The 57,671-nt window shown below is 61.5% G+C and carries 47 protein-coding genes and 2 pseudogenes (2 of these 49 running past the window's edge); 30 read left to right on the plus strand and 19 right to left on the minus strand.

Features of this window, described 5'->3' with window-relative positions; genetic code table 11:
* From AB7245_RS45650 to AB7245_RS45710, 13 genes and pseudogenes are all read right to left on the minus strand, one after another.
* On the minus strand, positions 1–89 hold the start of the coding sequence (locus AB7245_RS45650; protein WP_439035878.1) for a DUF7007 domain-containing protein. The gene continues 805 nt to the left of window position 1, outside the view; the window shows 89 of its 894 coding nt (coding positions 1–89); it begins with the start codon at positions 87–89; the stop codon falls past the left edge of the window.
* Complete coding sequence (locus tag AB7245_RS45655) at positions 86–562, minus strand: hypothetical protein (RefSeq protein WP_439035879.1); 477 nt, start codon at positions 560–562, stop codon at positions 86–88. Before AB7245_RS45655 ends, AB7245_RS45650 begins: the two co-directional genes overlap by 4 nt.
* 88 nt (positions 563–650) lie before the next feature.
* Entirely contained in the window at positions 651–2,336 is a 1,686-nt protein-coding gene (locus tag AB7245_RS45660; RefSeq protein ID WP_439035880.1) for a ParB/RepB/Spo0J family partition protein, read from the minus strand.
* A 242-nt stretch (positions 2,337–2,578) separates the two neighbouring features.
* A pseudogene (locus tag AB7245_RS45665) lies at positions 2,579–7,679 on the minus strand (N-6 DNA methylase).
* Between the two features lie 164 nt (positions 7,680–7,843).
* A pseudogene (locus AB7245_RS45670) lies at positions 7,844–8,448 on the minus strand (DUF1419 domain-containing protein).
* Between the two features lie 197 nt (positions 8,449–8,645).
* Complete coding sequence (locus AB7245_RS45675) at positions 8,646–9,605, minus strand: DUF3991 and toprim domain-containing protein (protein ID WP_439035881.1); 960 nt, start codon at positions 9,603–9,605, stop codon at positions 8,646–8,648.
* 206 nt (positions 9,606–9,811) lie between these two features.
* Complete coding sequence (locus AB7245_RS45680; protein ID WP_439035882.1) at positions 9,812–9,988, minus strand: hypothetical protein; 177 nt, start codon at positions 9,986–9,988, stop codon at positions 9,812–9,814.
* A gap of 1,087 nt (positions 9,989–11,075) precedes the next feature.
* Positions 11,076–11,723: a hypothetical protein gene (locus tag AB7245_RS45685; protein WP_439035985.1), complete on the minus strand. Its 648-nt coding sequence runs from the start codon at positions 11,721–11,723 to the stop codon at positions 11,076–11,078.
* A 276-nt stretch (positions 11,724–11,999) separates the two neighbouring features.
* Positions 12,000–12,740, minus strand: a complete 741-nt coding sequence (locus AB7245_RS45690) for an MOSC domain-containing protein (protein ID WP_439035883.1) — start codon at positions 12,738–12,740, stop codon at positions 12,000–12,002.
* Between the two features lie 252 nt (positions 12,741–12,992).
* Positions 12,993–14,321 (minus strand): aspartate aminotransferase family protein, encoded by a 1,329-nt coding sequence (locus AB7245_RS45695; protein ID WP_439035884.1) that lies wholly within the window; start codon positions 14,319–14,321, stop codon positions 12,993–12,995.
* Between the two features lie 87 nt (positions 14,322–14,408).
* Positions 14,409–15,461, minus strand: coding sequence for a phosphotransferase enzyme family protein (locus tag AB7245_RS45700; protein ID WP_439035885.1), 1,053 nt, complete (start codon positions 15,459–15,461; stop codon positions 14,409–14,411).
* Between the two features lie 9 nt (positions 15,462–15,470).
* A complete protein-coding gene (locus AB7245_RS45705) occupies positions 15,471–16,139 on the minus strand; it encodes a haloacid dehalogenase type II (RefSeq protein ID WP_439035986.1) in 669 nt (222 codons plus the stop codon).
* 554 nt (positions 16,140–16,693) lie between these two features.
* Entirely contained in the window at positions 16,694–17,572 is an 879-nt protein-coding gene (locus tag AB7245_RS45710) for a GNAT family N-acetyltransferase (RefSeq protein WP_439035886.1), read from the minus strand.
* 353 nt (positions 17,573–17,925) lie between these two features.
* Here AB7245_RS45710 and AB7245_RS45715 point away from each other — a divergent pair, with 353 nt between their 5' ends.
* From AB7245_RS45715 to AB7245_RS45725, 3 genes are all read left to right on the plus strand, one after another.
* Positions 17,926–18,849, plus strand: a complete 924-nt coding sequence (locus AB7245_RS45715; RefSeq protein ID WP_439035887.1) for a 2-hydroxyacid dehydrogenase — start codon at positions 17,926–17,928, stop codon at positions 18,847–18,849.
* Positions 18,850–18,863: 14 nt separating this feature from the next.
* Positions 18,864–19,220: a cupin domain-containing protein gene (locus AB7245_RS45720; RefSeq protein ID WP_439035888.1), complete on the plus strand. Its 357-nt coding sequence runs from the start codon at positions 18,864–18,866 to the stop codon at positions 19,218–19,220.
* A 271-nt stretch (positions 19,221–19,491) separates the two neighbouring features.
* Positions 19,492–20,949 (plus strand): NAD-dependent succinate-semialdehyde dehydrogenase, encoded by a 1,458-nt coding sequence (locus AB7245_RS45725; protein ID WP_439035987.1) that lies wholly within the window; start codon positions 19,492–19,494, stop codon positions 20,947–20,949.
* A 142-nt stretch (positions 20,950–21,091) separates the two neighbouring features.
* On the opposite strand, the gene AB7245_RS45730 is transcribed toward AB7245_RS45725, so the two are convergent.
* Entirely contained in the window at positions 21,092–21,781 is a 690-nt protein-coding gene (locus AB7245_RS45730) for a haloacid dehalogenase type II (protein ID WP_439035988.1), read from the minus strand.
* Between the two features lie 313 nt (positions 21,782–22,094).
* Between AB7245_RS45730 and AB7245_RS45735 the strand changes: the two genes are divergently transcribed.
* The gene (locus AB7245_RS45735; protein ID WP_439035889.1) at positions 22,095–23,471 is read left to right on the plus strand and encodes an aspartate aminotransferase family protein; all 1,377 of its coding nucleotides are present in this window, start codon (positions 22,095–22,097) and stop codon (positions 23,469–23,471) included.
* Positions 23,472–23,562: 91 nt separating this feature from the next.
* Here AB7245_RS45735 and AB7245_RS45740 read toward each other — a convergent pair whose 3' ends face one another.
* Positions 23,563–24,039 (minus strand): Lrp/AsnC family transcriptional regulator, encoded by a 477-nt coding sequence (locus AB7245_RS45740; protein WP_018453188.1) that lies wholly within the window; start codon positions 24,037–24,039, stop codon positions 23,563–23,565.
* Between the two features lie 115 nt (positions 24,040–24,154).
* Entirely contained in the window at positions 24,155–25,480 is a 1,326-nt protein-coding gene (locus AB7245_RS45745; RefSeq protein ID WP_439035890.1) for an NAD(P)/FAD-dependent oxidoreductase, read from the minus strand.
* Positions 25,481–26,228: 748 nt separating this feature from the next.
* Between AB7245_RS45745 and AB7245_RS45750 the strand changes: the two genes are divergently transcribed.
* The 11 genes from AB7245_RS45750 (at position 26,229) to AB7245_RS45800 (ending at position 39,863) form a co-directional block, all read left to right on the plus strand.
* On the plus strand, positions 26,229–27,932 hold the full coding sequence (locus AB7245_RS45750; protein WP_439035989.1) for an ABC transporter ATP-binding protein: 1,704 nt from the start codon (positions 26,229–26,231) through the stop codon (positions 27,930–27,932).
* Entirely contained in the window at positions 27,929–29,593 is a 1,665-nt protein-coding gene (locus AB7245_RS45755) for a peptide ABC transporter substrate-binding protein (RefSeq protein WP_439035891.1), read from the plus strand. The genes AB7245_RS45750 and AB7245_RS45755 overlap by 4 nt, the downstream gene beginning before the upstream one ends.
* Positions 29,594–29,665: 72 nt before the next feature.
* Positions 29,666–30,616: an ABC transporter permease gene (locus tag AB7245_RS45760; protein ID WP_007601128.1), complete on the plus strand. Its 951-nt coding sequence runs from the start codon at positions 29,666–29,668 to the stop codon at positions 30,614–30,616.
* Between the two features lie 36 nt (positions 30,617–30,652).
* Positions 30,653–31,531 carry an ABC transporter permease gene (locus AB7245_RS45765; protein ID WP_439035892.1) on the plus strand — a complete coding sequence of 293 codons (879 nt, stop codon included), beginning with the start codon at positions 30,653–30,655 and terminating at the stop codon, positions 31,529–31,531.
* A gap of 153 nt (positions 31,532–31,684) precedes the next feature.
* Positions 31,685–32,995, plus strand: coding sequence for an NAD(P)/FAD-dependent oxidoreductase (locus AB7245_RS45770; protein ID WP_439035893.1), 1,311 nt, complete (start codon positions 31,685–31,687; stop codon positions 32,993–32,995).
* Between the two features lie 86 nt (positions 32,996–33,081).
* On the plus strand, positions 33,082–34,509 hold the full coding sequence (gene thrC / locus AB7245_RS45775; RefSeq protein WP_439035894.1) for a threonine synthase: 1,428 nt from the start codon (positions 33,082–33,084) through the stop codon (positions 34,507–34,509).
* Between the two features lie 393 nt (positions 34,510–34,902).
* Entirely contained in the window at positions 34,903–35,775 is an 873-nt protein-coding gene (locus AB7245_RS45780) for a GNAT family N-acetyltransferase (protein WP_439035895.1), read from the plus strand.
* 11 nt (positions 35,776–35,786) lie between these two features.
* Positions 35,787–36,971: an alanine racemase gene (locus tag AB7245_RS45785; RefSeq protein ID WP_439035896.1), complete on the plus strand. Its 1,185-nt coding sequence runs from the start codon at positions 35,787–35,789 to the stop codon at positions 36,969–36,971.
* A 68-nt stretch (positions 36,972–37,039) separates the two neighbouring features.
* A complete protein-coding gene (locus AB7245_RS45790; RefSeq protein WP_439035897.1) occupies positions 37,040–37,462 on the plus strand; it encodes an FAD-dependent oxidoreductase in 423 nt (140 codons plus the stop codon).
* Positions 37,459–38,916, plus strand: a complete 1,458-nt coding sequence (locus AB7245_RS45795; RefSeq protein WP_439035898.1) for an aldehyde dehydrogenase family protein — start codon at positions 37,459–37,461, stop codon at positions 38,914–38,916. The genes AB7245_RS45790 and AB7245_RS45795 overlap by 4 nt, the downstream gene beginning before the upstream one ends.
* Positions 38,913–39,863, plus strand: coding sequence for an ornithine cyclodeaminase family protein (locus AB7245_RS45800; RefSeq protein WP_439035899.1), 951 nt, complete (start codon positions 38,913–38,915; stop codon positions 39,861–39,863). Before AB7245_RS45795 ends, AB7245_RS45800 begins: the two co-directional genes overlap by 4 nt.
* On the opposite strand, the gene AB7245_RS45805 is transcribed toward AB7245_RS45800, so the two are convergent.
* Positions 39,860–40,732, minus strand: coding sequence for a LysR family transcriptional regulator (locus AB7245_RS45805; RefSeq protein ID WP_439035900.1), 873 nt, complete (start codon positions 40,730–40,732; stop codon positions 39,860–39,862). The two genes, AB7245_RS45800 and AB7245_RS45805, sit on opposite strands and share 4 nt — an antisense overlap.
* A gap of 98 nt (positions 40,733–40,830) precedes the next feature.
* Here AB7245_RS45805 and AB7245_RS45810 point away from each other — a divergent pair, with 98 nt between their 5' ends.
* The 5 genes from AB7245_RS45810 to AB7245_RS45830 all read left to right on the plus strand — a co-directional run bounded on the left by AB7245_RS45810 (position 40,831) and on the right by AB7245_RS45830 (position 46,332).
* Positions 40,831–41,898 carry a four-carbon acid sugar kinase family protein gene (locus AB7245_RS45810; protein WP_439035901.1) on the plus strand — a complete coding sequence of 356 codons (1,068 nt, stop codon included), beginning with the start codon at positions 40,831–40,833 and terminating at the stop codon, positions 41,896–41,898.
* Positions 41,895–42,899, plus strand: a complete 1,005-nt coding sequence (gene pdxA / locus AB7245_RS45815; RefSeq protein ID WP_439035902.1) for a 4-hydroxythreonine-4-phosphate dehydrogenase PdxA — start codon at positions 41,895–41,897, stop codon at positions 42,897–42,899. The genes AB7245_RS45810 and pdxA overlap by 4 nt, the downstream gene beginning before the upstream one ends.
* Positions 42,899–43,933 (plus strand): cupin domain-containing protein, encoded by a 1,035-nt coding sequence (locus AB7245_RS45820; protein ID WP_439035903.1) that lies wholly within the window; start codon positions 42,899–42,901, stop codon positions 43,931–43,933. Before pdxA ends, AB7245_RS45820 begins: the two co-directional genes overlap by 1 nt.
* A 127-nt stretch (positions 43,934–44,060) precedes the next feature.
* The gene (locus AB7245_RS45825) at positions 44,061–44,426 is read left to right on the plus strand and encodes a cupin domain-containing protein (RefSeq protein WP_439035904.1); all 366 of its coding nucleotides are present in this window, start codon (positions 44,061–44,063) and stop codon (positions 44,424–44,426) included.
* 583 nt (positions 44,427–45,009) lie between these two features.
* The gene (locus AB7245_RS45830; protein ID WP_439035905.1) at positions 45,010–46,332 is read left to right on the plus strand and encodes an NAD(P)/FAD-dependent oxidoreductase; all 1,323 of its coding nucleotides are present in this window, start codon (positions 45,010–45,012) and stop codon (positions 46,330–46,332) included.
* A 281-nt stretch (positions 46,333–46,613) separates the two neighbouring features.
* On the opposite strand, the gene AB7245_RS45835 is transcribed toward AB7245_RS45830, so the two are convergent.
* Positions 46,614–47,921, minus strand: coding sequence for an FAD-binding oxidoreductase (locus AB7245_RS45835; protein ID WP_439035906.1), 1,308 nt, complete (start codon positions 47,919–47,921; stop codon positions 46,614–46,616).
* 854 nt (positions 47,922–48,775) lie between these two features.
* Complete coding sequence (locus AB7245_RS45840; RefSeq protein ID WP_439035907.1) at positions 48,776–49,507, minus strand: autoinducer binding domain-containing protein; 732 nt, start codon at positions 49,505–49,507, stop codon at positions 48,776–48,778.
* 514 nt (positions 49,508–50,021) lie between these two features.
* Between AB7245_RS45840 and AB7245_RS45845 the strand changes: the two genes are divergently transcribed.
* The 10 genes from AB7245_RS45845 to virB9 form a co-directional block, all read left to right on the plus strand.
* Complete coding sequence (locus AB7245_RS45845; protein ID WP_439035908.1) at positions 50,022–50,657, plus strand: acyl-homoserine-lactone synthase; 636 nt, start codon at positions 50,022–50,024, stop codon at positions 50,655–50,657.
* 39 nt (positions 50,658–50,696) lie between these two features.
* Complete coding sequence (locus AB7245_RS45850; RefSeq protein WP_439035909.1) at positions 50,697–51,266, plus strand: type IV secretion protein; 570 nt, start codon at positions 50,697–50,699, stop codon at positions 51,264–51,266.
* Positions 51,267–51,343: 77 nt separating this feature from the next.
* Positions 51,344–51,640 (plus strand): TrbC/VirB2 family protein, encoded by a 297-nt coding sequence (locus AB7245_RS45855; protein ID WP_439035910.1) that lies wholly within the window; start codon positions 51,344–51,346, stop codon positions 51,638–51,640.
* Entirely contained in the window at positions 51,640–51,978 is a 339-nt protein-coding gene (locus tag AB7245_RS45860; RefSeq protein ID WP_439035911.1) for a type IV secretion system protein VirB3, read from the plus strand. The genes AB7245_RS45855 and AB7245_RS45860 overlap by 1 nt, the downstream gene beginning before the upstream one ends.
* On the plus strand, positions 51,971–54,337 hold the full coding sequence (locus AB7245_RS45865; RefSeq protein WP_439035912.1) for a VirB4 family type IV secretion/conjugal transfer ATPase: 2,367 nt from the start codon (positions 51,971–51,973) through the stop codon (positions 54,335–54,337). The genes AB7245_RS45860 and AB7245_RS45865 overlap by 8 nt, the downstream gene beginning before the upstream one ends.
* Positions 54,295–55,056, plus strand: coding sequence for a type IV secretion system protein (locus AB7245_RS45870; protein ID WP_224518162.1), 762 nt, complete (start codon positions 54,295–54,297; stop codon positions 55,054–55,056). The genes AB7245_RS45865 and AB7245_RS45870 overlap by 43 nt, the downstream gene beginning before the upstream one ends.
* Complete coding sequence (locus AB7245_RS45875) at positions 55,053–55,295, plus strand: EexN family lipoprotein (protein ID WP_166354144.1); 243 nt, start codon at positions 55,053–55,055, stop codon at positions 55,293–55,295. Before AB7245_RS45870 ends, AB7245_RS45875 begins: the two co-directional genes overlap by 4 nt.
* An 11-nt stretch (positions 55,296–55,306) precedes the next feature.
* Positions 55,307–56,293 carry a type IV secretion system protein gene (locus AB7245_RS45880; protein ID WP_439035913.1) on the plus strand — a complete coding sequence of 329 codons (987 nt, stop codon included), beginning with the start codon at positions 55,307–55,309 and terminating at the stop codon, positions 56,291–56,293.
* 350 nt (positions 56,294–56,643) lie between these two features.
* Positions 56,644–57,315 carry a virB8 family protein gene (locus AB7245_RS45885; protein ID WP_354098413.1) on the plus strand — a complete coding sequence of 224 codons (672 nt, stop codon included), beginning with the start codon at positions 56,644–56,646 and terminating at the stop codon, positions 57,313–57,315.
* Positions 57,312–57,671: the 5' portion of a P-type conjugative transfer protein VirB9 gene (gene virB9 / locus AB7245_RS45890; protein WP_162478998.1), read on the plus strand. The gene runs 522 nt beyond the window's last position; 360 of the gene's 882 nt are visible here — the first part of the coding sequence; its start codon is at positions 57,312–57,314; the stop codon falls past the right edge of the window. The genes AB7245_RS45885 and virB9 overlap by 4 nt, the downstream gene beginning before the upstream one ends.

Raw genomic sequence — 57,671 nt, forward strand, 5'->3', positions numbered from 1 at the left:
AAGCCATCGCCGCTGCGCCCGAACGCAACCTCGGGGAATCCGGAGGTTGAGTCATCGGTGATGGTGGTGGGGAGGGTGGGCGCGGTCATGCGGCTGTCCTCCCCTCCGCGACGTCGGCCGCGACCGCATCGGCCGTCACCTCTTCGAGAACGGCATTTGGATAGCGGTGGCTCTGCAGCCAGGTTTCGGCATCGGCGCCGCTGCCGGCGAGATAGACCAGCTCGGCATCCTCGCCGGGCCGGTCGAGCACGCGGACCGTACCGAGCTTCGGGCGTTCGGTCACGACGAACGCCAGGTCGCTATCGACCGGGAAGGTCCGGTGGACGCGAAGCACCACAACACCGCCGCCGCCATAGTCGCCGGCGTGCAGCGTGATGCTCGCGCCGAGGACCGTGTTGCCGATGCGGCGTTCGGGCTGTTTGCGGATCAAGCGACCGCCGCTATTGCGGTGTTCCCAGGCCGCGAGCTTCTTGCGGTGCCGCTCCGGCGGCCGCGGCGTGCCGTCGGAAAACCGGACGAGCGAGCCGAGCGGGGCGAGGTCGTAAATCAACTGTGCGGACATGACGTCCTCCTGTTCATGGGGGCGAAACGGAGCCGCCGCCGGATCAACCGGCAGCGGCGTGTTGTTCGGATTGGCGATGCCGGGCGGACTATTCCGCCGCCTCGCGGAACGCCTCGTCGTCCAAGGCTTCGCCATCGTCGGTATCGCCGGCCTCCGGGTCCTCCACCTGGTCGTCGGCCGCGTCGTCTTCGGCGACGGCGTTCTTCGCCAGCCACGACAACAAGGCGGCCTTGTCGGGAGCGAACAACGCGGCTGGATGCACGAAGCGACCCTCCCTGAAGTGCTCAACCAGGGCGATGCGGGTGTCCTTCACCTTCTGGCGCGGAAGAACCGGCGTGTCCTTGCACCAGCCTTCGAGCGCGGCGCGCGACAGGCACGACAGGTAATCGTCCGTGCCCATGTTCGGCAGGAAGTTGTCCGCGCCGACCACATCGCCGGCGATGCGCGCTACGATGCCGCTGGCGTTGCGGTTCTCCCGGCACGACAGGACTTCCGTGAGGGTTGAGCGCGCCGCGACGCGGAGCGTGTCGATATCGATGACGAGCTTGCCATCCTGATCGAATAGCGACGCAGCATGGCGTGCTAAACGCCGGTTGCCGTAGTAGGTCCCGCCGCTGCCCGAATCGACCGAGACGTTCTGGCCGGCGAAGGCGAGGATCAACAAGGCCATCAGCGTGTCATCCTCGATCGGCGCGCGGGCCAGCGCCTCGTGCAGCGCGTCCGTTCGGAAGTCGCCGATCATCTCGAGGCCCTTGCGCGTCACGTCAGGACGCGGCATCGAAACTATTGCGGACTCATCCGCAGCGTCGCTGTCGGCCGCCGCAGCCTTGCCCGTCGCCTTCTTCGCCGCGGGCATGCGGTAATGCACGCTCTGCACCCGGCCGTCACGGTCCAGATACATCGCGGTGCAATCGCTCTTCGAGGGCTTGCCGTAGACGCGCTCTGCCTTCGGCGGCAGCTTGACATCGCCCCAGTTCGTCGTCTCAGCGATGATGCCGCGCTTCGGCAGGTTGTTCGTCATCCATTCCTGCTGCGCGCCAAGGAAGGCCTCGACATCCGTGGTATAGCGGCTGTCCTCATCTGCTGGCGCGAACAGATCCTCTGCCCACTGGATTCCATAAGCCTGGGCGAGGTCGTCGCCGAAGCTGGCATCACGTGCGTACATCCGGGCCTTGGTCAGAGCCTGCGCCACGCTAAACCACGACACCTGCGGATCGGCCTTGGAGGGCTTGTGCTTCTTCCAGACCTCCTTCTGCTCATCCAGCGAGGCGGAGGCGATGGTGCGGAGCTGCCGCTCGTCGGGCATGTCGCCCTTGGCCATGTGATCGAGCATGGCGGGCAGCACGTTCGCCAAGAGGCGGAGCTTTCTGATATGCCGCACCGGCAGCGCCAAGGCGACGCCGATCGCTTCTTCGGTCCAGCCGAGACCGACGAGGCGTTCGATCGCGCGCCACTCGTCGACGGGATTGAGCGCTTCGCGGGCGATGTTCTCGATCATCGAGCGCATGGCGCCGTTGTCGTTCGCCGCCTCGTCGACGAGGACGTCGATCTCCTTGAGGCCGGCGGCGATCGCCTGCTTCACGCGGCGATGACCGGCGTTGATGACATAGCCGTTGCCGCCGCCAGTCTCAGGCGTGATGACGGGCGGCTGGACGATGCCGACGGCCTTGATCGTCGCCAGCAGCAGGGCGTCGGCCTGCGGTGTCGACTTCGACTGGCGCATGCGGTCCGGATTCTCCTTCAGCGCACGCGGATCGACCTTGATGAGTTGCATCGGATTTCTCCTGTTCGGGGTTCGCGGACCGCGGCTCGCGCGTCCTTTTCCGTCTTCTTTCCGAAGACATCCCCCGGCCCGCGGAGCGGTCGGGCCGGCACAACAGCGGCCGAGCATCTCTGTCCGGCCGGACAAGCAGGGCCCTTAAGCCCTGCGAAGGACGACGGGCCGGGATCGCGCAGGCCGCGGTTGAGCGTCAGCGTTGCCGGCTTGGCCGATCTGCGAGCGGCTTTCCTTCTTCATCACGCTGCGATGGCGTTCTCGCCGCTCCCCTCCACATCGCTCGCAAGGGCCTTCTCCACCTCCGCCAACTGCCGGCGCTTCTCGGTAAGCTCGGCGGCGAAGGCGAAGTCGCCGTCCTCGCGCGCCTGATACGAGGCGAGCCTGCGGCGTGTATCCGCGAGACGCTGGCGATAGCGCTCGATCTCGCCCTCGAAATTTTCCAACCCATGCTCCAGTCGCGAGATCGCGCCGAGCGGCGTGACCGTGACGGGCAGCTCGATCTCGGCTCCCGCGCCGGTGCGTAGCAGCACGGTGGTGTAGCGGTAACCGTCGCGGCCGAAGTGCTCGCCGGAATATGCGAGGTCAAAGCCGCCTATCGTCGCGACCACAATCTCGCACTCCTGCTGAAGCTGCACGAGGGTCAGGATCTCCTTCATCAGCGCGCGACCGGCCTCCTTGCGCTCCACATAGCGCTTGCCGGCCACGCTCGCGGCGAAGGCGTCAGCGGCCGTCGCAACGCGGCGTTCAATATCCTTGCCGACATCTGCGATCCGCCGCGTGCAGAACTCGATGTCGCGCTCCGCGTCGCGGATCTGCCGGCGGACGGCGTGTTGATCGTCGATATGCGCCGCGCGGAGACGTTCCAGCCGCGCGATGTCGGCTTCCAGTCCCGCCTTCTCCATCAGCCGCTGGTCGCCGCTGGCGATCGCCTTGGCCATCGCGAACTGATTGGCCTGGCCTTCGCCGAGGTCCTCAAGCCGGCGGATCGACGTGTCCCCGGAGAGCGCCGCGGCGATGAAACGGGCCTTGCGTTCGTTATTCTGCCACATGCTCGCGTCCAGCGATCTCTCCGTGGCATAGGCAAAGATGTCGATGACATCGTGCTGGTTGCCCTGACGCTCGATCCGGCCCTCGCGCTGCGCGATCTGCGACGGCAGCCACGGCACGTCGAGGTGATGGAGCGCCGTCAGCCTGAGCTGCGCGTTCACGCCGGTGCCCATCGTGTCGGAGGAGCCGATCAGGAAGCGGACCTTGCCGGCGCGCACGTCGCCGAACAAGCGCTGCTTGGCCTCGGACTTCCTAAAGTCCTGCATGAAGGCGATCTCGGATCTGGGCACGCCCATGCGGACGAGCTCGTCTCTGATCCAGCTATAAGCCGAGAAGCCGCGTGTCTTCTCGACGCTGATCGTTCCGAGGTCGGAGAAAATCATCTGCGCGGCGCCCGGCAGCTCGTACGGCTTGCCGTCGGCGCGCACGTAGCTGTTCGCCGATGTCTCATTCCAGATGCGGAAGGCGTTGGCGACGAGCAGGTTCAGCTTGTTGTCCGGCTCGTTGTCGCTACCTGGATCGACCAGACGCAAATCGATTGCCGCATGGCGGCCGTCGGTGATGACGGAAAGCAGGATGTCGTCGCCCGGCTCCGGCGGCCGGTCGCGCATCTCGATCGCCTTGATCCGCGCGTCGAGCAGGGACTGATAGCGCCTGAAGGCCGGGGTTTGCTTTGCGGTCAGGATCTGCCGCTTGCCCGTCGAGATCGCCGGGACCTTCACATGCTGCCGCAGGTCATCCGGTAGCACCACGTCGGCGAAGGACCGGAACATGGCGATCAGCTCGGGGACGTTGACGAAGGTCGCGAAGCGCGTGACCGGCTTGTACTTGCCGGACGGCTGAAGCTCGAGCTGGGTCGAGACATCGCCGAAGGTCGAGGCCCAGGCGTCGAACTCGTGCAGCCCGCGATCCAGAAGCGCCGCGTAGCCGAGATAGCGCTGCAGCGAGAACATCTCGCCGAGCGTGTTGGTGATCGGGGTGCCGGAGGCGAGCACCAGCGCGCGGCCCGGGTTCTTTGTCTCGATGAAGCGGGACTTTACATAGAGATCCCAGGCGCGCTGCGAGCCGTTGGGGTCGACGCCCTTCAGCGTCGACATGTTGGTGGCGAAGGAGAGCTTGCGGAACCCCTGCGCCTCGTCGACGATGATCTGGTCGATGCCGATCTCCGAGATGGTGAGGAGATCGTCCTTGCGCGTGGCGAGTTCTTCGAGCCGTTCCTTCAGGCCCTCCTTCAGCCGCTCGAGCCGCTTGCGCGAGACCCGGTCCTCGCTCTCGACCTTGGTCAGCAGTTGCTCGTAGAGCTCGAGCTCGTCCTGGATCATCTGCTGCTCGAATGCGGACGGCACGCCAATGAAGCGGAAGGTGGAATGGGTGATGATGATCGCATCCCACGTCGCGGTCGCGGCGCGCGACAGGAAGCGATGCCGCTTGTCCGTGGTAAAGTTGGTCTCGTCGGCGACGAGGATGCGCGCGACCGGATAGAGCGCCAGGAACTCGCGCGCCGCCTGCGCCAGGCAATGGCCGGGAACGACGAGCATCGCCTTGGCGATCAAGCCGAGCCGGCGCTGCTCCATGATGGAAGCCGCCATGGTCATCGTCTTGCCGGCGCCGACGGCATGGGCGAGATAGGTCGCGCCCGAGGCGATGATGCGCCAGATGCCGCGCTTCTGATGTCCGTAGAGAACGAATGCGCCCGAGGCGCCCGGCAGCTTCAGATGCGAGCCGTCGAAAGCGCGCGGCACGATGTTGTTGAAGCGGTCATTATAGACCCGCGCCAGGCGATCGGTCCGATCCGGATCGGACCAGATCCAGTTCTGGAAGGCAGTCTTGATCTTGTGCAACTTCTCCTTTGCCGCCTCGGTGTCGACCACGTTGAGGACACGACGCTCGCTATCGCCGTCCTTGATGGTGTCGAAGATCTGCGGCACCGAGGAATTGAGCGCATCGGACAGAAGCTGGCCGGCGTGCCGCCGCTCGGTGCCCCATTCGGATGTGCCTGCGGCCATCCAGCCGAGCTGGCGGGCTTCCAGGGTCCACGACGCCAGTTCCGGCATGTGGTGGATCTTGATCTCCGCGCCCATCGTCTCGTGGACGAAAGCGATGATATCGGCAGCGGGAATCCACGGCGCGCCGAGCCGCGCGGTGATGTCTGAGGGCCGGAGGTCGGCGGGTTGCACCTCGCGCAGGGCCGCCACATTGCGCTCATATTCGGGGTCGAGCGCGGCCGCGGCTTCCGCCGCCGCGAGCTTCGATCGAACGGCGCCTGAAAGATAGGCGTCGGCGGTCTGCCACGACCCATCGGCCGGATCGCGGAAGATGGTGCCGCCGAGTTCGGCGATCACGTCGTCCGCATCGCGATGCACGAGCTCGGCGATGTGATCGGGATCGACATGGCCGCGCTCGTTGAGCACGACGGCCAGAGCGTCGGCGGCGCTGGTGATGACCGGCGGCGCCGGCGGGGCGATCACCCGCTCGGTGAAGATCGGGCCTGGCCTTGCCGTATCGGATTCGAGGTCGTAGTCTTCGATCGAAGCCACCAGCCAGCAGTCCGGATCGTCCAGGAATGGCTGGAGGTTCGGCCTGCGGTGCGTTTCACGGACCTCACCGGTCTCGTCGTCCTCGGCCGTCGACACCATGGTCGTGTTGATCGGCCCGAAGGCGCACGAAGTTCGACCACGCGATGCGTAAGCGGACCTGCGCATCCTTCCACGGGCGATCAAGCTCCTGGCATTTCAGCACGTCGCGCACCGCATCGCGGATCGGGATCAGCTTCTGGATGATCCGGGCATGCTTTTCCGGAATGCCGTCGGCGCTGCGGCCCTTGCGCACCGCCACAGAGACCGGCTTCCCGTCGAGGATCTGCATCAGGCAATGCCGGTGATCGAGGAAATAGCTGCCCTCGCGCGCCGTGAGGCTCGCCGCGCTCTCCGACTTCGCTGGCACGGCCTCGTGCTCGCTGTCAGAGTCGATCGCCTCCGGTTCGCCATCATAGATTGCGACCGGAAGGAGGGTGATCGCGTCGGCGAGCGCAGCCGCGAGCTCCTCGTCGGCCTTGGGTAGACAGGTGTAGGTCTCGCCGAACGGGCCGGAGGTCAGCGCGTGCGCGCCGAGCACACGACGGGGATGGCGTGCAAAAAAGCGGTTGACGCGGATGGCGCCCTCGTCGTCGGTCGCCGGGTGCACCTCCTCCAGGTCGAGCCATGATATGTCGCCTTCGGGCTCGCCGTACTTGCGCCGCCGGAAGAATAGGATGTCGACCACGACGTTGGTGCCGGCATCGGCGCGGAAGCTGCCTTCCGGCAGACGGATGGCACTGAGGAGATCGGCATGCTTTGCGATCAGCGCGCGCGCCGAGCCATCCGCCTTGTCCATGGTGCCGTGCGAGGTGACGAAGGCGGCGAGGCCACCCGGCTTCAACAGCTTGATCGCCTTAACGATGAAGTAATCGTGGAGACGCAGACCGAGCGAGCGCAGCGCGCGGTCCGAGCGCACCGTGCGATCGGAGAAGGGCGGATTGCCGATCGCGAGGTCAAACCGCGCCGGCAGATCGATGCGCGCGAAATCGCCGGTGACGATCCGCGCCTGCGGCTGCAACAGCCGCGCGATGCGCGCCGTGACGGGATCGAGCTCGACGCCGGTGACGTGCGAGACATGGCGTAGCGCTTCGGGCATCAGCGCCGGAAACAGGCCCGTGCCGATGCCGGGCTCGAGCACGCGTCCGCCGCGCCAGCCGAACCGCAGCAATGCCGCCCAGATCGCCCGCACGATGAACTCCGGCGTGAAATGGGCGTATTGCGTGCAGCGCGCGAGCGAGGCGTAGTCAGCATCGTCGATCGCATCCTGCAGATCGGCGCCGATCGCGTCCCCGCCCTTCGCGAACTCGGTTTCGCCCGGTCGGCGGAAGACCCCATTGGCAAGCTCGGTGGCGCCGAATCCGGTGAAGCGGATCAGTTGCCGCTGCTCGTCAATCGTCGCGGGCCGCTGCTCGGCCTCGACCTGTGAGGCGAGCCGGACCGCCGCGACATTGTCGCGGGCGCGCTGCTTCCAGTTCCTTGCGAGGCCGCGCGCATCGGCAAGGTAGAAATTGTCGCCGCGCTTGCGCGAGCCGGCCGGGGAGGGCTGCGTCGACGAGACCGCCGGCCCTGCGGGGACCGACGGCGACGGCGGCGGATCGTCATCATGATCGTCGTCGCCGCCGGGATCGGGGCCGAACGCGGTAACGCCAAGGCCGAGACTGGATGAAAGGGCGGTATTGCCGAAGAGGTCGAGGGTGAAAGGATCGTCATGCGCCATGGGAAATGTCCTCCAGTTGGGCGCGCGCCGCCGTCCGCCGGCGCGGGCTGCGACGGACGGCACGGCGTTGCGGGATTGACGGAGAGCCGGCGCCAGGGCCGGGTGCGGAAATGCGACGCCCCGAGCGAGGCCGGGCTGCCGCGGGGCGGGGAGGGGAGGTCGGGCTAGGCCGCGGCCGTCTCCGGCAGATGGCGGAACTGCACCGGCAGCTTGGCCGCGATCTCTGCCTCGGTGAGGTCGTCGAGGAGCTTCAGGCCGTGCCGCTCTGGCCGGCATAGACGAGTACAGTGCGGCGGCCGCGCATGGCCTGCGGCCAGCGCTCGCCAGCATAGCCGCGATAATCGTCATGCGTGCTCGACCAGATGTGGTCGAGCCGCTCGTCGCGCGTCATCGCGTGCACGGGCCGTGACTCGTGCTCGATGATCGCCGCCTTCATCCGCTCCGGCGACAGCCGATCTGAAAGATCGCAATAGCCATGGAACCAGCGCCGCTTTCCGTCGATGGCAAGCGTGAAGAAGATGCTGGTGACGCTGCCCGTCATGAATTCGCGCATCGCAAACATGTCGGCGCGCATAAACAGCGGCGACAGGATCTCGAGCATGTAGTCGTGCTCCCGCTCGTTGATCTCAAACCACTCACCGGCGAAGAGATGCTGGCCTTCACCTTCGGCCATCGCGGGGTCACCACGATGGCGGTTGAACAAGCGGTGCATCTCGTGGCGCGTCGCAACGCCTTCGAAAACTTTGCGGATGCTGGGGGAGGTGTGCATGGGCGGCTCCTCTTGGCCTGGCCGGACTGACAGCGCGAGCGATCCGCCTGATCCCTTCGTCACTTCAGTCCTTCATCACACCTCCTCGCCGGCCGCATCGAAGGTCCGGCGGGTCAAGGGCCGCGGAACGCGGGCGAAGCTTCACCCTTGACGCGCCGGCCGGGCATGCGGCAGCGATCCTCGCTTTTTCTCATTCCTCATATTCGTTCGCCTTCGCGCGGACGACATACAGCACAGGACCATGCCGTGCCTTGCTGTCCACCTCCGATTCGGGCGGCGCTGAGGTCTTCGTTCCAATCGTCGGTGCGCGGCTGCGACCGCAGGAAACGAGAGCCGGCCTCGTCCGCGATCTCCCGAATCCAACGGGCGTAGACTTCGCCCTGCCGATTGTTATCGGTCGCGGCGACAATGACGGCATTGGCGCGCCCGGCCAAAGCGCGGACCGCCGTCTCTGTTGCCGGCGCCCATCCCCCGCCCGTGCTGATATACAGAGTGTCATCACGCAGCTCTTCGAGAGCAGCAAGGCTCATCGCATCGACTGCGGCTTCCGTCACACAGATGCGCAAGCAATCGGCGGCGCCCAGGCGGAACAGCTCTTTCGTACCGCCCGTCGCAAACCCGCGCCAGCTCGGGCCACGCTCCTCCCAGCCAGTGATGACGCCAACCGAATCGCTATGTGCCGCCCACATGCTGCCTTGCGGGCCCTCGCGGAGCCGTCCTTCGCTAACGGCGGCGGCGATGATCCGTTCGGGGATATGCCGCTCATCGACCAGATAGCGCCAGGTCGCGGAGCCGGGCCGAGGTTCGGAGCGACGACGCCAGCGCTTCGCGATCGAGGCAACCGGTTTTGGCTTTGCGGCAGGTCGCCAGGCGGGCGCGCTGGGCACGAAGCCGACGACGCCGGAAACACGATCACACGCGTCAGCGAATCCATCGGCGCCAAGATGTTGGGCGAGCGAAAACACGTCCCCCTTTGCCGTCGAGAGGGGGTCGAACCAGCCGCGACCGTCGTGGATGACGATCACGATCCTTTGGTCACGGCGATACTTGATCGCCCGGCGGGTGCTCTCCTTGATATCTACCTTCCACCCATCCTGCTCGAGCAGGGCCGCACAGCCGACCTGTTCGCGCAGCACTTCGATTTCTCTCTTGTCCATTGTTTGCACCGGTGTCGCGCAGGCGACATCCGGCCCCTTCTTCTGTTGGTCTCACTTGTTCCTAGCCTTGCGGCACATCCCCGACCGGCCGCGAAGCCTGCCGGGCGCAAGGGCGCGCGGACAAGCTGTCGAATTTGTCAGATAGCTGGGCGCGGCGAAGCTTCCCTTGCAGCCGGCATGGCGCCAGCGGCAGCCGGTCACCCGGCTCAATGGGCCGGGGACCAGGGATCGTATTCGTGAACGATAGCGTCTTGCTCGCCGTCGTACTCGCTGGAGAGCATCACACCGAATTCGCTCTCAGCCTGGAAAAGGATGACCGGCACCATCAGCGTGCGGGCCAGATCGAAGGCGTGGTTCTGGGCGAGGGTGAGATCGTGCGACATCGAAAGGCTCCCGTCTTGCGGCGAGGACCATCCCCGCTCGACAGGCGCCGACGTGTTCGGGGGCGGCTGCGGTCACCTCGAGAGGCGAAGCCGAAGAGGTCGCACGCTTGCGTAGCGAACCCCTTGCGGGTTGATCGTGGAAGGCCGCACCAGAACCAAGGAAAGCCCATTCGAGAGCGGGGCTGGTCCTTCACCGGAAGCATGGTGAACCAAGGCGCACATCGTTCATCCCGCAGATACGTTGCCGTTCGGGTCGACAGCAAGAACGATCGTCGTCATTCTGTCCGGGATCAATGAAAGCGTGTTTGCCCACGCGAAGATCGCTTCGCGAACTTGTCGTTTCCATTCGACACCCTCGAGGTCATAGGCGTTGCACCCGCAGGGTTTAAAGGCCTGCTTCGTGAAGCTGCTTCCGGTCGGTATTCGGAGGCTTGGGCCGTTTGCGTCAGGGATGGCCGCCCGCAAGGGGGAAGACCCGCCTGCGGGGCTTCAGCGCAGCCAACAGCCCGGCCCCGCAGGGGTGACGCCCAGCTCCCGCCACAACGCTTCCGAAGACCCTGCGAGCAAACACACTTTTGCGAAAGGCTCAATTCGCGGAATGAGCCGTTATGGAGTGAATAGGTGAACGCTGCTTTCGATGGATCAAAAGCGGATCGTTTTGTTATTGATACAGGTCGACCTTGTGCGCGTCGTAGATTTGGATGCTCGGGCAAGTCGGTCGAACACCTCTGCGATTAGAATGCTCATCATTTCAGAGCGCGCCGGAAGGACTCAGGTCTGCAACCGGGGGTGGTTTAGAAGGTGGCTATAAGAAACGTCGAGACAACCGGTTGTCCGGCGACCGATCGCTAAAGAACAACACTAAGGTCAAAGCTTCGAGTCCTTCCATCGCTACCAATTCTTTGATTTTGTACGCTGTCCTGCGATTTCCCAAGATCGTGTTCTGACGGGCTGAGGCTCGGCAACGAAACCCAGCTGCAATTTTCCAGAAGAGCTAAAGAAGTCATAAGGGGACTTGGCACTCGCAAAGAGCTGATCGCGGCCCATACAAAAATAGGATGAGCTCTTGCCGGCCGGAAAAGCGTCCTTATTCCGCTATTCCCGAGCCTTTGCCTTCGTGCGGCTCGGCTTGAACAAATCGAGATCGATCGCCTGGCCCGTTGTAAGATATCCGGAGCGATTGGGATGGAGCTTGTCGCCGGGGCCGCCGCTGGTGCTGTCGGCGACGAATTCCGGCTTGAGCCCGCCCGATCGCGGATCGAGCACGACCTTGTCGAAATCGATCACGCCGTCGAACGTGCCTGATGTGCGGATGAAGTCGTTGAGCGCCTTCCGCTTGCTGTCCTTCTCTTCGAAGCCATGCGCGGTGCTGGTGCTGCCGAGCGCCGACGTCACGGTGGCGCCGATGACACGAAGCTGCGGCCATTTCGCACGGAGTCGGGCCACCGTCCTTCATCGCCGCGATGACTTTGTCAGTCGAGGCATCGCCATTCTTGCTGAAGTCATTGATACCTTCGAGCCAGATCAGGCCGGAAACGCCCGACATGGCGAAGACGTCGCGATCGAGCCGTTGGCCTGAAGCGGGGCCGCCAGGGAATGGCTTGTCGGGGCCGTATTCGGCGGGGCCGGCGATCTGGTTGCCGCCCATACCGCCGTTCACCACCGCGACCTTGTTGCCGTAGTGAGCTTTCAAGCGGCGCGATAGCACGTTAGGCCAGCGATCATCGCCGTTCATGGTCGAGCCTGTGCCGTCGGTGATCGAATCGCCAAATGCCACGATGGCGAAAGCATCTCGGGGTGCAGTCTTTCAACCGCGTGGAGGAACAACCATCAGGCGGTGGCGTACGGGACAAGCACGGTGAGAGCGGCCGTATCACGGTGGGAAGCCTCGAAATCAATGCTGGTCTGGCGCGTGCAAATAAGTTACTCAATTCGGACGCACCTGCAATCTTCTAAGCCATTGAGTTAATTTTCTTGGCTCCCTTCTCCGGAGGCATAGCGCTACTATAGCCTACGCAACGGCGACCATCGCATCGATTGCCACGTGGCCGGGAAGCATGACGTCGCAATAAATTCCGAAATCACGACCGTGCCGCTGGACCACTCTGCGCAGGATTTCGATGTCTACCGGCAAGCGATCTTGCTCGATCGTGATGAAGCCGCAGCGTCCGCAAGACCCCTTGCCACGCAACACGACCTCGCCGATCCTGATCTCCCGGCCGATCCAGTCTTTTTCAGGCACCGCCTCGTCCTCATCCGGCCAGTCGACAAGAATGTTCGGACGGAAGCGGCGCGTGTCGATGACGCTGTGAGGCAATTCTCGGCTAAGGCTGCGCAGTGCAGCCGTGGTCAAGAGGTGGATCGGGGCGTGCTCGTAGCGAGGGCGAAAACCGCCTGATCCGATGGGGTCGAACGGCTTCAGCATTGGCTTGAAGCCGAAAGTCGTCGACAAGGCTTCCCGCATCGAGGCGTCCTCCGGTCCAGCCCAACTCCTGCCATCGACCGAAACGGTCACGCCGCCATCAGCGATCCTAGCATGCGCGCGCGGCACGCCAATGAAGTGCTTTTCCCGTCCAGGGGAGGCGATGCGGCCGGTTGCTTCATCGAGCACTCCCCAGATCCGGTCGCCGGCAATGCCGCCTGCCTCGACGCGAGCCACGGCGAGCTGTTCGCCTGCCATGGAGCTCACCGGATAGCGCCAGAGTTCTGCGACCTTACCCTTCATAGGATCTCGCGCTTCCGGGGCGCTCATCAGGCGCTCCTTGAGATGCGTGGGGCGGCGGCGACGCAGAGCAGATCGGCGTCGGTGGATGGAAGGAGCTGGGATGCGGATATGGTGACCACGCGAACCAGCAACTCACGTGCGCGCTCCGACACCTGCACGCGTGGAAAACCCCGGCTATTTTGAACGGCATCAACTTGAACGGGCATTGCAAGAACTTTCCGAATTTTTGCTCCGGTGGCACCGTACTAAGGCCTTGCCCCCTGCTCGCACGTAGGCGGTCTAGCCAGCGACCCCGACGAGCGCGCGCTCCATGGATGCAAGGAAGAGGTCGACATGTTCAGCCTGGCAAACGAGCGGAGGGCGCACTTTAAGTGAATCCTCGTTGGCCCCTGTCGTACTCACAAGTACGCCGTCGTCCCGCATTGCGTTCACTACATCCAAAGCCATTGCACGCCGGCTTGCCGCCGGTGAGCCCTCAAGCCCTATGTCGATGCCAAAAAAGAGACCAGCGTTTCGGATTGAGCGAACTCCGTAAGGCTGCTTCGCGATTCTCTCCAGCCCGGTTCGGAGACGCTGGCTCATGGCAAGCGCTCGCTGGGGGATTTGGTCCCGCTGAAGGATCGTTAGCACGGCGTCCGCCGTCGCTATTCCAACTGTATTTCCGGCGAACGTGTTTGAGTAGCGAGATGTGGCCCCAAATTGGTCCATCGGTGCTCTGCGGCCAACGACAGCGCCAATTGGAAATCCATTGCCCATCGGCTTGCCGAGGGTAACAAGATCCGGAACAATGCTGTGCCGCTCAAAGCCCCACATATGAACGCCAGTTCGCCCAAAGCCCGGTTGAACTTCGTCGGCGATGACGAGACCACCTGCCTCCCGGACTGCCACAACTCCACTGGCGATGAACCCAGGAGGGTCTACCCATACGCCATCGCTGGAGAAAATACTGTCGATGAGCAGGGCGGCAACGCCAATGCCACGACGGTTCAGATCCGTAATAGCTGAACGGATCTGCGCCTCGAAAAAGTCCGCGGCTTGTGGCTGCGGCACGCCCGCTGGTCCGGGTAGCGATACCATGCGCACGAATGGGCTGAGCTTGACTGCGTCGCCCAAGTTCGGGGAAACCGCAGCGGTCGCCGCACTAGTGCCGTGATACGCGTAGGTCGACACGATCACGCCTTCGTTGCCGCTCGCAAATCGCGCGATACGCAAGGCCAAATCGTTGGATTCACTGCCCGTGCAAGTAAAAACCACCCGGTCGAGCTCGTTTGGGAACGTATCGACCAATCGCTCGGCATAGTCGACAAGTTTTGGCTCGAGATAGCGCGTGTTGGCGCTTATCTGGCCTGCCTGCTCAGCCATTGCGACGTTTACTTCTGGGTGGCAATGACCGAGAGACGGTACGTTGTTATAGAAATCAAGATAGGCCCGCCCGTCAGGATCGTAGAGCCACATGCCTTCGCCGCGAACGAAGTGCACGGGGCGGCGGTACTGGAGTCGATATGAGGCCCCCAGAACTTCGTCACGGCGAGCAATTAGCTCGGACTCGCGCCTAGGAAGGTTGGATTCGCCGGGTCTGTAGCGATTTGGCATGAGATCTGTAGACATGTGCTTCTACCTGTTTGAAAGAGTAGCTTAATCAGTTCGCGGTTCTTTGTGCTGGCGACCGTGCCGGTCGAGTGAACCGAAATGGCGTTACGGCTGGAACGACGACATTGCCGCCAGAACTGCCGCCTCGCCCGATGCGGCGCCAAGAGGTGTTAGAATCGAAAGGCCGTGCTCGGCACGCGCGACATTCTTTTTGATGTACTGGGCGTCGGCCGGAAAAAGGTAGGATCGCCAGTAGTTGACCAGGATCAATGCGCTTTGTCGCGCCCGCATCAGTCCCACGAGCAATCTTGCTTCAAGCGCCGAAAGTGTAATGACCGAGGCGTAGCCGGCGATAAGATGTTCGGCCCCACCCAAAGGAAGGGTCGGATCCTTAACGACGTGACTCGCTGCGATTGCGAGATCCTGGATTCTGGGGCCCCAGCAGCCATCGCCAAAATCGATGAAACCCATTCCCTGGCCAGTCAACATCACATTGAATGGGCTGGGATCATTATGAGTTACCTGCCACGCGACATTCGAGATTTGTGGCTCAACAAACTCGACATACTCCGCCATCGCGACACGAACGCTATCGGCAATTGTCCGGCATGGCAGGTATTGCTTTAGTTCCGTCAACCTCGGCCAGCAACCAACGTGCCAAAGCACGGGACGGTGGGCCGCGGGCACGCTGACCAGATCAAGATTCAAGTGCAACCGGGCCAGAGCGCTGCCAGTTCGAAAAAGCAGGTCGGGAGTCGGCGTCGCTTGGTGCAGCGGAATGCCTTCAATCCGGGTCTGTAAGTACCCGCATACTCCGTCTTGTTCAAACATCAGTGCGCCGTTATTCGTGCGGAGCACTTCGGGCGCGACGAAGCCCGCGGCCCCTTGTAATCCAGCTAAAGCGGCGGCCTGGAAACGAAAGCTGTCGACCGCCTCCGGTCTGGTCGATGTCTTCAGGATTAATCGGCGGCCCTCCGACAGGTTGACCTCCACGGTGCGCTCGACCTCGGAGGATAATGTCGCAATCGATCCCGTTAATCCGTAGTGGCGCTTAAGTAGTGCCGCCGACATGTCCGGTTCGGAAGCGCCCGGCCGCATGGCCAGGATTGCAGCGGCAGCGCGAAAATAGGCTTCGGTGCTTTGCGGGGCCGAGTCCATCCTTGCCCCTCAGAGTCCGAAAAGGCCTGGTAGCTCGGTCACATCGGAGATTTCCGTATACCCGTAATAGCGGTTGGCTGGCTCATGGCGGCGATTAACCCAGACTTTGTTCTTGATCCCCAGATCATAGGCGGACATCAGGTCGTAGCGGAAAGACGAGGAAACGTGAGTTATGTCCTCTGGGCCGCATCCCAGCATGTCAAACATATATTCGAACGCATTGAGGTGAAGTTTATAGGCACGCGCCTGTTCAGCGGTATAGACGGCATGAAATGGCGCGCCGAGCTTTGCCACGTTCGACGGAATTTGGGCCGTCGTAGCGTTCGAAAGGATAACCAGCGGAATTTCGTTGGCTAGTTTAGCCAATCCCTCGGGTACGTCCTGATGCGGCCCCCAGGTCGGGATACGGTTGTAAATCGTTTCAGCGTCTTCGGCACGGAATGCGACGTTGTTGCGGCGGCAGGTGCGCTCCAGTGAGTTGTGAACGATATCCGCAAAAGGCTTCCAGTCCTGCATCACCTCGTCGAGGCGGTAGGCCGAGAAATTCTTGATGAATTCGTCCATGCGCGGGCCATCCAGAAGACGACCGAACAGATCCCTCGCGGCTTCCGCCATTTGGAAATTGACCAGTGTGCCGTGGCAATCAAGAGTCACGTATTTCGGCCGGAAGCGATCCACGTCCTTGGTCCCGTCGAGTTGCCTTACCAGCCGAGCATAGCCGCTGGCGTTTGGCAGAATGTGCCGCAATGCATGGTCATTCAGCAGAAGGCCCAACGGTCGACGGCAAAAACCAGCACGACCTTTCGTAGTGCTGTCTCTTTCGGCCCTTCTGTGCCGAACGGACCTTTAGGGCGCTCATCCTGTCTCCTGCGTCGAGCCGCCAACCGGGCGGGCGATCGCGGTCCCGAACGCTGCCCCAGACCAATCGAGTGCTGCGCGTTCGAAAGGACTTTCCGCAGCGATGTCAGGCGCTAGAGCATCCGACATACCCGACGGAGCCGGCAGCGTCACTTGCCTCGTTCTGTCGCAAGCAAGACACTGTCTTGCCTCGGAGCAATACCGGTGGAGTCGCGACGCAGGCAAAGTGCCAGGTTGACAACAGAAGCGACGTTCTCATCCGAGAATCCACACTGATTTTCAAATCATTCACGCTTCGGAGCGTGCCGACCAGTTACTCACTGCTGACACAATTCGCGTATTGCTGCTGGCGTCTTTCGTCTCTGTTTACGACTTCAGCTCAACGCGTGGCCGGCCAATCCGTAAACCCACGGCTCGTTATCTTTTCGGTTAAGAAATTGCTTCCCCTTGGACATGGTCGTGACGGTCTCGCTTATCCCAAGGCGGCTCTGCTGAAGATAGTCAGCAAATAGACCCGTCTGCTCTCGCGTATCGACGCGGGCGTACCGTCCCGTAAGCTCTTTAAGATGCACGGCCGTGAGATGGATCGCGTCACAATCATTGCTGGCGACGATGGGACCGATCACGTGGCCACGCCCGAACTCGCGCTTCATGGAGTAGCCGACGATCTCGCCGCCGCGGCTTAGAGTGAAGATTGACGCACCTTCCGAAAGCAAAGCAAGCAGCTTCTGGCGGCTTGTTCCAAACGCGCACTCATCCAGCGCTGCGATCTCCTCAATTTTCTTTGCCGACAGCGACCTCAGTTCGCCGTCCAGCACTGGCACCGCCGGGAGAGATGATGCGACCTCACCCTGCCACAGATACACGAGAGCTTCCTTCCTGAAGCCCAGCGAAAGATAAAGATGATAGGCGGCATCGGTCGAGTTCAGGACCAAATTCCGATTGCCACACCGTTCGAACACCTGTTCCATCAGCCATCGGCCGGTACCTTGTGCTTGGGTGCGCGGCGATGTGAGTACCAGGCCGATGGTGGCGAACTTGCGTCCGTACGGGAACCACATCGCGCTTCCGAAAACGCGCCCGATGCCGTCAACAGCGACGATGCCCTGACCGGCGCGGCGCAGGAAATCCCAGTCCTTTGGCCGATGCGGCCAGCCGACCGCAATCGAGAGCGCGTGAAGCAGCTTCACATCAACCTCGCGAATATCGCGCGCGACCAGTTCAAAGGACTTCAGACGTACCGATCGCCCCATTTCAACTCATCCGTTCCTTTGCGGAATGCCCAAAGTGTCTGGCATATTGTGGCTTTTGATCCTCCTGCCGCATTGCGGCAGCCGATGCGTCGCCTGATCATCGCACAGAAACTCAGCAGATTTCGACTGTTTACGGGCAGTCTTCGAAATCTTCGGCCTATAGCGCAACGCTATTCGGCAGGGAAAGCTCCTGGTTGCGGTTACGGTGTCGACATCCGGTGAATTGGGCGGGCAGAGCGACGCCATGACTGTCGAAGAAATCCTTGCGTGGCCTATCGCATTTCCGACCGTCGCAGGCCACGGGAGAGGACCTCGATGCGCGCTTTGCCGCGGGACACGAGAAGGGTGCATCGATGGCATTTCTTTTTAATTCCGATGCCAACAGGGGAGCAGTCTTCCGCCAAGTCTTTGCGCGCGAACTCCCCGACCAGGAATTCTACCACTGTAGTGAAAATATCGACCTCGACAAGGTGAGATACCTCCTGACCTGGAACGTGCCGGACGAAGTCTCGCGTTTTCGTAATCTGGAAGTGCTCTTTTCTATCGGTGCAGGGGTTGATCAGTTCAAGCCGGAGATCGTACCCGACCATGTGAAGCTGGTTCGCATGGTCGAGGATGGCATCATACGCATGATGCAGGAATACGTCGTGCTTGGTGTGCTAACGCTCCATCGGGAGATGCTCGCATATCGGGAGCAGCAGAGCAGGGGCCTGTGGCAAGCTCGTGCCAGTTCGCAGGCGACCGAACGTCGTGTGGGTTTCCTGGGTCTTGGGATGCTGGCGCAAGCGGCCATCGACCGCCTCAAACCCTTTGGATTTCCTCTCGCCGCATGGAGCCGCAGCAAGAAGGTGGTCGTGGGGGTCACCTGCTTTCACGGCGAAGATCAGCTTGCCGGCTTTCTGAGGGAGACGGATATTCTGGTCTGTCTCCTGCCGCTGACTGAGCAGACTCGACGCATTCTGAACGCGAGGCTTTTCTCGTTTTTGCCGATGGGAGCGCGACTGCTGCATGTTGGCCGTGGCCCGCAGCTTGACCAAGGCGCTCTCATCGAGGCGCTCGATAGCGGCCGCCTCGCGGCAGCTATGCTCGACGTCACCGACCCCGAGCCGCTGCCGGAAGGCCATGCACTCTGGTCGCACCCGAAGGTGATGATAACGCCGCATATCGCCTCCGTGACGCAACCGCATACGGCAGCACTATCCGTCATAGAAAACATCCGGCGCCACCGCGCCGGGAAAAATCCGATCGGCCTTGTCGATCGAAAACACGGCTACTAACCAGGGATAATGTCATGTCACTTCTGATTACTATCGATCCCAATCCGGACTTCGCACCAAAGAACGCCTTGCCTGTTGCGGAACGGCTCATTTCGGGCAATCCATCCTTCAAGACCTGGGCGCAGGACGCCTCGAAAGACGAGAAGGTACTAACCGGCGTCTGGGAAGCAACGCCTGGCGAAACCCATTCCATCAAGGGCACAACTTTCGAGTTTTGCCACATCATCTCGGGTCTTATCGAAATCGAGGAAAAGGATGGCGAGACGAAGACTTACCGCGCCGGCGACAGCTTTGTGATGAAGCCGGGTTTTGTCGGCGTCTGGCGCACGATCGAGACCGTGCGAAAGATCTACGTCAGCGCTTACGACTGAGCACAATGTTCGGAGCGGTCCAATATTTGGCCCGCCAGAACAATCGACTTTCCAAGTCGCGCGTGACCCGATTCAACGCCGTCAATCCATTCATTCTCGATGAAAAATGCGGCGTTCGATCCTGTATTACTCGGAACAGACGACTTTATCTCGCCAATCGCAATTCCAAGAGCATGCTCGTCGAACTCCCGTCGAGCAGACTGGCTCGTGGAAGGAACATAAAGCGATTACGCATCGCAGTGATGACGGGTTGGCCCCGAAGGGAAAGAACATGATTGCATTGAAGGACAAAGACCTGTTTCGCCAGCAGGCATTGATCGGCGGCAAGTGGCGGGGTGCGAACGCGAAAGCGACCGTCGATGTCACCGATCCTGCCAGTCAGCAAGTTCTTGGCACCATTCCCGATATGGGCCGCGACGAGACCAGGGCCGCGATTGACGCTGCGGCCGATGCTTTCAAGCGCTGGAAAACGAAGACTCATGCAGAGCGTGCAGCGCTCCTGGAGCGATGGCATGAGCTGATGCGAAAACATGAGCAGGATCTGGCACTTTTGCTGACGCTGGAACAGGGCAAGCCGCTTGCTGAATCGCTCGGAGAAATCCGCTATGGGGCATCCTTTGTAAAATGGTTTGCGGAAGAGGCACGAAGGATCAATGGATCGACTATCCCTTCACCCAATGCCGACCGCCGCATTTTGGTACTGAAGGAGGCGGTGGGTGTCTGCGGGATTATCACTCCCTGGAATTTCCCTAACGCCATGATTACGCGCAAGGTAGCACCTGCGCTTGCTGCGGGTTGCACCGTGGTCATCAAACCATCTGAATTTACGCCGTTTTCGGCCCTTGCGATCGGCGTTCTGGCCGAGCGGGCAGGAATTCCGGCGGGCGTCATTAATATCGTGACTGGCATGCCTGCGGAAATCGGCAAGGAGCTGATGGCCAATGAAACCGTACGCAAGATCTCGTTTACCGGATCGACCCGCGTCGGCGCATTGCTGATGAAAGGCGCCGCCGATAACATCAAGAAGCTCAGTCTCGAGCTCGGCGGCAATGCACCATTCATTGTCTTCGATGACGCCGATCTCGACCGGGCCGTCGAGGGCGCGATTGCGTCGAAATTCCGCAATGGCGGACAGACCTGCGTCTGCTGCAATCGCATTCTCGTACAATCCGGCATTTACGATGCTTTTGCTAAAAAACTCGCCAGCCGGGTTGCGAAAATGAAGGTCGGGGCCGGCACTGAAGAAGGCGTCGAAATCGGACCGATGATCAATGGCCCGGCGATAGAAAAGATCAAGCGGCACATCACAGACGCCCTGGACAAAGGCGCGAGGATCATCTCGCAGAGCGAACGTATGCCGGAAGGTAGGCAGTATGCCCGCCCCGTCGTGCTCGGTGAGGCAACGACTGAAATGCTCTTGGCCTCAGAAGAGACGTTCGGACCAGTCGCGCCGCTTTTCCGCTTCGAGACCGAGGACGAAGCGGTCGCGATCGCAAACGGCACGCCGTTCGGCCTTGCTGCCTATTTCTATACGGAAAACCTCAACCGCTCATGGCGCGTTGCCGAGGCGCTGGAATTCGGCATGGTGGGCTTAAACACTGGCCTGATCTCAACCGAGGTTGCGCCTTTCGGCGGTGTAAAGCAGTCGGGACTGGGGCGTGAAGGATCTCAACTCGGGATAGACGAATATCTCGAGATCAAAACGCTTCATGTCGGCGGGCTGGAATAAGGGGGCAATATCTATCGGATGACCAGCCGGAACACGGAAAAAAGGGGGCGGTTGAACCGCCCCCTTTATTCATCACGCAACGGTCTCTACTGAAGCTTTCGAAGGCCTGACGCGCCGCGAAAGAGCCCGAAAGGATACGCTTTCACGCGCTTCTTCGAAGGGGGTCCAATCCGACTGCGGCGGCGAGCCCGCCGATGTCAGCGACCTCGGTGTATTCATAGAAGGGGTTCGCGGGCTCATGACCGCGGTTTACCCACACCTTGCTCTTGATGCCCAGGTCGTAGGCCGTCATCAGGTCGTACCGGAAGGACGAGGAGACGTGGGTGATATCTTCCGGGCCGCAGCCCAGCTTGTCGAGCATGTACTCGAAGCCCTTCATGTGCGGCTTGTAGGCGCCGGTCTCCTCGGCCGTGATGACCATGTGGAAGGGCGCGCCGAGCTTTTCGACGTTCGACATGATGAGGTTCTTCATGGAGTTCGACAGGATCACCAGCGGTATCTCCGTGGCGACCTTGGCGAGGCCCGCCGGGACGTCGGCATGTGGACCCCATGTGTGGATTTCTTCATTGATGCGCTGGGTATCCTCAGGCCGAAATACGACACCGTTGCGCTTGCACGCGCGCTCCACCGAGTTATGCACGACCTCGAAGTATGGCTTCCACGCGCCAAGAACCTCGTCCAGGCGATAGGCAGCGAAATCCTTGATGAAACTTGCCATCGTCGTGGCAGAAAGCCGAGAGCCGTAGACTCGCCTTGCCGCACCGGCCATGTCGAAATTCGTCAGCGTGCCATAGCAATCGAAAGTGATATATTTCGGTCGGAACTTGGTCATGACGTGGAATCCTCCAATCTTCTCGGCACCGCGCGCCGGTACGACAAGCATCATAATGAGCATCTCGTAAGATAAAGCGCCGCTTTCGCTGGAACCGAAGCAGATTGTGTTGTATCGGATCGAAGCTTTGGCAGAGAGTTGCGCCAAGCAACCGCTCGCGTTGAGCAGCACCGTCAAGCGCCGGGCCTGCTCCGGCATAAGCTGCGGCATCGATCATCAACGAAAGTCAAAACTCCTCCGATCCAGGCGCGGCTTGGGAGGAACTGCCGTCCTCGATATCCTAATCTGCCTTCGGGTTGATATGGAGGACGACATGTTGAGCAATTCGCTGATCGAGCTGGATCGTGCGCATCTGGTTCACCCCGTCTCATCCTATCGCAGTCACGAGGCCTTGGGTGTGCGGGTGTTAAGATCAGCGAAGGGCGCGACCCTGACCGATGCCTCGGGACATCAATTGCTCGACGGCTTCGCCGGCCTGTGGTGTGTCAATGCCGGGTACGGACAAGACAGCATCGTTGATGCAGCCACGAGACAACTGCGCGAACTGCCCTATGCGACGGGCTATTTCGGGTTGGGCTCCGATCCGGCCATCCGGCTGGCCGCCAGGTTGGCCGAATTGGCGCCTGGCGATCTGAACCATGTTTACTTCACGCTAGGTGGCTCCGATGCCGTCGACAGCACGATCCGATTTATTCGGTACTATTATCATGCCAAGGGTACGCCGGAGAAGGATCAGTTCATTTCCGTCGAGCATGGCTACCATGGATCGTCGACGGCCGGGTCCGGCTTGACGGCGATCCCCGCCTTTCATGCGGGCTTTGGGGTACCGTATAGCTGGCAGCACAAAATTCCGTCGCACTATGCCTATCGTAATCCAGTCGGTTCCCATCCTCAGGCTATCATTGCTGCGTCGGTCGCGGCCCTGCGAGCCAAGATCGCCGAACTGGGCGCAGATCGCATTGCGGCTTTTTACGTCGAGCCAATTCAGGGATCAGGGGGCGTCCTCGTGCCACCGCCGTCTTGGTTGAAAGCCATGCACGCTGTTTGCAAGGAGAACGACATTTTGTTCGTAGCCGATGAGGTCATCACCGGCTTTGGTCGTGTCGGCCCATTTTTCGCCTGCGAAGAAGACGACGTCGTGCCGGATTTCATGACCACCGCAAAGGGTCTGACGTCGGGCTATGTGCCGATGGGAGCCGTTTTCATGTCCGACCGCGTCTACAACACGATTGCGGACGGAGCCGGCAAGACGGCCGTCGGCCACGGCTACACCTATTCCGCACATCCCGTCAGTGCAGCGGTCGGGCTCGCGTGCCTGGATCTTTACGAAAATGGCTTGTTTGCAAACGGCCGGAAGGCCGGGCGCCGCCTGATGGAGGGCCTTCGCGCGCTTGCCGATCATCCACTTGTCGGCGATGTTCGTGGTCGCGGCATGCTGGCCGCAATCGAGCTCGTCACGGACAAGGAGCGCAAGACGGCGCTGCCGGCGGAAGCGGACGCCGCGCGCCGCCTATTCGACCGCGCATGGGACAACGGTCTCGTCATTCGCGCCTTTGCCCAGGGCGTGCTGGGTTTTGCGCCGCCGCTCTGCTGCACGGACGCGGACATCGACGGCATCATCGAACGAACTCGCGTGACGCTCGACCAAACCCTCGAAGACAGGGACGTCCGCGCGGCGATGAAAGGATGATCACTGCGCCTGTCGTTCCGAGGCCAGCAAAAGCCTGAGCCGTAGCGCGGCCGGCGATCTGCCCGTGCCCCCCGAGATGGAGGATTGTTCTTCAGCTGTTGAATATGCTTTCGAGAGGCAGGTGGGATTTCACGATCGGGGACTTCAGCACGACAAAACTGAAGTATTTGTCGATTCCGATATCCATCTCGACGAGACGTTCCATCAGCGCCTGATATTCGCTGATTCCCGCTGTGATAAACTTCACCAGGTAGTCATATCCGCCCGAAACCAGATGGCATTCGACGACCGAATCTATCTTTTCGATAGTCGTGAGAAAGCGCGCGAAATCGATCTGGCGATGATTTTTGAGCGTGATCTCGGCGAACACAGTCAGAGTTTGTCCGAGCTTGGAAACGTCGATCTGGGCGGAATAGCCGGTGATGAAGCCCTCCGTCTGGAGCCTCTTGACGCGCATCAGGCACGGGCTCGGGGAAAGGTTTATCAGCTCTGCGAGCTCGACGTTGGAAGTCCGCCCGTTCTTCTGCAGTTCGCATAAAATCCTGATGTCGATCTTATCGAGCTTCATAAGCAATGCCATGAGATGGGAGCCATAGCGGCGTCAAGGCTTTGAGGCTTCAGCGTCATACGCACTGTCATAGCACCAACCAGCTTCCTTTCCCACCGGGCGGAGAGATTGCTTTTCAGAACTCGGCGACCTTGCCCCAGGCACCCGTTTTCAGCCGCTCCGGCCTGTATGGACGCGGGCAGACGATCGGCGCAGTACCAGTAATGATGTCGGCGATCAGGTGCCCCGCGCCGGGGCCAATCCCGAAACCGTGGCCGCTGAACCCGGCCGCAAGGATAAAGCCTGGAATCGCCCCCACCTCACCGATTGCGGGAACGCCATCCGGTGTGCTGTCAATATAGCCGGCCCAGACATTGGAGATTGCGACGCGACGGAGTTCAGGCAGCAATTCGCAAGCTCGTTGATGTGTCAGCCGTATCTGCCGCATGTCGGGACGGGGATTAAGTGTCCGGTTCAGCTCCATCGGGGTCGTCTCATCGAGCGCCCACTTCGCCAAGGATTCATGACCTTGGCGCATGCCCTCGAATGCTCCAGGGGCGAGACTGCGCCAGCGGCGAGCAAACATCGGCACGAATTCGCGGGCGAACCTGAATTGCTGCGGCGTTGGATCGACTCGCGCGCGCCCACTTATCGCCAGCGTGTACCCGCCGCTGCTACGCCGCGTGAGCGACACGCCTGCAGTGTGCAGGGCGTCGGGCAGACCCGCCGCGCCAGGAGCCACGGCGAGAATGGATTGGCGCACGGACGCCTGCGGGAAGCGAATGCCGAGCTGGTTGCAGAACGAAGAGGCCCAGGCCCCTCCTGCCATGACCACCGTGTTGGTCCGGATTGTGCCCGTTTCGGTCACTACGCCGCTCACCCGGCCGGCACGGAGCTCTATGCCGCGAGCGGCGCAGTGCTGGTGCACCGTGCCGCCAGCCGTCATGATCGCACGCGCGACCACGGGCACAGCCTTCGAAGGGTCTGCCGTTCCGTCGGTTGGAGAGAATACGCCGCCTTTCCATTTGCGGCCCATCGCTTTGCCTCTCTCGTTCGCTTCGTTCGTGCTCAACATCTGTGTCGTAACGCCGACCGTCTTTGCAAAATCGCGCCACTTCGCCCAGCCGGTCAGCTCATTCTCGTCATTCGACAGATAGAGAAGCCCGCAGCGGCGGAAACCCGTGTCTTCCCCGGTCTCCTGTGCTACTCTCTCCCAAAGATCGAGACTCTTGGTGGCGATCGGTAGCTCGCGCGCGTCGCGATTCTGTTGACGACACCATCCCCAATTGCGACTGGACTGCTCGGCGGCGACACGCCCCTTTTCGAGCAAGGCGACCTTAACGCCGCGGCGGGCGAGATAGTAAGCCGCGAACACGCCCACCACGCCGCCGCCAATGACGACGACGTCAGCCTCTTGAGGCAGAGACGGGCTTGATTCAATATGGATGAGCGGCGCACTCATGAAGCGAGGACTCCCGGCGTTTGACCTATCGTAGCTGAGCATTCGCGGCAGGTGCTCTGCGGGAATTTGTGATTAGACGGAATATTCTGCGGTTTGCCGACTTCTGTTCAAGCTATTATTGCGAGAATACGTTGCTCGCGCCCACCTCATTCGCCAAAGTACCAGGGCATCAAGCTTTGAGCGCGTTCGGCCGTGCCGTGCCTAACGATAGTGCGCTTGTGCGTAAAAGGCAGGCCGACTGAGAGTTTTCTCGTCGCGGCGTCAATCTCAATCCAGTCCAGTTCGGTAATTGATCTCCGACGTTTGGCGGCGCAGACTGAAATGCCAGATGGCACTTCGTTTTCAGAACTTCCTGCTGCCCGCAAGGCGCGTTTCGGCGACTCCGGGGCCATTGAAGCAGTCAAACTCGTACATGCCGGGTCAATGCCGATCAATGGCAGAAGTTCAAAAGGGACGCTGGATGAGCCTTGTCCATGAGCAGACCTTCACAAGAGCAATCAAGCTGAACGGCACTGATAGCTCCACGAACCTCGATTCAGTGATCGAGTTGGCCACTCGTCCGATGCTTTGGCCGTGACCGCTTTTCCCGTTGAGCACAAAGCTCTGAATCATGTCGCAGCCTCCGAACAGGGAATGGCAAAATGAGCGGCGAATTTTCGACCTGTCCGAGCGTCGCGGCGGCAACAATGGCCGAAGAGCCAATCCGCAGCAGAATGACCCAACGCTGTTGAAAGGGGAGACTGTTCAAATGGCCTCTGCCTCTCAGGCTGTAACTTCGGAAGATGTGGCACTCTCGGTGCGCGACCTGACCGTGAGCTTGCCGGCCGGGATGGAGCGGGCTCACGCCGTCGAGAACGTCTCCTTTGATCTGAAGCGCGGTCAGATACTGTGCATCATTGGAGAGTCCGGATCGGGCAAGTCGGTCACAGCCAATGCGATCATGGGGCTTCTGCCCAAGGCGATACGTGTTGCCTCGGGTTTGATCGACCTGAATGGGACCAACATCGTAGCCATTTCGCCCGATAAGCTCCGCAACCTTCGCGGCCGCGTCGTGTCGATGATCTTTCAAGACCCGCTCTCGGCGCTGAACCCGCTGATGACCGTGGGCGCGCAGATCGAGGAGGTCATGGCGGCGCACGACGTTGGGACGTCGAAATCCCGCCGCAGCCGCGCCATAGACTTGTTGGTTGAGGTCGGTCTTCCCGATCCGCAACTCATGTATCACCAGTATCCATTCCGGCTTTCGGGCGGGCAACGGCAGCGGGTGATGATCGCCATGGCTCTGGCTCTTGAGCCCGCGATCCTGATTGCGGACGAGCCGACGACCGCGCTCGACGTGACGACGCAGGCGCAGATCCTCAAACTGATCCGCGACATTCAGCGCCGCAAGGGAATGAGCGTGATGTTCATCACCCATGACTTTGGAGTCGTGGCGGAGATTGCCGATTCCGTTGTGGTGATGGAGAAGGGCCATTGCGTGGAGCAAGGCAGTGCCGAGCAGGTGCTCAAGTCGCCAAGTCACCTTTATACGCGCCGCCTGATCGCGGCCGTGCCGCACCTGACCGGCAAGGACCGCAATCCCTTGGAAGCCGCCGACAGGGCGTCAATCCTGAAGGTCGAGTGTCTGGTCAAGACCTATCGCAGCGGCAGTGCGCTTTTCCGTACGCAGCGCATCGTGCCTGCGGTCAATGGTGTCTCGTTCGAGCTCACGCAGGGCCGCACGCTAGGCGTTGTCGGAGAAAGCGGTTCGGGCAAATCGTCGCTCGGCCGGCTGCTGATCAAGCTCATGGAGAGCGACGGTGGCTCGATTCTGTTCGAAGGCCGCGACGTCGCCCGGCTTACCGAGGCCGAGTTTCGGCCGCTGCGGCCAAAAATCCAGATGATCTTCCAGGATCCTTTTGCGTCGCTCAACCCGCGCTCGACGGTCGGGCAAATTCTCACAGTCGGGCCGGTCGCGCATGGCGTGCCGCACAGAGAGGCTGGTGAGCGGGCGCGGGAGCTTCTGTCCCATGTCGGCCTGGATTCAGGCGCCTTTGACCGCTATCCGCACGAGTTCTCCGGCGGGCAGCGTCAGCGCATCGGCATCGCCCGGGCGCTGATGTTCAAACCAAAACTGCTGATCGCCGACGAAGCCGTCTCCGCGCTTGATGTCTCGATCCAGGCCCAAATCTTGAAGCTGCTGGATCAGATTCAGCGGGAGACCGGCGTCTCGATGATCTTCATCACGCATGATCTGCGCGTTGCCAGCCAGATCTGCGATGAGATCGCCGTCATGCATCGAGGACAGATCATCGAACGCGGACCGCCGTCGCAGATCTTCCTGGACCCGAAATCCGCCTACACGCGCGAGCTCGTCGCCGCCATCCCCGGCGAGCAGCCAAGGGGCGCTCGCGCGCTCGCGGGAGTCAATGAACACCGGCGGGACACAGCCAAGAACGAGGAGAGGTCATGACGGAAGCTTATTTTGACTCGCGCTATTCACGGCGCAATGCACTTCGATTGATGGTGGCCGGGGCTGCCGGCCTCGCTGCACCAGGCCTGCTGGGTACGCCCGCCTTCGCTCAGAAGGCCCCCGCCAAACCGAGCGGTCGCATTGTCGTCGGACTTGGACAAGAGCCGACCGTCTTCAATCCGCTGATGGCGCACATTGAAGTCGATGATGGTGTGCATTTCTCGGTTTTCGACGCGCTCTTCCGCATCGACCCAAAAGGCGAGATTCAGCCCAACCTTGCCGTCGAAGTACCGAACCAAAAGAACGGCGGAATTTCGGAGGACGGTCTCAAATGGCACCTTCGTTTACGTGACGATGTCCGCTGGCACGATGGCAAACCCTTCACGGCCGAGGATGTGAAGTTCACCCTCGAACTGATCATCAATCCGAACTTCCGGAGTTGGCGCACGGCGGGCCATGCCCTCGTGCGCGACATCACGGTGATCTCGCCCACGGAGATCTCGTGGCGAATGGAACAGGTTTTTGCGCCTTATCTATCGTTCCTGACCGAAACCTTCATCGTGCCCAAGCACATCCTCGAGAAGGAGGCCAATCCAAACAACGCCGCCTTCAACCAGGCGCCGGTCGGCACCGGCGCGTTCAAGTGGGGTCAGCGGGTCGCAGGCGATCATCTCGAACTCGTGGCTAACCCCGACTATTTCGGAGAAGGCCCACACATCGAGAAGCTGATCTTTAAATACATTCCCGACCTCACCGTCCTCTACACTCAGTTCAAGAGCGGCGACGTGGACCTGATGGGGCAGCCGTACATCACAGCTGATCATTACGAGGAAGCCAAGGCGCTGGCGAACCGAGTGGTGACACTGGTCCCAAAGGCTTCATTCGAGTCCTTTTACCTGAATCTGGAGCGTCCACAGTTCAGGGAACTTGCAGTCCGTGAGGCGCTTTACGCAGCCATCGACAAGGAATCCATCATCCAGGGGCTCTATTACGGCGTGCCGACTCCGACGGAGACCTTCATGCCGAGGCAGTCCACCTACTATAACCCCAATCTTCCGGCACACGCATACAATCTGGACCGCGCGCGTCAGATCCTGGACCAAGCCGGCTGGGCGCCCGGGCGGGACGGCATTCGTGCCAAAAGCGGCGTCCGTCTGTCCTTTGCCAGCTCGACCACGTCAGGCGATCCGCTTCGCGAGCAGGTGCAGCAGTTCTTGCAGCAGACATTTGCTCAGTTGGGCGTTGAGATGAAGATATCGAACTTGCCCGCCGCGGTGATGTGGGGCGAGTTCTGGCAGCAATCGCAATTCGATTCCGTGATCGTCGGCAGCACGTATCTGATCGGCGCCGACCCGGACGTGACCAATCGCTTGCACTCGCGCGCGATTGCAGCGAAGGGCGGGCGTGGTTCGAATAATGCGCAGTATTCAAATCCAGAGGTCGATGCCTTGCTCGACCAAGGCGCTCGCAGCTTCGATCCGGACGCGCGGCGCTCGATCTACCGTCGGGTACAAGAGCTCGTTCGTCGCGACCTGCCCTTCCTGCCGCTGTACCAGACCAATGCGGTCCAGGGTAACAAGAAGGGCATTTCCGGCGTCGTGCCGAACGTCAACACGCGCACCGAATCGTGGAACGCGCTGGCTTGGTCTTGGGCGAGTTGACGTATCGCCGCCCGAGGCCGGATAGGCGCAGGGCGGCCGACTAGGCGCTGTCAAGCTAACATGGAGACTCGAATGCCCGGGTTCCTGCTTAATCGTTTTTCGCAGAGCATCGTGCTGTTGGTGATCGTCTCGATCATCGGCTTCACGGTGCTCAACTTCATGCCGGGCGGTCCTCTCGCGCAGTTCGGGCTGGATCCCGGCATGACCCAGAAGGACATTGAGCGACTCGCAGAGCAGCTCGGGCTGAACCGGCCGTTGTGGATTCAGTATTTTGATTGGGCCTGGCGGCTGGTTCAGGGCGACTGGGGACATTCTTTCCGCGACGGCACGCCGGTGCTGGCGGTGATTGGGCGTCACCTCTTCGCTACGCTGCTGCTGATGGGGACGTCCACGGCACTGGCCATCGCCATTGGCTCCTGGATCGGAATCCGCGGTGCCACCCACCGCTATTCCCTGTTCGACTATTGCGCGACGATCGGCGCCATGGTCGCGCTGTCGGTCCCGACCTTCTGGTTCGGCCTCGTCGGCATCTATATCTTCACGCTGAAGCTCGGTTGGGTGCCTGCAGGGAACATGTACACGATCGGTGACGGCTCGGTGCTGGACTACTTGCATCACCTGATCCTGCCAAGTTTGGTGCTGTCGCTGGTCCACGTCGCGGTCTGGAGCCGCTACATGCGCACCGCGACACTCGATGCACTGAGCCAGGATTTCGTCAAGACGGCTCGCGCCAAGGGCCTAAGTGAGCGCCGCATCCTGCTGAAGCATGTCGTCGGCAATGCGCTGTTGCCGATGATCACGCTGGCTGGGGTGCAGTTGCCGAGCATTCTGACCGGCGCGTTGGTCACTGAGACCATCTTTACCTGGCCGGGAATGGGGCGGCTGTTTCTCGATAGCCTCGGCTACAGTGACTATCCGATGGTCATGGGGCTGTTGATATTCTCAGCCATCCTTGTGGTGCTGGGCAATCTCGTCGCCGACATCCTTGTCGCACTCGTCGATCCGCGCATTCGTCTCAGCTGAAGACGCAGGTTCGTGCCGTCAACAGGAGTCCCAGTTATGACTGACATCGCCGCCCACCTCCCTCCAATTCGCTGGTGGCACAGCCGCGGGGTGCGCCGCTTCATGCGCCACCATCTGGCGCTGCTCGGATTCGCGATGATCGCCCTGCTCGTGTTGGCGTGCGTCTTGGGCCCCTACGCCTTGCCTTACGATTCGCTCTATATAGATCTGCGCGCTCGCTTTGCTCCTCCCTTGAGCGGTCATCATTATTTCGGCACCGACCCGTTGGGGCGAGACTTGGCTGTACGACTCTTGATGGCCGGGCGTGTCTCGCTGCTGGTAGGATTCTCCGCGATGTTGTTGTCAACGCTGATCGGAACGCTCGTCGGCGTGACCGCAGGCTATCGCGGCGGCTGGATCGGAGCGGCGCTGATGCGCACGGTGGATGGCTTTCTTTCCTTCCCCTCGATTTTCCTCGTGCTGGCGCTGGCCGCGACGCTCCGGCCCAGCCCGATGATGATCACTGTCATCATTGCTGTCACGAGCTGGATGGAGGTTGCCAGGATCGTCGAAGCCGAGGTCCGTTCGCTGCGCGAGCGCGAGTTTGTCCAGGCCGCGCGCATGGTCGGTCTGAGCGGCAGGCATATCATGCTTCGCGAAATTCTGCCCAATGCCACCGGTCCGATCATTGTGGCCGCAAGCCTCACCGTCGCCCGTGCGATTCTTCTGGAGGCCTATATCAGTTTCCTCGGTTACGGCATCCAACCACCGCTGCCCAGCTGGGGCAATCTGCTCAACGGCGCCCAGCAATATCTGGCCAGCGCTCCCTGGCTTGCCATCATTCCAGGCGCGGCGATTACGATCGCAGTGACCAGCTTCAACTTCATCGGCGACGGGCTGCGCGATGCGCTTGACGTTAGAGATGACCACATTTGACGGCTTGAGCCCAGGTGCCAGGCAGCGGACAGCGTTGAAGGCTATCAGGCAGAACCTCCTGATAGCGTAGACGTCGCAAGCACCGCGTTGGCTGATCAGAAGCCGTCTTGTCAGTAATCCAAGGCCACCTTTAACACCCGAGAAGTCAGCGACATGCACGAGCCCAGAGCCGCAGAGAAGGACACGCCCTATTGGTGGGAAGCCGCACCACTTAGGTCGCTGCCTCAACAGACTCTTCCCAAGAAACTTGACGTACTGATCGTGGGCGCTGGCTATGCCTCTCTTTCGGCCGGGCTGGTGCTGGCGCGCGAGGGACGCTCGGTTGCGGCCTTTGACGCGATGACTCCGGGCGAGGGCGCCTCGACGCGCAACGGTGGAATAACCAGCGCAAGCATACGGCCGGATTACGCGGCGATCTCCCGACGCTTCGGCGAAGACAAGGCGTTGGCAATCGAGGCGGAAGGCAAGATCGCCCGCGAATTCCTTTACGATTTCATCAAGACTGAAGGGCTCGCCTGTGATTTCCAGCTGGTCGGACAGTTCAAGGGCGCGTTCGGATATGAACAGTACGACACGATGGCGCGTAGCGCGGAAGTATTAGCGAAGAGGCTGCGGATCGAGTCTCACGCCGTACCCTATGCCGAGCAGCGCAGTTACATCGGCACCGATGTCTACCGGGGTGGAACAGTCCGGATGGATATCGGTGGGCTACAACCGGCGAAGTTTCACGCTGAACTGCTTCGCGTGGCGCTCGCTTCGGGCGTCGCGGTTCATGCGGACACGCCCGTCATCTCAATTGAGAGGGACGGCTCCGGATTCCGCATCGTGACCTCGGCCGGTTCAGTGCAGGCGCGTCAGGTGCTGGTTTGCACGAATGGCTATACCGATAGCGCCGTTCCCTTCCTGCGCCGCAGGCTGGTCCCGGTTCGCAGCCGGATCATTGCAACCGAGGAGCTCGCACCTGACGTCATGGCGCGGCTGATGCCCAAACGCATGATGATGACCGAGAACCGCCAGATCGGGTTCTATTACCGCCCATCGCCCGACGGCAAACGTATCCTGTTAGGGGGGCGCGACAGCTCTCGTGTCGGTAACCCGGTGGCTCCAAAGCTCCTGCTGCGCAAGGGGCTGGTGAACCTTTTCCCCGAACTCGAGAATGTTCGCCTTTCGCACAGCTGGTTCGGTAATGTGGCGATGAATCGCGACATGCTCCCGCGCATCTTCGAAGAGGACGGTGTGGTTTATGCCACTGGCTTCTGCGGTTCAGGCGTCGTCTGGGCGCCTTGGATCGGGATGCACGCGGCCCACAAGCTGATGGGAAATCACGAACGGGCGCGCACCGCCTTTGACTTCCGTCCGCCGGACTCCATCCCGCTCTATCGTGGCGATCCCTGGTTCATGCCGGCCATGATCTGGGGATATCGGATGCAGGATCATTTCGCGCTGTGGCGCGACCGCCGCTGACGGCTGGAGCTCCATCGGGCATTCTCAAAGGTACAACTCAGGTCATGGACCTGGCGGCACCGCCGCCTCTCGAAAGAAACGCATCGATGCACTACGTATCCACGCGCGGACATTCAGGTCGCAGACAGTTCTGCGAGACACTGCTTGAAGGCCTCGCCGAGGATGGCGGGCTGTACGTGCCTGAGACCTACCCGCGTGTGGATGCCGCTACATTGGATGCGTGGCGTGCCTTGTCCTATCCCAGCCTGGCCTTCGAGGTCCTGTCGCTCTACGTCAGCGATATTCCGCCCGCCGACCTGAAGGCAATCTGCGAAAAAACCTACACGCCCGAGATCTTTGGTACCCCGAACATCGCTCCGCTTCGAAAGCTGGAGACGCGGCTTTATCTCCAGGAATTGTCGAACGGTCCTACGCTGGCGTTCAAGGACATGGCCATGCAGTTGCTCGGCAATCTGCTCGAGTACGAACTGGCACGCCGGCACGACGAATTGAACATTCTTGGGGCCACCAGTGGCGACACCGGGAGCGCTGCCGAATACGCAATGCGCGGCAAGAAGGGGGTGCGGATCTTCATGATGTCGCCCCTCGGACGGATGAGCTCCTTTCAGCAAGCTCAGATGTTCAGCCTGCAGGACGCCAACATCCACAACATCGCTATAGATGGCGTGTTCGACGATTGCCAAGACATCGTCAAATGTGTGTCCAGCGATCTGGAATTCAAACGACGATATAAGATAGGTGCAGTGAATTCGATCAACTGGGCCCGACTGGTCGCGCAGGTCGTCTATTACTTCTCCGGCTATTTTCAAGTCTCCGAAGGGAGGTCAGCAGGCGTTGACTTTTCCGTGCCTTCAGGAAACTTCGGAAACATCTGCGCTGGTCATGTTGCGCGCATGATGGGACTTCCAATATCCCGTCTCGTCCTTGCGACCAACGAAAACGACGTGCTCGACGAGTTTTTCCGCACCGGCGTTTATCGCGCCAGAAGCCGAGCTGACACGCTTGAAACATCGAGCCCTTCCATGGATATTTCCAAGGCATCAAATCTCGAGCGGTTCATCTTCGATTTACTCGGTCGCAACGCCAGTCGGACGAAATCGCTGTTTGAGAACCAACTTCGGAAATGCGGTTCGTTCGACCTCAGCGGTGATCCCAGCTTCGTAACGGCGGCGGCGCGTTTTGGATTCCGCAGCGGCAGGAGCACCCATGCCGATCGACTGGCGACGATCCGTGACACGTGGGACCGCTACAACACAATGATCGATCCTCACACTGCGGATGGTGTGACGGTCGGGCGCATGCATGCGAACCCCGAGACGCCGATGCTTGTGCTCGAAACGGCGCAGCCAATCAAATTCGCTGCGACGATCAAGGAAGCGTTAGGCCGGCAGCCGGATCGTCCGCAACGGTTCGATGGAATAGAAGGGCTACCGAGGCGAGTCAAAGTCCTTCCCCCGGATGCACAGGCCGTGAAGAACTACATCGCCGACGTCGTGCAGGGTGCGACGTGCTGAAGGGTCGGTTCCGGATCGAGGAGCGTTTCAGCCATGGCTGTATTACGGAGCTGTCATGCGACGAGGTTCGCGGGGCAAAAGCTACCGCGACCTTGCAGGCACGCCTGAAGGTGGCGACCGGTGGTAGCGGACGCGAGTGACGTGGCGGTCGGCCCGCACCGGTTCGGCAGGTCTCGGCACAAAGCTGAGCTTGGCGCGCGAGCCGCTGACAGCACATCGTCCCTTCTACCGTACCATCAATGCAATACCCTGCCGAACTTTGCGTCAGTCTGATCGCGTAATGCTGTCGGAGCCAAGATACGCTGCACTTCGTGTGAACATCGTCAGATGGACCTCGCCGTGTCAGGCACTGACGACTAGTCCGGTAACCCAAGCAAGAGACGTCGACGCATCATGGCAACAGCAGCTACCCAGGCCGGAGAACGCGAGATTCAAGACGTGGCCCTGGTCCCTTTCGCGAGAGCGCATCTGGAAGGTGCCCTGAAGCTCTCGCAGGAGATGTCTTGGCCGTACCTGCTCAGGGATTGGGAATTTGCGCTGCAGCTTGGCCGCGGCTTCGTGGTGACGAGTGCAGGTGCTGTGGTGGGGACTGCGCTCTGGTGGCCTTACGGCGACACCCATGCTTCCGCCGGAATGATCATCGTCTCCAAAGCCATTCAGGGACGCGGTTACGGGGCGCGGCTGATGGACGCGCTGCTCGCGGCGGCACGACCCCGGATCATCACGCTGAACTCGACTGTCGAAGGCATGGCGCTTTACCAGCGCCGTGGCTTCGTCCCCATCGGGATCATCCATCAGCATCACGGAGTTCCCAGGGAACGCCATGAGGCGCCGGGTCCGTGCTTCGTCAGGGCAATGGCTCCATCGGATATCGGGGCGATCGTGGGTCTCGATCACGAGGCCACCGGCTGGACGAGGCGGGAGATGCTGAACCGATTGATCGAGGTCGGCGACGGCTATGTTCTCTTGCGTGACGGCATACCCCGCGGCTACGCCATTTCCCGTCTCTTCGGCCGTGGGCATGTCATCGGTCCTGTGGTCGCCGAAAGCCCGACCGATGCGCGCGCGTTGATCGAGGCCGCGCTCGCGCCCCTCGGGAGTGTTTTCGTCCGCGTCGATACCTCTGCCACCTCGCACCTCGGGGAGTGGCTCGAGGGCATCGGCCTGCAGCAGGTCAGCGATGCCACCACCATGGTCCTTGGGACGCAGATGCCATCGACCGGGCCGGCGCGCACGTTCGCGCTCGCCAACCAGTCATTCGGTTAGGAGACATCGGGATGCTGCGCTCAGAGGTGCACCGAACGGATATCCCAAACGCCCGACCGGGCGAGACGATCGGAGCGCTGGCGACGCCGGCCCTCCTGCTCGACAAAGAACGGCTGGATCGCAATCTCACGCGTCTGTCCTCTCGTATGGCCGCGGCGGGCGTCGTGCTGCGCCCCCATATGAAAACCGCGAAATCCATCGAGGTCGCCCGGCGCGCGTATCCCTTCGGGCCGGGGCCGATCACGGTCTCCACCTTGGCGGAGGCGGAATACTTCGCGCGATATGGTTTCCGCGACATGACTTATGCCGTGGGTGTGGCACCGCACACCGCTGAAAGGGCGATGCGTCTCCGTCAAGCCGGCGTCCACCTCAAGATGCTGCTCGATTCGCCTGAACAGGCGGCGATGTTGGGCGCGGCCGCTCGCGCCGCCGGCGTGACGCCCTCCGCCTTCATCGAGATCGACTGCGACGGTCATCGCGGCGGGCTGACCGCCACCGATCCCAAGCTCATCGCCGTCGCGGCGGCCCTGGCCGAGGCCGGCGTCACGCTCGCCGGCATTCTCACCCATGCCGGCGAATCCTACAGCCTTTGCACGTCCGATGCCCTCGTTGCGGCCGCAGAGAACGAAAGGGCCGTGGCCGTGGCGGCCGCGGAGACATTGCGGGCGGCGGGGCATGAATGCCCGGTCGTGAGTGTCGGTTCGACGCCGACCGCCTATTTCGCCGAAGACCTGACCGGCGTCACGGAGATGCGGGCCGGCGTCTACATGTTCTTCGATCTGGTGATGCACGGCGTCGGTGTCTGCACGACCGACGACATCGCGATCTCGGTTCTCGCCACCGTCATCGGCACGAAGCCGGAAAAGGGATGGATTTTGGTCGATGCGGGCTGGATGGCACTGTCACGCGATCGCGGCACCGCGGCGCAGCGGGTCGACCAAGGTTACGGTCTCGTCTGCGATCTGTCCGGCCAACTCTATCCGAACCTAATCGTCGCGCAGGCGAGCCAGGAGCACGGCATCCTCGCCATCAGGTCCGGATCGGCTGCAGCCCTCCCGCATATCCCGATCGGCGCGAAGGTCAGAATTCTGCCCAATCATGCCTGCGCGATGGCGTCACAGCACGAACTGTACAATGTCATCTCGGCGGGAAGCGACGCAATCGAAGCTCAGTGGCCGCGGATGCGCGGCTGGTAGGCCTGAAACAGAATCGGGCGGCGATTTGCGCATGCCCAGCGTTCAGATAGCGGGTTTCTGGAGTCGATATGAAGCTCACATCCTATTGGTTGGACACATCGGAGCCATTCAAGAGCGACACCGCAGCACCGGTGCAAGGCACCTGCGACGTTGCAGTGATTGGCGGCGGCTTGACCGGTTCTTCGGCCGCCCTGCCTCTCGCCAAGAAGGACGCGCCCGTCGTGCTCCCCGAAGCGGAGACGATCGGGCACGCGGCGTCCGGCCGGAACGGCAGCATGTGCAACAACGGGTTCGCTCAGGACTACGGCACGCTCTCGGCCAAGCTTGGCAAGAAAGTCGCCGACCGGCTCTACCGGTCTTTTGAGGCCGGGGTCACCGAGCTCAATCCCTGGAAGGACTTCGCCTGGCCCGCCATTGCGGGCCATCTCGGTCCTCCCTGGTTCCTTCCGCTGGTCGGCGCCTATTACCGGATCAAGGATCGCTTCCAATGAACTCGGCCATTCGACACCTGACGGAAGCCGGCTTCCTCGGTAAATTGTACATCGACGGAGATTGGCAGAAGCCGATCGGATCGATGACGGCGATCGTCGTCAATCCGGCGACCGAGCAGCCAATCGCCGAAGTCGCGCTCGGAAATGACGAGGACGTGGAATACGCCGTCGCCGCGGCCAGACGAGCCTTCGCGGGCTGGTCCTGCAAGCCGGCTGCCGAGCGTGCAGCGCTGCTCGACAGGATCCATGGTTTGATCCTCGCGCGGCTCGAATGGTTCGCACAGGCAGTCACGAGCGAGATGGGGGCCGCGATCACCTATGCGCGCCGCGCCCAGGTGCCGCTCGCCGCCGAACATATCCGCGTCGCGCGCGACAATCTCGCGACCTATTCTTTTATCACCTCGCGCGGCAGCACCGCCCTCATGCGCGAGGCGATCGGCGTCTGTGGTCTCATCACCCCTTGGAATTGGCCTCTCTACCAGATCACAGCCAAGGTCGGTCCGGCGCTCGCGGCGGGCTGCACGGTGGTGTTGAAGCCAAGCGAATTGTCGCCCCTGAGCGCCTTGCTGTTCGCTGAGGTGATGGACGATGCCGGTTGTCCGCCCGGCGTATTCAACTTCGTCAACGGGACCGGTGCCGTCGTGGGGACCGGTCTGGCGTCGCATCCGCAGGTCGACATGGTCTCGATCACGGGCTCGACCCGTGCCGGAGTTCTCGTTGCGCAGGCGGCTGCGCCCACCGTAAAGCGCGTCGCCCAGGAACTCGGTGGCAAGTCGCCGAATATCATTCTGCCGGATGCCGAGCTGAGCCGGGCCGTTCCACTCGGCGTCGGCGCCGCCTTCCGCAATCTCGGCCAATCCTGCAGCGCGCCGACGCGCATGCTTGTGTCCCGCTCGCAGATGGCGGAGGTCGAGGTTCTCGCTGCGGCGGCTGCTTCCGAAATAGTAGTCGGCGATCCGCTTTCGGAATACACGACCCATGGTCCGATCGCCAACCGGCCGCAGTTCGAGCGTGTCCAGACCATGATCGACGTCGGTCTGGAGGAAGGCGCCAAGCTTGTCATTGGCGGGCCGGGGCGGCCCGACGACCTTCAGGTCGGCCTCTATGCGCGGCCGACGATCTACTCGAACGTTCGTCGCGACATGAGGATAGCTCAGGAGGAGATCTTCGGCCCGGTGTTGTCGATCATTCCATACGATTCGGTTGACGAGGCGATCGAGATCGCCAACGACACGGTCTACGGCCTCGGCGCGCATGTGCAGGGCACTGATATTGACGCCGCGCGGAAAGTGGCTGGGCAGATCCAGTCCGGTCAAGTCCATCTCAACTATCCCGACTGGGACCCGAACGCACCTTTTGGCGGATACAAGCGTTCCGGGAACGGCAGGGAATACGGCCGCGAAGGCATGGAAGAATATCTCGAGACCAAGGCCGTTCTCGGATTTTATCAATGAAATTCATCTCGGAAAGCGAATCGACTCGCCTTATCTCTCATGAATCGGCGTTCGAGGCCGTCCGGAAGGCTCTGGTCGCGGCGGCTTCCGCTGACGCGAAAGTGTTTCCGGCCGTGATCGCACACGCGTCGGCTGCGCAGAACACGTTCTCGCTCAAGTCGGGTTCAACGCCTGAGTTGGCGGGCCTCAAGGTCGGCTCATTCTGGCCCGACAACCCCGCCAAAGGCCGGCCGCGCCATAGCTCGACGATCGTCCTGATCGATCAGGCGAACGGGCGGATCGGCGCGGTCATCGAGGCTTCGGCTGCCAACGCCCATCGAACTGCGGCGGCCGATGCGGTGGCGGCGAGTGTGCTCGCGCGACCGGAATCTGAAACATTGGCGATCTTCGGCGCTGGCAACCAAGCGTTGTTCGAATGCTGTGCCCTTGCTCGCATCCTTCCGCTGAAGCGCTTGCATGTGGTCGCGCGCAATCGTGACAAAGCCAATGAATTCACGACTAAACTGTTGTCGCTTGGTGTGAAACTCGACATCCGCATCTCGACGGCGGAAGAGGCGTGTCGGCAAGCGGACATCATCGTCACCGCGACGCCGTCGCGGGTCCCGCTGTTCAAGGCCGAATGGGTCCGTCCAGGCACGCACATCGCCGGCATGGGGTCCGACGCGCGTGGCAAACAGGAGTTGCCGAGCGAGATCTACGAGCGTGCGAAGCTGTTCTGCGATCTGCCCGAGCAATCGATCCAGATCGGGGAATTCCAGCATGTTCGTGAAAGAATCGAAAGCGGCGAATTCGTTTTGAACGCAATCGGCGCGGTACTCGAAGGGCGCTGTTCGGGCAGGATCGCGCGGGACGATATCACCGTCTTCGACAGCTCCGGGATTGCTCTCCAGGATCTCTATATCGGTCAATTTCTGCTTTCGAGGAGCAAGGTAGCGCCGAGCCCTTAAGGAGCGCGAAGTGGAATCATTAGATCAGATTGCACTGTTCCTGCAGCCATAAAGCAAGATAGTTCGCTTTTCCCAGACAGTTCAGTTTCTCCCGCCCAGATAAGGCCATAATGGCTTTCGTCAGGCTCGAAACCGGCAGGTGCGATGAGCCGCCCTCTATCTACGTCGTCCGTTGCAAGGACCCGCGGGCTGAGGGCAACGCCCAATCCGGCCAATGCCGCTTCAACGATGAGGAAGTGGTGGTCGTAGAAGCGTATCTCCGTGGGGCGCCGCACCGACGGGTGGGTGGAAAGCCACCGCGACCAAGCGTCCGCCCGAGTCTTCGAACCTAGGGCGATGTAGTTTCCTGAGGCAAACACCGGCGCGAGCTGAGGGCTCATGACCGGTCCTACCCTTTCAGGAAAAAGGCGCCGGACGTGCCACGCCTCTGGGAGCGCAAAGTCGAGCCGACGTATAGCAAGATCGATCCGATCGCGGCGAAACTCGACGGGGCCGCCGGCGACTGAGAGATGTAGAGCGATGTCGGGATGGACGGCCTGAAAGTTTGCAAGCCGTGGAATTAGCCAGCGCATAGCGACTGAAGGCTCGCATGAGAGAACGAGGGAATTCTGCTGTGCATTGGCAGCACGCAAGCTCTCAACGGTTGTCGCCAACTCGGTGAAGAAACGGCCGAGGGTGAGGTTGAGCATTTCTCCAGAAGCCGTGAGGCGCAAGCCGCGTCCGCTTTTTTCAAAGAGTTTGAAGCCAAGGTCTTCCGACAGTTTGGTGATACGGCGGCTCACAGCCCCATGGGTCAAGGCAAGGCTGTTCGCGGCAAGCCGAACCGACCCCAGCCGCGCAGTGGTCTCGAACGCACGCAAGTCGTCCAACGAAGGTATTTCTGATCGCCTCATTGGTGATCCCATATCACCAATATAGCGCAAAAAATATCGCTTTTCATGCTGGGTTAGCTTGGCATAATTGATCCATGCGAACCAATGGCGAATACACAATCGGTATTCTGGCCGATGACCTGACCAGCGCCGCCGATGGGGCCGGTCCGTTTGTCGAGCGGTGCCTGCGAGCCGTTGTCGGCCGACGTCGGAGGCCGCTAGAGGATGCAAAGATCATCGCCGTCGATAGCGGATCGCGATCGGTACCAGCTTCGCAAGCGGCACAGCGGGTGTCGGAACTTGCCGAGCAGCTCGCTTCACGGGATGTCCTCTACAAGACCGTGGACTCGACCCTTCGCGGGCATGTGACGGCCGAGATGGAAGCGGCCTTCGTGGCAAGCGGCCGCAAGATGCTGGTCTTTGCACCGGCGTTCCCCGGCGCTGGGCGTACAACCGTCAGCGGCATTCAGCTTGTGGGCGGCATTCCTGTCGCGGAGACCGAATACGGTCGCGACCCCGTCCATCCTGCGCGACATTCTCGGCTGGCTGAGCTCGTTCCGGCCTCCATTGGAAGCGTCGTTATCCTTGATGCTGCGACACAGGCCGATCTCGACAAACAAGTTGCCGCCCTGCCGGATCCGGAGTCGATCCTATGGGTGGGCTCTCCGGGCATGGCCCTTGCTCTGGCGAAGCGTCTTGCGCCGCTTGCGGTGGCGTCGGACGTGACCGTCACGGTTTGTGGCGACATTCTTGTTGCTATCGGCAGCGCCAATCCGCGCAGCCATCGTCAGGCCGACTGCATTGCAATGGAGCCTGGAATCGCTCTGCTGCAGGCTCCGATCGAACGGATGAATGATCCCGGATCCGTCCTGCACGACATTGCCCAAACTGCGGCTCGACGGTTGGCCGACGAGCGTTTCGACATGGTGATCGCCACAGGCGGGGACACCATGGAGGCGATCCTGGATGGCCTGGCGATTTATGAGTTCGAGATCCTGCAAGAGCTCGAGCCAGGCTTTCCACTTGGCCGCACGTCCCTCGGAGATGGACGAGAGCTACTGATCGCCATGAAGGCAGGCGGCTTTGGCGACGACGATACGCTGCGTCGTGCGATCACGCAGCTCCGCCTTGGCACCTCGGTATCAGAACTGGTTGTATCATGACCCAATCCGCTCCCCTCGCCATCACAATGGGCGATGCCTCCGGCATCGGCCCGGAGATCGTGGCGAAGACATTGGCCAAAGCCGGCGAAGGCACGGTCGTATTCGGCAGCTACGTCGTGATGGAGAATATCGTCCATCGTCTGGGTCTCGAGCTGACGGTCAGGCGTATCGCCGGACCTGAAGAGGCGCGCTCTGAGCCGCGGTCCATCGAGGTTGTCGAGGCGACGCGAATCATCGCGCCGCCCCCGCTCGGGAGCGTCAGTGCCATGTCCGGCCAAGCTTCCTTCGATGCCATCGTCGCCGCCGTCGCGGCAGCAAAGGCCGGCAAGGTCAGCGGCATCGTCACCGCACCGATCAACAAGGAAGCGATGGCAAGCGCGGGCATTCGCTATCCCGGGCACACCGAAATCCTCGCCGACTATGGTGGTGCGAAGCGCGTTGCGATGATGCTGGCCAACGATGATATCCGCACGGTTCTCGTCACCATCCACACGTCGCTGCGCAAGGCCATCGACCAAGCGGATTTCGATGCCCAGATGTCAGCGATCCGGCTCGCAAATGAGGGCGGCAAGGCCCTCGGGATCGCGGCGCCGCGCATTGCGGTCGCAGGGCTCAACCCCCATGCCGGCGAAGGTGGTCTCTTCGGCGACGAAGAAATCCAGATCATCCGGCCTGCGATCGAAGCGGCCCGCGCCGAGGGCATCGACGCCAGTGGCCCCTGGCCCGGGGACACTGTCTACATGCAGGCCCGCAAGGGCAGCTTCGATGTGGTGGTGGCCCAATATCACGATCAGGGCCTGATCCCGGTGAAATATCTCGGCCTCGAAAAGGGTGTGAACATTACGCTCGGCCTTCCGTTCGTCCGTACAAGCCCTGATCACGGCACGGCATTCGACATTGCAGGCCGAGGCATCGCCGACACCGGCAGTCTCGAGACTGCGCTGGCTTACGCGCGAAGGCTCGTCGCCGCGCAAATTAAGACCAAAGAAGGGGTAGTCTAATGGGCCTTCGCTTCATCTTCATGCTCACGCGCAACGATCGCACCGTCGAGGACGCCTCTGAACAACTCAAGACCGCCCTGAGCCTTGGCGTTCGCCACATCGGTTTCAAGGACATCGGCCTGCCGATTGATCGACTCAAAGTTCTCAACCAGGTCATCAAGGCAGACGGCGCCACCTCCTATCTCGAAGTCGTCTCACTCGACCGGCAAAGTGAGATCGTTTCGGCGAAAGCGGCGGTTGAAATCGGCGTCGACGTCTTGCTCGGCGGCACACGTGTTGACGACATGCTGCCGATCCTTGCCGGCACCGGCATTCAATACTGCCCCTTCCCGGGTCGCATCACCGGTCACCCGAGCGTGCTCGAAGGGGGCATCGAGGAGATCGTCGAGAGCGCCAAGGCGCTCGCCGTGCGGGAGGGCGTTCATGGCCTCGACCTACTCGCCTATCGCTCCAAGGAAGACGTCCCGGCCCTCATCAAAGCGGTGTGCGCGGCGGTGCCCAAGCCCGTCTATGTGGCCGGCTCGATTGATACGCCTGAGCGGATCGCCATCCTGAAGGACGCAGGAGCCGCCGGCTTCACCATCGGCACGGCCGCATTGGACGGCAAGTATCCGGCCGACGACAAGGACGTCGCTCGCCAGCTTGGGGCCATCATTCGTGACGTGGCCGCTCTGAACCGGCATCTCTCGCCGCTCCACAAGAAGAACCTGGCCAGCTCGTTCGGGCAGCTCAAGGAGACTTGGTCTCCCAAGATCGCGGGTCAGATTAACGACATGCAAATCAAGCTCGCCAAGTTCGCGGGCGAGTTCGCCTGGCGCTTCCACAGGAGCGGTGACGAACTCTTCCTGGTGCACAAGGGCCGCCTGCTGATGAAGTTCCGTGATCGGGACGAGATCATCGAGCAAGGCGAGTTCATCGTGGTCCCGCATGGGGTAGAGCATTGCCCTGTCGCGCTGGACGACATCTGCGAGGTCGTGCTGCTCGAACCCGGCACAACCCTGGGCGCCGGCACCGCTCACGAGGTCGCAGGCTAGACTGCCCGCCTGCGATCGGAACAAACGTTTGTCGCTGTCCGCTCGCCTTCCGCCGGTCGGCCTCGTTGCCCCCAACGCGCGATTGCTCGTCGCCGTCCACTTCCATCACCAAAGAAAGGCTGTCGCCATGTCTCTTCTCGTCAAGCTCGACCTCGCCCCCACCCGCGAGCCCAAGCACTCCAAGACCCTGCCGGGCCGCCTGGTTTCTGGCGATCCGTCCTACAAGACCTGGGAGCAGGACTCCTCGCGCGGCGACTCGGTGAAGACCGGCGTCTGGGAGGCCACGCCTGGCGAGAACCGCTCGATCAAAGGCGAGACCTTCGAGTACTGCCACATCCTTTCCGGCGTGGTGGAGCTGACCGAGGAAGGTAAGGAGCCTCGCATTTTTCGCGGCGGCGACAGCTTTGTGATGAAACCTGGCTATATCGGTGTCTGGAAGACGATCGAGACGGTGCGGAAGATCTACGTCGTCGTTAGCACGCCGGCTGCCTAAAGCTGACTTCGGGGACTTACAAAACTAGCTTTCTGGCGAGCGCTGGTGCCATCACACGTCCGGCGTCGCCAGCCCTATCGACAATAGCTGCATGGCGCGCGCTTCGTCAGCGTGAAGAACTGCCACGGACCGGATCGTTCGATCTCCGGCGTTCGGAAACGGTACCCGTGGGACGCGATTGTGGGTGACGGTCGCACGTGTCAGCGATGTCGTGCCGACAAGCCAGGGGGCAAGCGAGACCAAGAACGTGCGGCGCCGCATTGAAAATTGCTCCTGCGCAACTACCCGGTCACTCATCATCAGCTGCCTTCCGCGCACCAGCGCGGCGCAAACGAGAGTATTTCAACATCATCGAAAGCGGACGAGGCCACGAGCGCGATCCCACGGACGAGCAGGTTGCGCCGCCCTCCGCCGAACTCGAGCTCGGTCGGGCTTGAGCAGCATCGATCAATCAAGCGGCCAAAAACCCAAGCATCTTTCGAAGTCCTAGATGATTTCAGCACATTCTATCGAGCGCCCGATGCGATGAAGGGTTGATCGGAATTTTGCTTCCGCGTTCTTGGCACCCGAGGTTCGTTGGAACATGTCGCCCCATGTCGAGCGCGTTCACAGCGATGAGCGTCTCCCCGCCGAGGCCGACGTCGTCATCGTCGGCGGCGGAATCCTCGGCTCTACAGCCGCCTACTACCTGGCAAAGCGTGGCCTCTCTGTGGCGCTCCTCGAGAAGGGTCACGTCGCCTGTGAACAATCGAGCCGAAACTGGGGTTGGTGCCGCCAACAGAACCGCGATCGCCGCGAACTGCCGCTCTCGGTGATCTCCATGCGGCTGTGGGACGAACTCACGCGCGATATCAATCGGGACCTCGGATTTCGGCGCTGCGGACTCGTCTATGCGACCCACGACGAGGCTGTGCTCGCGGGCTGGGAAAAGTGGCGCGAGGTCGCCAGGGAGTACGACGTCGACACCCGCGTGCTGAGCCGGGCGGAGGTGACCGAGCGCGTCCCCGAAGCGCGCGGCAAATGGGTCGGCGGGACCTATTCGGAGCGGGACGGCAAGGCCGAACCTGCGCTCGCGGCGCCGGCTATCGCCGAGGGGGCCAGAACTCTGGGCGCCACGATCCACCAGGGATGCGCCGCGCGGGCGCTCGACTTGGCCAATGGCAAGATCGCGGGCGTGCACACGGAGAAGGGCTATATCAGGACCAGCGCGGTGCTGTGCGCCGCCGGCGCCTGGTCCTCGCGCTTCCTTCGGCCGCTCGGGATCAGTTTCCCCCAGGCGAGCATCCGGCAGACCGCGCTGCGTTCCACCCCGACAATCAACATAGGCGACGCGATCTCCACACCCTACTGCACGATCACGCGCCGACTGGACGGCAGCTATACGCTTGCGATCAGCGGCAAGGCGAACCTCGAAATCACGCCCCAGGCGATCCGGTATAGCCGGGAGTTCATGCCGCAGTTCTTGCGTCGCTTGAAGAACGTCAGGCTCGGCATCGGCCAGTCGTTTGTTTCGGGGCCGGATTCGTTGCCCGCACTGCTGACCAACGACGATCGGATCTTCGAGCAGAATCGCGTGCTGGATCCTCCGCCCTTGAAATGGCTGGTGAGCCAAGTGGTGGAGAGTGTCCGGAAAACCTTCCCGCAACTCGGCGAAATAAAGATCGATAGCGCCTGGGGCGGCTTCGTCGATTGCACGCCGGACGCAGTGCCTGTGGTCTCACAGGTGGACGGGGTGAAAGGCCTCGTCCTTGCGGCGGGCTGCTCCGGTCACGGCTTCGGTCTGGGCCCGGGGCTCGGCTATCTGGCCGCAGAGCTTGTCGTCAACGACACGCCCTGCGTCGATCCCACACCGTTCCGGCTGTCGCGTTTGACCGACGGCTCGAAGCTGGACATCTCGGCCATCTGAAAATCGAGCCGGAAGTCAGGCCTGACGCGCACCGAGCGAAGCCAAGGTATCGGCAGACGAGTGAGCGGGACCCCATGTTTCCGCGCCGTCAAGTCCGCCGGCTCATGAACGCAAAACGGTAGGAGTTGATCGAGTGCGTCAGGTTTCTCCTCCCCAACTTGAGCCACTCCTTCGGAGTGGCTCTTTCTTTAGGGACAAGGCGATTTGGGCAATCGAGGTGCCCCAGCCGACGACGCACCGTTCGGGCCGCGACGAAAGATCGCCAGCGCGCCGCCGATGATTCAAGAGGCAGACGTCTCGCCCAGCGGACGAACGATCGCGCCGGCGTTCATGATATCAGCCGGATCAAAGGCGGTCTTGATCCGGCGCATCGCCGCGATACGCCCAACATCGCCGTATCGCTCCAGAAGGTACTTCTTGAAACGACCGACGCCGTGCTCCGCGCTGAACGTGCCGCCGAGCGCCGCGGCCGTGTCGTAGAGTTGCAGCGACAGGCTGCTTTCGATCCGTCTGGTGAACTCCAGCCGGTCGACATCGGGAGGAACGAGCACGTTGTAGTGCAGATTGCCGTCGCCGACATGGCCGTAGACGGACAGCTCAAGGTCGGCGTCATACGATCGCACCTGCGAGCCGGCCAGATCGAGGAAGCGCTGAATGGAGGAAAGCGGTACCGAGATGTCGTGCTTGACCGATCCGTTCCGGCGCTTCTCGCCCTCGGGGATCGTCTCGCGGAGTCGCCACATCCCGGCCCGCTGCGATCCGCTCTGCGCCAGCAATGCGTCCTCGATCCACCCGGACTCGATCGCCTCGCCCAGAACGGCTTCCATCAGTTCGTTGAGATCGAGGTGGCGTGAGGAAGAGGTGAACTCGACGAGGACGGCGCCTGCTGGACCCGCTGAAAGGGCGGGCGGGTCGGTCATTGCTTGCGCGAGCGCGATCGATCGGGCCGCCATGAATTCGAACGTGGTCAGCAGGTCTGCGGATTCGCGACGGACCAGAGCGAGAAGTTCGGCGAGCGGCGCGCCGCTCGCGAGCTTCAGCCAGGCAGTCGCGCGGCAGGTCGGCAGAGGCGCGAGACGCAACACTGCGGCGGTGACGATGCCGAGAGTCCCCTCGCTTCCGACGAAGCACTGTTTGACGTCGTAGCCGGTATTGTTCTTCCGCAGCTTGCGCATGTCGGAGACCACCGTGCCGTCCGCGAGCACCGCCTCGATTCCGAGCAGCAGATCGCGCGTCATCCCGTACTTGACGACCGACAGCCCGCCGGCGTTGGTGCCGATATTGCCGCCAATCCGGCAACTGCCTTCCGCGCCGAGGCTGAGCGGGAACAGAAGTCCGGCAGCGGCTGCGGCGTCCTGTACGTCCTTCAGGATGACACCGGCGTCGACAGAGATGCTCATGGAGGCCGGATCGATTTCGCGAATCCTGTCCATCCGCTCGAGGCTGACAATGATCTGACGACCTGAGGCGTCCGGCGTCGCGCCGCCGCAGTAGCTGGTGTTGCCGCCCTGTGGAACGATGCCGATACCGTGGTACGCCGCGAGGCGCACGATGTCGGCGACCTGGTTCGTCGCCCTGGGCTTCAGCACGGCAAACGCCGAGCCCGTGGAGAGCTGGCGTTGATCCGTCGTATAGGTAGCCATCCGCTCAGGGTCGTCAACGACGCCTTCCTCGCCTACAAGGTCGCGAAAGGCCCGAACGTGTATTAACTGGGACATGCTCAGCTCCCGATTGGCATCGGGTCATCTTTGCGCGTTTGTGCCGCATTGGCTGCCGTTTGGGGAGCATTCAGAAGAAACCAATGCCGAATTGCTCCGATTGTCGGCAGCTTGCGCCACGCGTCGAACACCTTCATCGCGAGGCCTTTGGGAGTTGAGAGGAGCAGTCGATGACTTCACGGGTAATCTGTCGCGGCTTGGTGCTCGAAGTGTGGCCTCGCCCTCGCCGGGTCGCTACCGGTAGCCAAGATCGCAAGTTGCCCTGTGCTGAAATGAAAAATGGTCTATATTTCAATGGGGGTTGACTGACACTCTCTCCGCAGCACTGCTTCTCCTAGATTCGGCTGTTCGAAGCGGCAGCAAATCACTGAACAGTGCGACAATGTGCCACCTGCAGTGAATGTCGGCATCGATGATTGTGCCTCCACGATCTGAACCTGCGACCGTGTGATCGGTGGCAGGCAGGCGGGAAAGGGCGACCGTCTGTTTAGTCATTGACCCCTTTAAGATCGAATTGGACATCGGTTGCTCGAGCCAGCTCAAACTTGCCCAAGATGGATTGGATCGAGAGTTCAGGTTCTCACGTCAGTTAGGCCGTACGTGAGCGTGCCCGATCTGCACATCTTTTCCCGGGCCACCCTGCTCGTCGACGAAGTAGACAGTCTCTTCGAGCTCGGGCGATCCTAGCGCAGTTCAAATATCTCTGCCAGTCGCTCTGCGTGTCGTCACAGGAGCAATCCCTGGCGAAGCGCGAGCGCCACGGCGTGAGACAGGGTCAACGCTCCGAGATTCCGTCTCGCATTGTCCAGATGAAATTTTACACCCCGCGGACGAACACCGAGGAGCTGGGCAATATCCTGCATCGTCTTGCCCTCGGAGATCCACCCCAAGCATTGCCTTTCACGCTGCGTCAAGGTGCAGACCTGCTGGGCGCACTGAGGCGTGCGTCCAATCCGGGCAGCGTTCACATGGGCATGGTAGGTGAGACCCACCCTTTCCAACATATCTTGCGAGCTCTCGATGAAGCGATCGAGTCCAAGACTGCGCTCGTCCACCGCCAGCGTGAACGCCGCGAACCGGCTCTGGCTTGAGGGAATGCGAACCGTCAGGCCCGTCCTGATTTTGAAGCTGAGCGCATCGTCAAACAGACGGCGCTCTTTCGCTGATTTTGCGCTTCGCGCCTCACGTCCATCCCACAGGAACAGCCGGCTCGTGTTCCTCGGCTCCTGAAGAACGGGGTCGATGTTGTGATATCCTTCGCGAAAATAGTGGCTGGTCCAGCTCTTCGGATAGGATGAGATCAGAGTAGGGCCATTCGCGCGCTGACCAAAATAGGCGAACCACCGGAAGCCCCATGCGTGCGCTGTTCGTTCCGCGACACGCCGAAAATCATCCTCCGCATGGGCGGAGTGAAGACAATCAACAAATTCATTGTACGCTCGTTTGACATCTTTCATTGCGCTACTTCAGTCTATTGGCAGTACTTGGAACGCGAATACTTCAACGATTCGCGTGTTGCGTGCGGGGTCGTGTATTGCGATGTTGCGGCAGCTTTGCGGCACGAACAGTTCCAAACTTGCCATCGCGAGGACGCCTGCGATGTTGCGGAATGACGAGCCAGTCGATCCGATCATCTGCACCTCTAGGAGTCAGGATCGTCTGAGGGCCCCCGCTCAGTCTGCATCGGCAGACGCGAACGTAGAGGGAGATGCAGCAACCTCTAAGTGCGGCAATCAACGAAGCGGTTTTTCTCGTTTTGCGGGCCTACAAGGAATCCCATTCCTTGCACTGTCAGATCTGCTCGTCACGGCCTCGAACCTTTGGCAAGGCTGCGCGCGGACAATCGCAGGTTGCGAGTGTTGCTCGCGGCCCAACAGTTCCATAGCGCCCTGTCAGAACTGACAGCGCAACGCTGTGACAGCGACTGCTTTCTTGATCTCGAAGCTGTGATTCGTAACTTTGAGGTTAAGAATGAAGGTCATTGTGCGAACCCGTGCAGCGCTCCAGCACGATTCTGAACTGGCAATGGGAATGCACCGCCTGCGAGGGCGTGTGTTCAAGGAACGGCTCGACTGGGACGTCTCTGTCTGCAACGGATTGGAGATCGATCAGTACGACACCTTCAAGCCAACTTATCTCCTGGCACTCGAGCAGAACGACGTTATGGGCTGTGTTCGCCTGCTGCCCACCACCGGACGCAACATGCTGGCCGATACGTTCCCGGTGTTGCTCGATGGCAACGCGGCGCCGAGGTCAGCCAGAATTTGGGAGAGCTCGCGCTTCTGCGTTGACACCAAAAGTGCGGCGGCAACAGCAGAGAATGGTCTGCGCAAAGCGACATTCCTGCTGTTTGCAGCCATGATCGAATGGGGGCAGCAGCACGATCTTCAGGCCATCGCAACAGTCACTGACCTCCGCATGGAACGCATCCTGCGCCGGGCCGGATGGCAGCTCGATCGCCTCGGCATGCCTCGCCAAATCGGCTCGACCAAAGCCGTCGCCGGTTTGCTGCCGATCACTAAGGAGGCTCTCGGCGCGATCCGAGCGGCCGGGCAGGTTTCGGGGTGTGCAATTGACGCACCATCAAGCCTGGCGATCGCAGCCTAGCACCCAACGTCTCAGCTCCTGACAAGAAGGCTCTCAACCATGGATCCAGCTGCATTCGCGGCTCTGGTCGAGCGATGCGCCCCGACGGCAATGGTCCGGCCGCTGACGGCAATCGTGCGGCAGGCGAGCTCATTCGAGCCGTTGCTCATCACGATTCAGGGGCCCAAACCGATTCCGATTCAGGCAACCGACCGTGACGAAGCCATCCAGCTCGCAACCGAGGCCATCGCGACCGGTCAGCAGGTCCGAACGGGTCTCGGTCAACTTGATGCGGAGGACACACGGAAGGCTGGCCTAACGGCTAGTACCACCTTCGATGCGTGCCAGCACATTGCCGGGCTTGGCAGATTGTTCGATGCGCGACTGCAAGCGGCGAGCATAAAACGCGCAGACCGCGACCAGGCGATTGCCGAGGTTGTCGCGAGCTTCGCGCCGAAGGCTTCCGGTCAAGTCTCGGAACCTCGTATCGAGCCGATTGCTCCTACCGGTCGCGATCGCCTCACCGGCGATACGACAGTCAATCCACCCGCAGCCTCTGCCAGCGAGCGCCGGCCCTGGGACGTCTATCGCTCGGGAATAGGCACGTCAGCCTTTGTTTACGAACGATGAGGATCGTCGTTTTTTCATCTCATCTCAATACCGCGGTCCGGGCTGGGTCCGGCTGCAGTGCCAATCGGAGCCGTGCCATGACTTCTTCTCTTAAACACTCCGCAGCCCTCCTTTGCATGGGCGCCGTTCTCAGCATCGCGTTGGTCGAGCCCGCGTTTGCTCAGACCGCGAACATCGAAGGCGTGCTGCAGAACATCGTCAACATGCTGACCGGCAACGTCGCCCGCCTGCTGGCGACGTTAGCGGTCATTATCGTCGGCATCGCCTGGATGTTCGGTTATCTCGATCTGCGCAAGGCCGCCTATGTCGTGCTCGGTGTCGCCATCACCTTCGGCGCATCCGAGGTGGTCTCGACCCTGACCGGGGGCCACTGATGATAGAGGCCGCGCGTCTCACGGAGGACACCTTATTCCTGGCCTGCACGCGTCCCGCCATGGTTGCCGGCGTCACCATGGAAGCCATGGCGCTCAATGTGATGTTCTCCTGCATCCTGTTTCTGGTGGCTGGAAGCATTCTCTACGGCCTGATCGCGATTCCGATCCATGGCCTTTGCCGCATCATCTGCCGGCACGACCCTAACATGTTCCGGATTCTGCTTGCCTGGATCGAGACGCGAGGGCGCACGCGCAACGCGTCATTCTGGGGCGGATCGTCTTGCACACCGCTCAAGCTCGTTCGGCGCTATCGAACAAGAGACCTTGGCTATGCGTAACGCAGCGCTTAAGACCCGAGAGATCGGGCCTGACGTCCACCTGCCGTTCGGCCGGCATGTCACGGATACGGTGATCAGTCTCACGACACAAGCGCTGCTCACGGTAATCAGGCTTGACGGCACTTCGTTCGAAACCGCCGAGACGGCGGATCTGAACGACCTTCACGCCAAGCTGAACCTCACCTTACGCAACGTTGCGGATCCACGGCTGGCGTTATGGACCCATCTGGTGCGCCGCCGTACGTCGGATTGTCCGGCCGGTACATTCCGATCGACATTTGCAGCCGCGCTTGACGCGCAATATCGCGATAGGCTCCGCCACGAGGCGCTCTTTCGCAACGATCTCTATCTGACGCTTGTTTGGCATCCTGGGCGTGCCACGACCGACCTGGCCGCTGCGTTCTTCAAGCAGCTTGGCCGAAGCGCTGCACATGCGGTCGAGGTCGACAGCGACGCCTTGAAGCGGCTCGAGGATGCGAAGCGCGACTTGGTCGCGGCACTGGAGCGTTACGGTGCCCACACCCTTGGATTGGTCGAGCGCAACGGGATCGTGTTTTCAGAACCCATGGAACTGCTCCACGCCATCACAAGCGGGGAGTGGCTCCCAGTCCCGTTGCCGCAAGGGCCGATCGGCCCCGCGCTCTATTCGAACCGCGTCATTTTCGGCCGCGAAGCCATCGAAATCCGGGGTGCCGGTGGATCGCACTTCGCTGGCATGTTCGGGATCAAGGAATATCCGGCGTCCACCAGACCTGGGCTGTTGAACGCGCTGCTTTCCGCGCCCTTCGAGATCATCCTCACACAATCCTTCGCGTTCTTGTCCAAGGCCGACGCCAAGACGGTCCTGACGCGCAAGCAGAACCAGCTGGTGTCGGCGCAAGATCCGGCAGCCTCACAGATCGACGAGCTCGCTGACGCGCTCGACGACCTCGAATCCAATAGATTCGCGCTCGGCGATCATCACCTCTCGCTGCTGATTTACGCGGAGACGCCTTCCCAGCTACAGGAACATATGAGCGTAGCGCGGCGAGCACTGGCGGATGCCGGTAGCGTGGTCGCGCGCGAAGATCTTGGACTTGAAGCGGCTTATTGGGCGCAGCTGCCTGGCCTGTTCAAATATCGGGCACGAACTGGGGCGATCAGCTCCCGCAATTTCGCGGCGTTCTCCCCGTTTCACACCTATCCGACGGGGCGGGCTGCCGGCAACCATTGGGGTCCGGCAGTTGCGATGCTCAAGACTGCCTCCGGCTCGCCGTTCTACTTCTCGTTCCATCACGGCGACCTCGGCAACACCTTCATCTGCGGTCCGTCCGGATCCGGCAAGACCGTCGTACAGAATTTCCTGCTGTCGCAGGCCGAGCGGCTTGGCGCCACTTACGTGTTCTTCGACAAGGACCGCGGCGCCGAGATTTTCGTCCGCGCCGCCGGCGGCACCTATCTGACGCTCCACAACGGCGTTGCGACCGGCTGCGCGCCGCTCAAGGCGCTGGAGCTGACGCCAGCGAACCTGTCCTTCCTCGGCGCACTTGTCCGGAAACTCGTCACACCGGAAAACCGGCCGCTGACGGTGACCGAGGAGGAGCGGATCGACTCCGGGTTACGAGCTCTTGGTCAACTGCGGCAAGCGGAACGCTCGTTCGGGGCGCTGCGGGCCTTTCTTGGCCAGCAGGACCGGGAAGGCATTGGTGCCCGGTTGGAGCGATGGTGCCGGGGCGCGCCTTTCGGCTGGGTGCTCGATGGTGAGCAGGATGCCATCGCCTTAGAGGCCCGGTTCATCGGCTTCGACATGACCGATCTCTTGGATCACCCGGCCGTTCGCACGCCGCTGATGATGTATCTGTTCCATCGCGTCGAGCGCCTGATCGATGGCCGGCGCCTGATCATCGACATTGACGAGTTCTGGAAGGCGCTTGGGGACGAGGCATTTCGTGATCTCGCGAATAACAAGCTGAAAACCATCCGCAAGCAGAACGGCGTCATGGTGTTCGGCACGCAGTCGCCACGCGATGCGCTGGCCTCGCCGATCGCACACACCATTGTCGAGCAATGCCCGACACAAATCTTCCTGCCGAACGCACGGGGAACGCGATCGGACTATGTCGACGGCTTCCATCTGACCGACACTGAATTCCGCCTGATCAAGGAGGAGCTCGCACCCGAAAGCCGGCGGTTCCTGGTCAAGCAGGGCCACAACTCGGTGGTGGCGGAACTTGATCTCAACGGTTTCGACGACGCACTCGCCGTGTTGTCGGGACGGACGGAAACGGTCGAACTGCTCGATCGCATTCGCAGCGAGCACGGCGACGATCCGGTCCAATGGCTGCCGGTATTTCACGCGGAGCGGAGGAACGTCCGATGATGGTTCGGCGAAGGTCGGCGGTGTTTGCCTCCGCGTCCGTAGCGGCCCTCCTGATGGCCTCTCCGACAGAAGCGGAGATTGTGTTCGACCCTAACGTCTTTGCAAGGCAATTTGAGCAACTGACGGAACTGAAGAGGCAGGTCGAGACCCTGACGTCGCATCTCAAGGTGGCGCAGGATCAACTGAACCAGGCCAAGCAGCTCTATGACAGCTTCAACAAGCGGACCAACGCAAACGACGTTGGAGCGCTGTTGAACACGCCGCAGTTCCGGAAAGTTCTGCCCCAACAATTCTCTGATATCGAACGGCTCGTCGCGGGGCAGGGTGGCGGCAACTTCGCCGACGCGATCGACCGCTATCTGTCGCAGAACCGCGCATATGCCGGCAACAGCGGCAATTCGTACTATCAGAGCGAGCTCGACCGGATCGCGCGGCAGACCGGCGCCAAGCACTCCATGGGCCAGGCTGTGTACGACACCGCTTCGCAGCGTATCGACGCACTTGAGGAACTGAGAACCCGCATCAGCACGGCGACCGATGTCAAGGAGACACTCGACTTGTCCGCGCGGCTGCAGGCTGAGCAGGCGCTGCTGCAGAACGATGTGCTCCGGATGCAAGGCCTCGCGATGATCCAGCAGGCCCGCATGGACATGGATGGGCAGCGGGAGCGCGAAAAACAACGACAACTGATTGATGAAATGAAGGCGGCCCTGCAATGACAATCAAAGCATCCATTCTGGTGATCGCTGTCGCCGCCGCTCTTACTGGCTGTAACGAGGATCGGAGTCAGCAGACGAAGACCGTCGGCTGGTTTCTTGACCATCGGGACGAACTCGCCATGGCGCTCAAAGCATGCCGCGACAATCCCGGAGAACTGGGAAAGACAGCGAACTGCATCAACGCGAATGAAGCGCGTAACAAGGTCACCATTCAAGAGATGAAAGACGCCCTGAAGTAAGGACCGCTGCGATGGCCATTGACGTCTTTGACAGTTTTCTGAAGGAATTCGAGCAACCCATTACGGCGTTCGTGTCGACGTCGGTTTCGAATCTGGCATCGTACATCGATGGCCCGCGTCGCGTGGCCGTGATGCTCTATGTCGTCCTCTACGGTTTTGCTGTGATGCGCGGCGCGATTTCCGAACCGATCATGGAATTCGCCTGGCGGGCGATGCGGATCGTGGTCGTGGTTCTGCTCGCGACCAATTCAAGCGCGTTCCAGCAATACGTCACAGGCCTGTTCTTCGACTCCTTGCCCAAGGAAATCGGCAATGCATTAGCGGGCTCAGGACTAAATACCAGTTCCGGAGCGCCTTTCGATCAGCTTCTCTCGAAAGGGATCGACGTTGCGAACAAGATCTACGAACAAGCCGGTCTGACCAACATCGCGCCGGCGCTGATTGCCGCGATTCTCCTGGTCTTCGTGGCGGTTGGCTCCTTCCTGCAATTTGCCATCCTGCTCTACGCCAAGGTTGGTCTCGGCGTCGTGATCGCGCTCGGCCCTATCTTCATTGCGCTCGGGCTATTTGAGGCCACGCGGCCGTTCACAGAAGCCTGGCTTCGGCAGGTCGCCAATTTCGTCATTCTGTTGGTGCTCGTCGTCGCGTTGGTCGGGCTGATGCTAACAACCGTCAGTGGCTTCATCGACAGGTTCGCGGCCAATGCGGGTACAGCCGGCGAGATGGTGGTCGCCGCAGTTGCGATCAGCGCCGTGCTCGGTCTGTCCGGATACATCTCGCTGCAACTGCCGATCATCGCAGGCGGTCTTGCCGGGGGCGGCGCGTCGCTCGCAAGCCGGCTGGTCACAAGTCCCCTGATTGCCAATGCCACGGCCGCAGCCGGCGGCGCGTATGCCGGCGCACGCTGGTCGGCAAGCCGGGGTCTTGCTGCAGTCAGAGCCAGCCGGCAGGGCGGCAGTATGCGGCGGATCCGATCCCAGGGCACTACGACAGCGTAAGCAAGGATCGCCGGCATCAAGCGACAAGAAAGACAGGGGCATCAGAACGATGTGGCGTCGACTATTCATCATTTGCGTTATCGCATGGCAGCTTGGGGCCTGCGCGAACTGGTCAAAGGGGCCGCCGTCCTGTGACGGTCTGACGCGCCGCCCACTCAATCGTTCACTTTGGGATTGGGAGAACGGCACGCCGCTGGTGGCGCCCGAAGCGCCAATTCCGCCGTCCGGGCCAGCACCCATCATCCGCAAGGGCGAGATTGGGCCGTCGGCGCCATCCAGCCATACCGCCAATTCGAGCTCTCGGTTGGACATTGCAGCCTCTTACCGCGCCTGCGGCAAGGAGGCGTGAGATGGTCCGGCAGGATGATCTGAAGACCTATTTCGACAACGCGCGCCGGTGGGAACAGGATCTGTTGCTGTCGGCCCATCGTTCGCGCCGAACGGCATGGGTGGTTGCCGCGGGTGCCTGTGTATTGGCGGCCGCCTCGGTCGGTGCGGTTGCGGCTCTTGCGCCGCTGAAGACGGTCGAGCCGTTCGTCATCCGTGTCGATAATGCGACCGGCATTGTCGACACCGTCTCCGCCCTCAAATCGACGCCGGCGCGCTACGATGAGGCCGTGACCAAGTATTTTCTCGGCCGCTACGTGCGTGCACGCGAGGGCTACAGCTATCCGGAGGCGGAAACCAACTTTCGAACCATTTCCTTGCTGTCCGGCGCAGGCGAGCAAGCTCGTTTCGCGGCATGGTACCGCGGCTCCAATCCCGAAAGCCCGCAGGTCGTTCAAGGCCGTTTCGGGGTCGCCACCGTACGCATCAAGGCGATCTCGCTCCTGGCCGACAATGTCGCCTCCGTACGGTTCATGAAGGAGAGCCGCAGAGGTGAGGAGACCCGCATCACCCATTGGGTCTCGACCCTGACGTTCTCCTATGCCAGTGCGCCGATGTCCTCCGCCGACCGTCTCATCAACCCCCTCGGCTTCCTGGTCTCGGAATATCGCGCCGATCCGGAGGTCGTGCCATGAAACGTTTCGTCCTTTTGATGATCTTTGCGCTGGGATCCGCGGGACCGGTGCTGGCGCTGCAGCAGCCCGCGCCTGGTCAACGCGACGCCCGCGTGCGCACGGTCACTTACGATCCGGCCAACGTTGTACGGGTCAACGGCGTCATCCGGGCCTCAACCCAGATTTTGTTTGCCGATGACGAGGAGGTCGCGCATGTCGCGATCGGCGACTCCGTGGCATGGGAGGTTGCCCCGGCAGGCTCGATCCTGTTCCTCAAGCCGCGCGAAAAGCATCCGCCGACCAATCTGCAGGTTGTGACCACCCGCCCTGACGGCCGCAAGCGCTCTTACCAGTTCGAACTGTCGATCGCCGAGACC

Origin of the sequence: Bradyrhizobium sp. 604_D8_N2_3 (assembly GCF_051810765.1) — a bacterium.
GTDB classification, from domain to species: domain Bacteria; phylum Pseudomonadota; class Alphaproteobacteria; order Rhizobiales; family Xanthobacteraceae; genus Bradyrhizobium; species Bradyrhizobium barranii.

Bases quoted from the DNA above. Each gene is read 5' to 3' on its own strand.
- AB7245_RS45655 (WP_439035879.1), bottom strand. From the start codon at position 562: ATGTCCGCACAGTTGATTTACGACCTCGCCCCGCTCGGCTCGCTCGTC.
- AB7245_RS45660 (WP_439035880.1), bottom strand. From the start codon at position 2,336: ATGCAACTCATCAAGGTCGATCCGCGTGCGCTGAAGGAGAATCCGGAC.
- AB7245_RS45675 (WP_439035881.1), bottom strand. From the start codon at position 9,605: ATGGACAAGAGAGAAATCGAAGTGCTGCGCGAACAGGTCGGCTGTGCG.
- AB7245_RS45680 (WP_439035882.1), bottom strand. From the start codon at position 9,988: ATGTCGCACGATCTCACCCTCGCCCAGAACCACGCCTTCGATCTGGCC.
- AB7245_RS45685 (WP_439035985.1), bottom strand. From the start codon at position 11,723: ATGAACGGCGATGATCGCTGGCCTAACGTGCTATCGCGCCGCTTGAAA.
- AB7245_RS45690 (WP_439035883.1), bottom strand. From the start codon at position 12,740: ATGAGCGCCCCGGAAGCGCGAGATCCTATGAAGGGTAAGGTCGCAGAA.
- AB7245_RS45695 (WP_439035884.1), bottom strand. From the start codon at position 14,321: ATGTCTACAGATCTCATGCCAAATCGCTACAGACCCGGCGAATCCAAC.
- AB7245_RS45700 (WP_439035885.1), bottom strand. From the start codon at position 15,461: ATGGACTCGGCCCCGCAAAGCACCGAAGCCTATTTTCGCGCTGCCGCT.
- AB7245_RS45710 (WP_439035886.1), bottom strand. From the start codon at position 17,572: ATGGGGCGATCGGTACGTCTGAAGTCCTTTGAACTGGTCGCGCGCGAT.
- AB7245_RS45715 (WP_439035887.1), top strand. From the start codon at position 17,926: ATGGCATTTCTTTTTAATTCCGATGCCAACAGGGGAGCAGTCTTCCGC.
- AB7245_RS45720 (WP_439035888.1), top strand. From the start codon at position 18,864: ATGTCACTTCTGATTACTATCGATCCCAATCCGGACTTCGCACCAAAG.
- AB7245_RS45725 (WP_439035987.1), top strand. From the start codon at position 19,492: ATGATTGCATTGAAGGACAAAGACCTGTTTCGCCAGCAGGCATTGATC.
- AB7245_RS45730 (WP_439035988.1), bottom strand. From the start codon at position 21,781: ATGACCAAGTTCCGACCGAAATATATCACTTTCGATTGCTATGGCACG.
- AB7245_RS45735 (WP_439035889.1), top strand. From the start codon at position 22,095: ATGTTGAGCAATTCGCTGATCGAGCTGGATCGTGCGCATCTGGTTCAC.
- AB7245_RS45740 (WP_018453188.1), bottom strand. From the start codon at position 24,039: ATGAAGCTCGATAAGATCGACATCAGGATTTTATGCGAACTGCAGAAG.
- AB7245_RS45745 (WP_439035890.1), bottom strand. From the start codon at position 25,480: ATGAGTGCGCCGCTCATCCATATTGAATCAAGCCCGTCTCTGCCTCAA.
- AB7245_RS45750 (WP_439035989.1), top strand. From the start codon at position 26,229: ATGGCCTCTGCCTCTCAGGCTGTAACTTCGGAAGATGTGGCACTCTCG.
- AB7245_RS45755 (WP_439035891.1), top strand. From the start codon at position 27,929: ATGACGGAAGCTTATTTTGACTCGCGCTATTCACGGCGCAATGCACTT.
- AB7245_RS45760 (WP_007601128.1), top strand. From the start codon at position 29,666: ATGCCCGGGTTCCTGCTTAATCGTTTTTCGCAGAGCATCGTGCTGTTG.
- AB7245_RS45765 (WP_439035892.1), top strand. From the start codon at position 30,653: ATGACTGACATCGCCGCCCACCTCCCTCCAATTCGCTGGTGGCACAGC.
- AB7245_RS45770 (WP_439035893.1), top strand. From the start codon at position 31,685: ATGCACGAGCCCAGAGCCGCAGAGAAGGACACGCCCTATTGGTGGGAA.
- thrC (WP_439035894.1), top strand. From the start codon at position 33,082: ATGCACTACGTATCCACGCGCGGACATTCAGGTCGCAGACAGTTCTGC.
- AB7245_RS45780 (WP_439035895.1), top strand. From the start codon at position 34,903: ATGGCAACAGCAGCTACCCAGGCCGGAGAACGCGAGATTCAAGACGTG.
- AB7245_RS45785 (WP_439035896.1), top strand. From the start codon at position 35,787: ATGCTGCGCTCAGAGGTGCACCGAACGGATATCCCAAACGCCCGACCG.
- AB7245_RS45790 (WP_439035897.1), top strand. From the start codon at position 37,040: ATGAAGCTCACATCCTATTGGTTGGACACATCGGAGCCATTCAAGAGC.
- AB7245_RS45795 (WP_439035898.1), top strand. From the start codon at position 37,459: ATGAACTCGGCCATTCGACACCTGACGGAAGCCGGCTTCCTCGGTAAA.
- AB7245_RS45800 (WP_439035899.1), top strand. From the start codon at position 38,913: ATGAAATTCATCTCGGAAAGCGAATCGACTCGCCTTATCTCTCATGAA.
- AB7245_RS45810 (WP_439035901.1), top strand. From the start codon at position 40,831: ATGCGAACCAATGGCGAATACACAATCGGTATTCTGGCCGATGACCTG.
- pdxA (WP_439035902.1), top strand. From the start codon at position 41,895: ATGACCCAATCCGCTCCCCTCGCCATCACAATGGGCGATGCCTCCGGC.
- AB7245_RS45820 (WP_439035903.1), top strand. From the start codon at position 42,899: ATGGGCCTTCGCTTCATCTTCATGCTCACGCGCAACGATCGCACCGTC.
- AB7245_RS45825 (WP_439035904.1), top strand. From the start codon at position 44,061: ATGTCTCTTCTCGTCAAGCTCGACCTCGCCCCCACCCGCGAGCCCAAG.
- AB7245_RS45830 (WP_439035905.1), top strand. From the start codon at position 45,010: ATGTCGCCCCATGTCGAGCGCGTTCACAGCGATGAGCGTCTCCCCGCC.
- AB7245_RS45840 (WP_439035907.1), bottom strand. From the start codon at position 49,507: ATGAAAGATGTCAAACGAGCGTACAATGAATTTGTTGATTGTCTTCAC.
- AB7245_RS45845 (WP_439035908.1), top strand. From the start codon at position 50,022: ATGAAGGTCATTGTGCGAACCCGTGCAGCGCTCCAGCACGATTCTGAA.
- AB7245_RS45850 (WP_439035909.1), top strand. From the start codon at position 50,697: ATGGATCCAGCTGCATTCGCGGCTCTGGTCGAGCGATGCGCCCCGACG.
- AB7245_RS45855 (WP_439035910.1), top strand. From the start codon at position 51,344: ATGACTTCTTCTCTTAAACACTCCGCAGCCCTCCTTTGCATGGGCGCC.
- AB7245_RS45860 (WP_439035911.1), top strand. From the start codon at position 51,640: ATGATAGAGGCCGCGCGTCTCACGGAGGACACCTTATTCCTGGCCTGC.
- AB7245_RS45865 (WP_439035912.1), top strand. From the start codon at position 51,971: ATGCGTAACGCAGCGCTTAAGACCCGAGAGATCGGGCCTGACGTCCAC.
- AB7245_RS45870 (WP_224518162.1), top strand. From the start codon at position 54,295: ATGGCTGCCGGTATTTCACGCGGAGCGGAGGAACGTCCGATGATGGTT.
- AB7245_RS45875 (WP_166354144.1), top strand. From the start codon at position 55,053: ATGACAATCAAAGCATCCATTCTGGTGATCGCTGTCGCCGCCGCTCTT.
- AB7245_RS45880 (WP_439035913.1), top strand. From the start codon at position 55,307: ATGGCCATTGACGTCTTTGACAGTTTTCTGAAGGAATTCGAGCAACCC.
- AB7245_RS45885 (WP_354098413.1), top strand. From the start codon at position 56,644: ATGGTCCGGCAGGATGATCTGAAGACCTATTTCGACAACGCGCGCCGG.